The following is a 57,671-nucleotide window of genomic DNA, read 5'->3' as shown; positions in this document are numbered from 1 at the left end:
AAAATAAGATTGACGTAATTAAAGGCGTTGGTAGACTGAATGCCAGTAAAGCACTGGAGGTTACGGATGCGGATGGCAAAACCACTACCTACCAATCAAAGAACATCGTACTGGCAACAGGTGCTCGGAGCCGTGAACTGCCGAGCCTGCCCATTGACGGAAAGAAGATTATCGGCTACCGGGAAGCAATGGTATTGCCGGAGCAGCCCAAATCCATTATCATTGTGGGGAGCGGCGCAATCGGCGTTGAGTTTGCTTACTTTTTCAACAGCATTGGAACAAAGGTAACTATCGTTGAGTATCTTCCCCGTATAGTTCCGGTTGAAGATGAAGACATATCTAAAGAACTCGAAAAATCATTTAAGAAAAAAGGGATTGAAGTATTGACGGGTACTTCGGTTGAAAGCGCAGATATTAGTGGTAATGGTGTAAAAGCGATGATAAAAAAAGCCGATGGTAGCGGCGACCAGGTGTTGGAAGCTGACATTTTGTTGAGTGCAGTCGGCATAGTAGCGAACATTGAAAACATCGGGCTTGAAGCGTTGGGCATTAAAACAGAAAAAGGAAAAATCCTTGTTAACTCGTATTACGAAACCAATGTATCGGGTATTTATGCAATTGGAGATGCAGTTCCTGGTCCCGCATTGGCTCACGTTGCAATGAAAGAAGCTGTAATTTGTAGTGAAGTAATTGCCTATAAAGCCGGAAAATTCGACCGTCAACCCAATCCGTTGGATTATGGTAATATACCAAGTTGTACCTATTGCTCACCCGAAATCGCTTCAGCAGGTATGACCGAAAAACAGGCTAAAGAGGCGGGTTATGAAATTAAAGTGGGCAAGTTTCCTTTTTCCGCAAGTGGAAAAGCAAGTGCCGCCGGAGCGACAGACGGCTTTATAAAAGTGATTTTTGATAACCAGTACGGCGAATGGTTAGGTACGCATATGATTGGCTACAATGTTACCGAACTCATAGCCCAGACAACTACAGCCCGAAAACTGGAAACCACCTACCATGAACAGCTTGACACTATATTTCCACACCCGACAATGAGCGAGGCTGTAAAAGATGCTATTGAAGCGGCATTAGGTGAAGCGATACATCTATGATGAATTTTTAAATTAGACATAATGCTAAAAAGGGTGTTTCTCAATTGAAACACCCTCGTTAGTAAATATGGAAACTTAAAATGGATATTGTTTATCCCTTTCTTTACAAGCATTTATTGTTTTAGTTCAGCATTTAAAGAAATTTCTAAATTATATGCTTTTCCAACCGGACACATTTCTTTAGCCTGTTCAGCATATTTTTTGAAATCTACTTCGCTTATATTAGGGATTACTGCAATTACATCTAAATCAGAATTGGTAATGTCAAAACTTGTAGCCGTTATTGTGCAAGAAGTTTGTAAAGTTTCAACTTCTATACCATTACTTGTGAGAATGTAATTTAGTGTCATAGTGTAGCAAGCTGCATGTGCTGCTGCCATAAGCTCTTCAGGATTTGTAGCCGTATTTTCTTCTTCCTTTTTATTGTGTTTAAAGACACTTTTACCAATTGTGGAATGTACAGCATCAAAACTTCCACTTCCGCTTTTAAAATTACCCTGCCATTTAGCTGTGATTTTTGCTTTCATTTTTATTAAACTTTTAAATTACTTTGCAAAATTGCAATTCTAATTAAAAGCAGTCAATGCAGATAATTCGCTGTTTATAGCACATTTTTCCCATTTGCAGAGATTTGAGTTGCATTTCTGAAAGAAAGCGGAGAAACCCCAGTTTGCAATTTGAAAAACCGAACAAAATACGAGTAATCTTCATAACCGAGATACGCAGCAATCTCTTTGATACTGAATTGTGTATTAGCTAACATTCTTTTGGCTTGTAGAATAATCCTATTTTTTATAATTACATTCGGTGCGATTTGTCTTTCAGTTACTATTTTCCGGTTAAGGCTTTTCGGAGTAATATTAAGCATCAAAGCATAGTCTGATACATTATGCGCCGTACGGTAATGTAATTCTATCAATTGGCTAAACCTCCTTGTCAGATCCTTATCGTAAGATATTGCTTGATGAGTATCGTCATTTTTTTTTCCAAGTGTGCGTGTCGCTGAAATCACGATTTGCTTTATATATGTTTTAATCATCTCTTCAGCCCAAAAATCTTTCATTTTGATTTCCTTCTGAATAGAAATCAGAAGTTTTTGAAAATATTTTTCCTGACTTAAAGTAAGATCTATATAAGGAAGTTCGAAAACATTGTCAAAGAGAAGTCCATCGCACGCAAGTTCCTTATCATGGAAAGCAATGCAATAAAAATCTGGGCTAAAGTACACAAGACTTCCTTTAGAATTATCGCAGACTTTGAAATATTGCCCAATACTGAAAAAAAGCAAAGTGCTTTCCTCAAAATCATAATCTATAAAATCGACATTAATACGCCCACCCTTATTTATAAATACAATTTTATAGTACTTGTTAAACCAGCTTATGTCACTCTTGATTTCATTGGGCATTCCAAGAAGATCAAAATATCCAATCATTTTATCTCTATTAATATCGACCATTTTTTTGTACAACGATTAAAATAAAAAAAGTCCTAAACTAATTTTAGGACTTTGATAAAAATAAAAAAAATCTACAAGGTTCCTCTTCTTTCCTGCTCTCTTTCAATAGACTGGAACAATGCTTTAAAGTTTCCTGCTCCGAAACCTCTTGCACCCATTCTTTGGATGACCTCAAAGAAGAATGTTGGGCGGTCTTCAACCGGGCGGGTAAAGATTTGTAATAAATAGCCCTCTTCGTCCGCATCAATCAGAATACCCAACTCCTGCAATTCCTTAATATCTTCTTTAAAGCGGTGCATATGTGCTTTTAAACGTTCAGGAATGGCATCATAATATGCCTGTGGCGGTCTTGATAGAAATTCGACACCTCTTGATTTAAGGTCGTTTACCGTCTTTACAATATCGTCCGTAGTTACGGCAATATGCTGAACTCCCTCGCCCTCGTAAAACTCAAGGTACTCTTCAATCTGTGATTTCTTTTTGCCCTCAGCGGGTTCGTTTATAGGGAATTTAATTCTACCATTGCCGTTTGCCATTACCTTAGACATCAGGGCTGAATATTCGGTAGAAACTTGCTTATCGTCGAACGATAAGAAATTTTCAAATCCCATTATATCCTCAAACCATTTTACCCAGGTATCCATTTGGTTCCAGTCCACGTTGCCCACCATATGGTCAATATATTTCAGCCCCGCAGGTGCAGGGTTGTATTCGGTTTCCCAATGCTCATAGCCCGGCATAAATACGCCATTGTAATTTTTGCGTTCGGTAAACATAAAAATCGTTTCGCCATACGCATAAATGCCAGATTGTACCATTTCTCCGTTTTCGTCAGTGGTTACGGTTGGTTCCATATAGGCTTTAGCACCTCTTTTCGTAGTTTCTTCAAAGGCTTTACGGGCATCTTCTACCCAAAGCCCAACTACTTTGATACCATCGCCGTGTTTCTTTACGTGTTCGTTGATTTCGGAATTAGAGCGCATCCCGGTAGTTAAGACTAATCGTACTTTGTCCTGCTTTACCACGTAGGAAGCCCTGTCCTGCAAGCCTGTTTCCAGTCCGGCATAAGCCAACGACTGGAACCCGAAAGCGGATTTGTAATAGTGGGCGGCCTGCTTCGCATTGCCAACATAAAATTCCACATAGTCGGTTCCTAAAATCGGTAAAAAGTCTTGTGCACCCTCGAATATCTTATCCAATCCGTATTCGACGTTTTTTAAATCGTTTGTCATTATAAATGATTTTTAAAATTATATCAGTGTGATTTTGCAATAAAGATTGTTGCACAAATGGGATTAGTGCAATCGTGTATGGGTTGGGGAACCAGAGCTACAACATAGCCCGATGCAAAACCGAGAGAAAGGTTTTGATAGCCATTTTATAAACAGTTAGCGTTATTCGGTAGTAAATGTATTCCGCTTATTCTGAATGGGCACTATAATCAGTAAAAGTCACAAAACAAAACCGAAATATTACAAGTCGAAGCTATTTTGAAGTACAATCAGTAAATATCATAAATCAAACAAGGAATTTCACAAACAGTATAGCGCATTCTGTCCCGAAATTTGTACTAACAAAAACAATATAAAAGTTCAAGACAATGGAAAGCAAAAATCTTCAATTCAAGACAAACCTTAATTGCAGTAACTGTGTATCAAAAGTGCAGGCAGATTTAGATAACGCAGGCGGTATCTGCGAATGGAACGTTGATACTACGAACACCGATAAAATACTTACTGTAAAAGCAGAGGGTATTACCGAAGACGAGATTGTCGCCATCATCAAGAAAAAAGGGTTTAAAGCTGAACCCATTTCACAATAATATAATCAGCCATTCACTAATCATTAAAAAGGATAAAAATGAAAAATCTAATAGTAGCAATGACCGTAATGTTGTTTGGAGTTTCTGCTTATGCACAGAATACAGGCAACCTGTTGAACAACTACATCAGCGTAAAAAATGCTTTAGTAAGCAGCGATAGCAAAGCGGCAAGCACCGCCATTACCGCACTGAATGAAGCCGTAAAAAGTGAGGGCAATTTTGCACAGAAAGCAGAATTGCAGAAAGCCACAGACAAGTTAAGCAAAGCAGGTAATAACCTTGAAAAGCAAAGAGCCGCTTTCAACGATGTATCTACCGTACTGTGGAAATTGGTAAAAGGTTCTGACAAAGTCACCCAACCTGTTTACTACCAATATTGCCCGATGAAAAAAGCATATTGGTTGAGCAAAGAAAAGGAAATTAAAAATCCTTACTACGGTTCCTCTATGCTTACCTGTGGTAAGGTTGCCGAAACTAAATAATAACCCAGTAAGGCATTGCTCATTGGGCAATGCCTTTTAACTTTTATAACCAATGCGATTTTTAAAATGGATAATCAAAAAAATTTTTACAAAAAGCTGTTGCCGCTAACCCTGTTGGCACTCTTCATATCACAAGTCAGCATTGCCCAAAAGGTAGTTCATTACGACCTGTATGTAAAAGATACGGTGGTAAACTTTGCAGGCAAGGAGAAGAGGGCAATCGCTATAAACGGGCAAATCCCGATGCCCACACTTGAATTTACAGAGGGCGACACGGCGGAAATCGTAGTGCATAACCAGTTAAAAGAAAGTACATCCCTGCACTGGCACGGCTTGTTCCTGCCCAACAAAGAAGACGGCGTACCCTTCTTAACACAAATGCCGATTGAGCCGGGCACAACCTATACTTACCGTTTCCCGATTATCCAGACAGGAACGCATTGGTATCATTCCCATTCAGGTTTACAGGAGCAAATTGGTATGTACGGCAGCTTTATAATGCACAAAAGGGCTAATGATAAAACATTCAGAAAAGGAATTGACGATTTGCCGGAAATCCCCATTATGCTAAGCGAATGGACGAACCTCAATCCCAACAATGTACACCGTATGTTGCACGCTGCAAGTGATTGGTTTGCGATAAGGAAAGGCGCAACACAAAGCTACGCCGAAGCCATTAGAAGCGGTAAATTCAAAACCAAGCTGACCAACGAATGGAAGCGTATGTTGGCAATGGACGTGAGCGATGTGTATTACGACCGTGTAATGATGAATGGTAATCATCATACCGATTTAAAAAGCATTGACGGCAAGCCCTTAAAAGCAGGTGATAAAGTACGCTTGCGCATTTCCAATGGCGGTGCATCGTCTTACTTTTGGCTACGCTACGCAGGCGGTAAAATTACCGTAGTGGCAAGTGATGGTAACGATGTGGAGCCTGTTGAGGTGGACAGACTGATAATTGCTGTATCTGAAACTTACGATGTGGTCGTTACCATTCCCGAAGACGGTAAAGCGTTTGAGTTTATGGCAACCACTGAAGACCGCACCCAATCCACAAGTTATTTTATTGGAAACGGTAAAAAACAGTTAGTAGGGGAAATGCCACGCCTGAAATATTTTGAGGGTATGCAGATGATGAACGATATGATGAAGATGAACGGCGACCTTGACGATATGGGAATGAATATGAGCCTGAACCAAATGGATATGAACGTAGTAATGTACCCGGAGATTACAGGCGAAGAAAAAAGTAAGAAAAGTAAGGATAAAGAGCCAGCTATGGAGCATCACGGCGACCATAATATGAGCAAGGACGAAGACCCCAACCGCTATAATGCCAATGCGTTGAGCGATATTAAAACACTGAATTACTCAATGTTGAAATCGCCGCATAATACCACGCTTCCGGCAGATGCCCCGGTCAAGGAACTGAAATTTACTTTAACGGGAAATATGAACCGTTACGTTTGGAGTATGGATAATAAGGTTTTGACAGAAACGGATAAGATACCTGTTAAAAAAGGCGAAGTATTAAGGATTACGATTTACAATAACTCAATGATGCGCCACCCGATACACCTGCACGGTTTTGATTTCAGGGTACTGAATGAGCACGGCGAAAATGCACCGATGAAAAACATCATCGACATTATGCCGATGGAAACCGATACCATAGAGTTCCTTGCCAATACCGAGGGCGATTGGTTTTTTCATTGTCATATCCTGTATCATATGATGGCGGGAATGAACAGGGTGTTTGCAGTGGACGATTATAAAAATCCTGAATTGCCCAACAAGGCTAAAGCCTACAAGATGTTACAGCGTGAAAGCAATATGCCGCACCTGATGGCGCAGAGCGATTTTGCTACCAACGGTATAGACGGGGAAGCAATGCTGATGAATGCCCGTTACAGCTTAGGCACGGAGTGGCGTTTGGGTTACAACGATATGCACGGTTACGAAGTTGAAACCCATTTAGGGCGTTACATCGGTAAAATGCAATGGCTGATGCCTTTTGTCGGCTTCGACTGGCGATACCGCAGAATGGGAATGGACGAGCACGAGAAAAACCTCTTCGGACAGGTTAATAAAAAGGACAACAGGGCTGCTGTGAGCTTAGGGGTAATGTACACCTTACCGATGTTGGTTAATGTACAGGCAGAAGTTTACCACGATGGTATTTTCAGGGTTTCATTGATGCGGGAGGATATACCTATCTCCAGACGGTTAAGAGCCGGGTTTATGGTCAATACCGATTTGGAGTATATGGCAGACCTGCGGTACATCCTGACAAGGCATATCGGTATCAGGGCGCACTATGATAGTGATATGGGCTTTGGTGCAGGGCTTTCGCTCAATTACTAAAAGAACTATTCAAAGAACAAGTAAAGGTTGTAGCGATTATGCTATGACCTTTTTGCATTTACAATACCGGGCTAAATCAGTAAACCTCACAAATATATCACAATAGACAGCCCGAAGCAAATTGCCAATTTTGTATCATAAATTTTAAGATTATGACAGCAAAAATAAAATGGAACAACGTGTATCTTCTGTTTACCTCGCAGGCGCTGTTTCAGACTGCATCCATATTGGTAATTACGCTTTCGGGTGTGGTAGGCTTACAAATGGCTCCCGATAAAAACCTGGCGACCTTGCCATTGGCAATGATTACCGTAGGTACGGCAGGTATGATGATACCCGCATCCCTCATCATTAGAAAATTAGGTCAGCGCAATGCCTTTATGATAGGTACGCTGATAGGCGTTTTGTCGGGTTTGGTTTCGTGGTACGCCATTATCCAAAATTCCTTTTGGCTGTTTTCAGTAGGTAATATGCTCATTGGTGCTTATCAGGGCTTTTCGCAATACTACCGTTTTGCGGCGGCAGATGCCGTTCCCGACAATGCGAAAAGCAAGGCAATTTCTTTCGTTATTGCGGGTGGCGTTGTTGCGGCTTTCGCCGGACCCAACTTAGCGAGGTTTACACAACATTTAGGGGCGGTTCCTTACGCTTATTCCTACTTTTCCATTATCCTGTTAAGTGTGGTCGCTTTGGGCGTTGTTTCCTTTCTAAAGCTGCAAAGAACATCTGCGGTACAAACCAAGGAAGCAGTTAAGAAAGGTCGCCCGTTAAAAGAAATCATTAAGAATAAAGATACCATCCTTGCAATACTGGCATCATCTACCGCATTTGCCGTAATGGGAATGTCAATGACCGTTACACCGATAGCGATGCATAGTGTAGGACATTCGTCAGATAGTTCAGCAACGGTTATCCAATGGCACGTATTAGGTATGTTCCTGCCTTCGTTCTTTACAGGTATGCTCATTCAGAAATTCGGTGTTTACCGTATCATTATTTCAGGCTTGGCGATTTTGTCCCTGTACATCGTTATTGCCCTGATGGGAACAGGCTTTGTACATTTCGTTTCTGCATTGTTTATTGTGGGCTTAGGTTGGAACTTCCTGTTTATCGGTGGTTCATCCTTGCTAACCAAAGTGTACAGACCTGAAGAGAAAGAAAAAACGCAGGCTTTCCACGATTTCACGGTTTTTGCAGTAATCAGTATAGCGAGCTTCTTCGCAGGCGGCTTGTTTAATTACTGGGGTTGGAACGGCGTAAACATTGCATTGATACCGATGCTTATCATCACATTGATAGTCGTTATCAGGATTGTTATGAGCCAAAAGAACAGCGTTAGCAATCAGTAAAAATCGTAAATCAAACAAAGAATATCACAATAGATACAACCCATTTAATACGGAAATTTGTATTGTAGTAAGAGATATAGATAAGTGAATAATTTAAAAACCATATTGCTAAGCACGTTTGTTTCACTGGCAGCCTTATCTGCCTGTAACAATTCGGAAATTAATAATAAAAAATCAGAGGATATGAATACACATCAGCACGCAAATCACGACAGCGCATACGCTTGTCCGATGCACCCGGAAGTAACAGGAAACAAAGGCGATAAATGCCCTAAATGTGGTATGGCTTTGACACCTGTTAACAATAAGAAAAGCCAGTTTGACGTAAAAGTGGCTGCCGACCCGCAAAATGTCCAAACAGGCAAACCGACAAACTTATCCATTGCCGTTACAAAACACGGTAAAAATGTACCGTTGGAAGTAGTGCACGAAATGAAAATGCACCTTTTGGTGGTGAATGAGGAGCTGACCTGGTTTGACCATATCCACCCCGAAGAACAGGCAGACGGTTCTTACAAGGTTTCAGAAACATTCCCGGAAGCAGGCAAATACCTGTTATTTACGGACTACAAACCGAACGGAGCCGAGGGAGAGGTCAATAAGCAAACCATTGACGTAAAAGGTACGGCATCAGCCCAAACCACCGAGTTAAAAACAAAGTTGGTTTCAACCGTAGATGGTTTTACGGTAACGCTGCTTAACGGCGAGGATTTCAAAACAAACAGAAATCAGGGCTTGCAATTTTCAGTAGAAAAGGAGGGCAAGAAATTAGCTGAAGAGGATATGCAGAACTATCTCGGAGCGACTGCCCATATCGTAATGATAAGCAAAGCCGATAAGGATTTTCTACATATACACCCCGTTTCAAAAGAAAATTTCCCAATCTATGCCGAAACGCTTATCAAAAAAGCGGGGCTTTACAGAGTATGGGTACAGTTCAAAATAGACAACGTGGTGCATACGGCAGATTTCACGATTACCGTATCAGAGGGAGAAAAATCGGAAGAAGACCACAGCCATCACGCCCACAAACATTAATAGTCCGCAAAACAGTAAATGTCACAAATTAAACCCAGAATATCACAATAGCAGGCTTAGGGATTATATTGAATTTTGTGGCAGTTCAAAAAATATTAAATAAAGTTTAAAAAATATGGAAAATACAGAATTTCAGTTCAAGACCAATCTTAATTGTGGTGGTTGTGTATCAAAGGTAAAAGCGGATTTGGATAGTGCGGACGGTATCTGCGAATGGAATGTAGATACAGCTAACAATGACAAAATTCTAACCGTAAAATCAGAGGGCATAACACAAGATGAAATAGTTGCCATCGTTAAGAAAAAAGGCTTTAAAGCAGAACCATTAGCGGTTTAATCTCTTAGCCCTATCCTGTTTCTAATAAAGGATAGGGCTTTCTCGTACCCTTTCAATACATATTAAAATGAGGCAATTTATTGTGGGCTATCTGCAATTGCTGCCTCATTTTATACTTTTTAATTGGTTTCACACTTTAAATTCCGGTTCCGATGATAGATTATTGCCAAACTATAATAAGCGAATTAGACGATAGAATAAATGAATTGACCTATGAGCCGAGTAATTCACTGGTATCGTATGAAAATGCTATTGGACTGGTCTTACAGAAACTTGAAGAGATAAAGAAATACATTAAGAAAAATGGCTTTAAAGATGATGAAGAGGAAATACTATTTTTCAAGCAGTTAAAACCGCAGTTGGTTTCTAAGCTCATCTACTTCAATTCGATTTACAAGATTGAAACCAAAAGACCACGTGGAGGGGATAAAACCATCAAGAAATATCTTAATGTAGAGCTTTCCAAAATCAAACGATATTTCGATGCCAATCTGGAATTTTACAAGTATTATAGAACCAACAGCACCCACCTCGACAATAAATTCTTTTTGCGTGGCAAGCACGATATAAAGTTAAGTTTAGACACGTATTATTTTGAAGCCGACCATAATTTCACAACATCCCACGATTACAAGGTTGCCAAGATTATTGCCAACGATTTGATACAGGTTTATCTTGAAGACCAGTTGAGTAATAACAATCAGAGAAAGCTATTTGAAACCACACCTTTGAACTGGACGGGCAGCAAAACTTCACTCATTGAATTGATTTATTCACTGCATTCGCAGGGTTCCATTGACAACGGGAATGCCGACATTAAAATCATTGCCAAGACCTTTGAGAATATGTTTAATATTGACTTAGGGGATTTCTACCATTCCTATTTGGAACTGAAAGGCAGGAAGATAAACCGAACGAAGTTCCTTGATAGTCTTCGGGATGCACTTATCAAAAGAATGGACGAGCAAGACGAAAAATAAAGGTAAAGTTTCACTGCTTTACCTTTATTTTTTATAAATTTGCAATAATGATTTACAAGGTAATTGAATGAAAGCAAGTGCAGTAAGCACCATTACTAAATCGTTACCGATAACTCTTTCGGTTCTTGTAAACTACTCTTTATTAGTCAGTTTTGACTAAATTAATCTTTTTTTTTAAAAAATAATTGTTAATGCTAAGATTTCTTACAGAAACGAGGGATTTCCGTGCATTATTAGTGCAAATTCTCAACAAATAAAGTCATCTTTTTCAAAAACCTGCCTGATTTAACCACAGGCAATTTTTCAACCTGCGTAAATTGGGCACATCCCAATCACAAAGCCGCGTAAAAAAGCCCATTTCCAAGAGAATCTTTTTCATTATTTTTAATTCCAAGATTATCTAAACTAAAATCTAAAAAATAACTCTGAAATAATCATCTACAGAATTTTCAGTCCTTCCGATTCTTTTGTTAAATATGCACTCCCAAAGTAACCACCTGCGAAAAATAGACACAAGTTCAAAATCAACCTGGGTAAAATAGACCCACCCTACATTTTCCTAAATGATAAGCATTCTGACAAAAATTTCAATGATAAAAAGACACACCTTCCTTCAAAACCTGCACCAAATAAACTTATCTTTTTCAATAAGTTGGGTAATTTAGCTACAGGTTATCATGCAACCTGCGTAAATCAGCCACATCCTACTCGCAAACGTGGGTAGAAAAGTTACACCTCAATTCTCCCCGTTTTCCATGTTTTTTTCCTTCCAAAGCAACTTTATCATAAAAAACCGCAAAACAACCCTAATATAAGCATTCGAGGAACCTTTTCAGACCTCTAAAAAAATCAGTAAACTTTTGTTGCAAGATGTGTCTTTGTACCCACAAACTTTTCAAGTTTTGGGACAAAGACGGTCTTGCCTTTTTGCAAAAGGGGAAAAAACGGCGGAACTTGTTTTTTTTAATCACCAAATCTGGTTCAAGCATCTAAACTCGTCTAAATTATTCTTTTTTAATCTTCGGAGAATCTAAACTCGTCTAAATTGTTCTTATTTAGCCCACGCCCCATGAACACTATTGTTTTCACGGATTTGATGTCCCAATTTTGCAACAGAAATTTTAATCAAAAAAATGAAAGCAACCCTCTATGTTCTCCTGACACTTTTTGCCATCAACCTCAATGCGCAGGTCGGAATAAACACACAGACACCCGAAACTACTTTTGATGTAGTAGGAAAACCAAACGACACCTCACATCATGACGGGATTATTCCTCCAAGGATAACGGGCGACCAGTTGGCGAACAAGTTTTACACACAGGCAAAAAAAGGTGCGGTTGTATTTGCCACCGCTCCGGCTTCCAATCTTTCGGGGCAGGTCATCAATATTTCAGAATCAGGAATGTATTATTTTGACGGCAACGTATGGCAGAATTTCGCAAAGGAGAAACAGCCTGTCGAATACAGAATTGTACTCACCTTCGATCCCAACAGCACCGCCGCACTGACAGCAACTTCAACTTGGTCCGCCCCTGTAAACTATTCGGGAAATAGCCACGCCTATCTTACCTCCTCAAAATATTACACCATCGGAACCAAAAATTTCGGAGGACTAAAGGGAGCGGTTTTGTTCAGAAAAGTACAGGGAATTGTAAATGTATGGTTTCAGATGTACAGGTCTTCTGATTCCGCACCGATTACGGGAAACGCCTTCATCAGCATTGCGAGCATCTACAGCGACATCGGATACATTCCCAACCAGATTGTCTTACTGCATACGGAAAATTCCACGCAATATTTTCCAGCCCTGCTGGAGAATTACAGCATCCAGATTCCGCAAACCTCCCTAAACGCAATGTCCACATCCTACTACACCTACGGAGAAGTTCAAGGATATTCCAACTGGATCAAGCCTTATCTGCCCTAATTGATGATTCAACAAAGTCCTTAATGGAAAAAGAAGACTACATAAAATTCAGAATATCCAAAACCAAAAAACAGGACTGGAAAAAAATATGCAAAGACAGAAACCTCACATTGACCGACTTACTGACGGCATCAGTTGAGAACAGAATTTTAGACAACGAAAGAAGACAGATACTGGCGTTCATTGAAAAACAAGACAACGTCTTCATCAAGATAGAGACCAACATCAACCAGGTAGCGAAAATTGCAAACGGACAAAAGTTTATTTCGGAATCAGAACTGAAAAACTTCACCGCAAAGCTTTCAGAAATCGCCAAATTGAAGAAGCAGCAAAACCAAATCTTCGAAAAGATCTATGAAATGCTCGCAAAATGATTGTCAAGATTATTCCTGCTTCAGGCTCGGATTTTCACGGCGTTCAGTACAACGACAAAAAGATGGAGAAAGGAACAGGAGAACTGATGCTGATGAAAAACTTTCCCTCCTTCATCAATGGGGAAAGCAGTCCGGAGCAGGTTCGGGACTACTTCAAATCCATTTCAAAAAATGAGAAGGTAAAGAAACCACAGTTCCACGCCGTCATTTCTGCAAAATATCAGAATCATGGCAAGGAAGAAATCACCGAAATCGCCAAAGACTTCATGCAGGAAATGGGCTACGGAAAACAGCCGTTCATAGTTGTTTACCACAGCGACACCGAGAACAACCACGTCCATATCGTCTCCACAAGGGTTGACAAGCAGACCGGAAAGAAAATCAACGACAGTTACGAACGCTTGAAAGCCCAAAAAGCATTGGCAGATACACTAGAAAAACGATACGGAGTAAGTTCCGAGGAAAAATTAGAAAAACTGCTAAACTATCAAATTGCTTCACTCAGCCAACTGGAACTCCTGCTTGAAAGAAGCGGGTTCAAACTAACTAAAGACACAAATGATGAAAATGACTTTTCCATTCTGAAGAACGGGGTAAAACTTAAAACCATCCACGGTAACCAAATCAGTTTTACCCCCAATTCGGACAACGGACGAATGAGACAGCTGAAAGCCATTTTGAGCAAATACAAAGACCTCTGTTCCAATAAAGTCTTCAAGGTAGAGGACAGAAGGGCGCAGGAATCACTGCTACCGGAAGAAAGGCACAGCGACCATTGGAAACCCAAGATAGAGTTCGAGAGCGAGCTCCAGAAAAAATTGCGGGACATCTACGGACTGGATGTGGTCTTCCACCACAAGGACGGACAGAAACCCTTCGGATACAGCATCATCGACCACAAATCGGGAAAGGTGTTCAAGGGAAGTGAGATCATGAAGATGGACGACCTGTTTGAGATGACCGATGAGAAAATTGACAAGAAACTTTTTGAAAGTCTAAAGGACTATAATCTGGCGGACAGTTTTTCAAAACAAATATTAATGGAGCATCTGAAACGCCAGAATCCCGAAAACGCTATAATAGAATTTATGCTTTTCGAGTCTAAGAAAATAAAGAACAGGGAGGTTTTCAACGCCATAAAAAACGAGGTAAAGGATTATGTCGAAACACAGAATAACAAGGATGTCCACCTCATAAAATCGGAAGATGGAAAATATTATGCCGTCCACTCCAAACTGCATTATGTGGGTTCATTGGAAAACTTAATTGGAGAGAATGCCTATCAAAAATTCCTCAATCCAAGCAAAGAATTGACACCGGAAAGTAGAGATGAAAATCTTTCCAAGGAACTGGATAGAACCATAGACGACCTGATTTTCCAATTCACCAAACCGTCGGGAGGAACAGGGAGAGACCCTGCCGAAGAAGAGTTAAGAAAAAGACGCAAAAATAAAAAAAGAACATAAGAATGATCATCACATTTGCCACCCAAAAAGGCGGAACAGGGAAAACCACCCTCGCCATCGCATTCGCCAACTATCTCTCCAGAATTTCTACAAGGAAGATCAAGGTGTTTGATTTCGACTACCAAAAATCCTTCTTCAACAAATGGAGGGAGGATGCGGACTCGGAACTGCCCAAACTCTACGAGGTGGAAGTCATTGGCGAAGATGACGATGAGCCGCCTTTCGAGGACTTGGAACAGGTTGTCGACCTGAAAGAAAGCAAAGACCTGTTCCTGTTCGATCTGGCGGGAACACTGGACCAGAGATACAGCGATGTTTTGGTGTACAGCGACTTCATCATCATTCCCTTTGAGTATTCCGATGTGTCCGTAAAATCAACCTTGGTATTCAAAAATCTTCTGGGTTTGTTGGAAAGCGAGGCGGAAAGAATCTTCATCCGCTCCAAATACGACAAGGGCTACAAATATCTCAACCAAAAGGAAATGGATATCGAGTTGGCAAAATACGGAACTCTACTAGAAAATCCCGTGTTCAAGAGAAACTGCCTCCAAACCATCGACACGAGAAAACTCACCTACGAGCAAAAATACGCCGTAAAGAAGCCGTTCGACGAAATTATACAGCAGATCAGCGAGGTCAAAAAAGTTGCGCTTTAACGAGAGACAAAAGAGACAAGAAAAAAATAATCCATAAACCACAAACCTCAAATCAATACATTATGTTAAAATACTCACTCATCCTTTTAGGAGCCTACTTTCTGTACTATGCCGGAAATATCGTCTACGACCTTTTCCTAAAAAAAGAGAAAACCGTTCAGACCGATGTTGCAGAAGAATACTCACTCGGCGACTTTGCACAGGCGGAGAATGAGGAACCCACCTTGATCGGCATCGAGGATGTGGAAAATCTCAAAACCCCGAAATCATTCCTAAAAAGCGAACCCATTCCGATTCAAAGACAGAACAATTTTGAAGACAATCCCAGTTTGGAAGAATTGAGGAAACGATTTGAAGCGGAAGAGGATTTGGATGGGACCAGCTCAAAACAGCCCGAAACCAAACACCATGAAAATCCGCCACAGCAAACGGAAATCAGCAAAAAGCCAGAAATTATTGAGCCAATAGTTTCCAAGAAAAAAAATGATGCACAGAGCAAGAAAGACCAATGGAAAGAATTTGTCAACCTTTCTGAAACCAACGTAAAACTGGTGGACAATATTGAGGGACAAAAGGTTTACCACTCGACGATTTAACCAATTTACCATACATAACTAACCTAAATTTTAAAAATGATGAAAAATTTTATCAGAAAAAACGTGACAAAAAAGAAAGTTCTAACCCTTGCCTTGGTGATGCTGGCAATGACCCCGATGCTTGCGCAGGGCGGAGCGACCGCCATCTCCAATGCCGCTTCCGACATTAAGGACTATTGGGACCCCATCAAGCTGATATTAAAGGCAGTCGGTGGACTCGTAGGATTTATCGGAGGATTGAGGGTGTACAACAAATGGACGAACGGCGACCAGGATGTCAACAAAGAAATCCTCGGCTACGGCGGTGCGATGATCTTCCTTATCGTGGTTCCGGAATTTGTAACCGCATTCTTTGCTTAAGATGGGATACTACCTTTACAAGGGGCTCAAAAAACCCCTTGTATTCTTCGGACTCAAAGGAAAGTACATCATTTATGCGGTAGCCGTCATCGGCGCAGGTGTGGTCGCGGCACTCCTCTTATCCAAATTCGGATTGCTGGGTTCCCTGTTAGGTTTATTGGTAACCGCGGGAGGAGTCTACCTCATTTTCAAGAGGCAGGACAAAAACGGACTCTACGACAAGACCAAAAATTTTGACCAGATATTCATTTTCCCCAAAAGACTCAACAACAAAAGATTTTTAAAAGATGGTAAAGACAAAGAAACAGGCATTTGACATTCCCTTCATCGGCTACGATTACGGAAAGGATTTCGGATGGGATTTCGATGTCCTCTTCGGACAGTATGGAAATCCAATTATCGGCATCAGGATCAAGAACATTGTGGAACAATATTCCGCCGACCCCGACAACTACCTGAACTTCCATACAGTGCTGAACCAAGTGGTATCCATTATTGGCGAAGGAAGAATCGTTCAAAAATTGGATTTGTTTTCCAAAAAGAGATACACCGCCGAATCTTCGAATCAGTTCCTCCAGCAGAAATACTCCGAGCATTTTGATGGAAGACTATTTAAAACCATCGAAACGGTACTCCTGTTTACAGACATTGTGGACGATAAACTAAAGAAGAAAAACAAACACTACCAATTTTCCGAAAAAAGTTACAAGGAGCTCCGCGACAAATGCCAAAAGGTGTTGATGCTCTTGAAGCAGAGCGGTTGCGAACCCCAATTCTTATTCGAGAAAGACTTTGAATACTACATTTCGGGCGTATTGTCGATGCAGTTTACTGAAACCCCGGTTTTTGACAATATCAAAAGCACCAACGAGTATCTCCAAATCGGAAACCGTTTCGTCAAAAATATTTCCTATGTCGATGTAGAAAATATCGACCTCCCTTCAGAAATAGACCCTTTTTCCATACTGGGTGGAAATGGAGCCGCATCGGAAACAGCGGTGGACAATTTCACCTTCATCAATGAATTGGAGGATTACGAAGCCATCATCTACAATCAGGTCATCACCATTCCCCTGCAGGCGCAACAACAGCGGGAACTCGACAAAAAGAAGAAAAAGCACGAGGGAGCGGCAAACAATTCACCGAGCAATGCAATTATTGCCGAAGAAATCCAGATGCTTCTACACAACATCGCCATCGACGGACAACTCGTGGTCAATGCCCATTTCTCCCTAATATTTTCAACACATACACTGGAAAAAATGGAAGGAATACAGTCGATGATCGAGAACAAGCTTTTTACGAAAGGAATTATCGTCTCCAAGAACGCCTACAACCAGCTCGAACTATTTCGCTCCGCCATTCCAGGCAATGCCACGGAACTTCGGGAATACGATTTATTTATGACGACAAGCGAAGCGGCCTTGTGTTTTTTTTTTAAAGAAAGTTACCCCGTGAACGAGGAATCCAATTTTTATCTGCGTTTTACCGACCGACAAGGCGTTCCATTGAAAGTTGATCCGGCGGACTTGCCGATGAAGACAGGAAGAATCAACAACCGAAACAAGTTTGTCCTCGGTCCGTCAGGTTCTGGAAAGTCCTTCCTGATGAACAATATCGTTGAGCAATACCTGACCTACAATTACGATGTGGTGATTGTGGACACGGGCGATTCCTATTCGGGAACCTGCAAATACAAAGGCGGGAGATACATCCAGTACACCGAAGAGAAACCCATTACCATGAATCCTTTTCTGATGGACAAGAAAGAGTTCAACATCGAAAAAATAGAATTTTTAACCAATTTGATTTTTCTCATTTGGCAGGGTCACGATGCCACGATGTCGTCCGCACAGAAATCCATATTGGACAATGTACTGATGTCGTATTACCACCAATATTTTAATTCGGGAACACTATGGTATGAGCATAAGACTTCGGAGGAACTCATTCTCTATCTGAACAAATACAATATCCACGAGGAAGACATCATCTCGGAATTTAAAAGCCAGTCGAATGGACAAAACAACTACTACGATATTTTGGGAATCGCTTTCGATGCAGGTTCTGATGAGATTAAGGAGGCTTTCCGAAAACTCGCGATCGAATATCATCCGGACAAAAATATGAACAACCCGAATTACGACAGCGAAAAATTCTACAAGGTTTACGAAGCTTATGAAACCTTGAACGATGAAGATAAGAGAAAAATCTACAATGAGACGCAACTCATCCTCATCAAGTCCAACGAGATTATCAGGCAGCCGAAAACGGCGGAAGAATGGAACGAGTCCTTCCGAAAAACCATCATCAAGAAAATTAAGGAGCTCGAAGAAAAATTGGAGGCAAAAGAACTTTCCTTCAACGGATTCTATGACTACTGCGATAAATTTCTGCCCCTTTACCTGAACAATAAGAAACACCACATCACCGAAAAGGAATTTAATCTAAGGACATTCTTGTTCGTGCTGAAGGATTTCTACAAAGGCGGAAGATATGGAACGACACTCAACGAAAGTGCAGACAACACGCTCTTTGACGAACCATTCATCGTCTTTGAAATCGACAATGTGAAAGACAACCCGAAACTGTTTCCGATCGTGACACTCATTATCATGGATACCTTCATCCAGAAAATGCGTCTCCGAAAAGACCGAAGAAAGGCGCTCATCATCGAGGAAGCATGGAAGGCGATTGCCAGCAAACTGATGGGCGGATATATTCTCTATCTCTACAAGACGGTTCGGAAATTTTGGGGAGAAGCAGTGGTTGTTACCCAGGAATTGGACGACATCATCGGAAATGCCGTCGTAAAAGACAGTATTATTAATAACTCGGACACCTTCATATTGCTGGATCAGACCAAGTTCAAGGACAACTTCGACAAGATTGCATCACTGCTTTCATTGAACAAGGTGGAACAAAACAAGATTTTCACCATCAATAATTTGAACAACAAATTTGGAAGAAGCCGTTTCAAGGAATTTTATCTGAAGCGGGGTTCCAAAGGAGAAGTGCACGGCAATGAGGTTTCCTTGGAGCAGTATTTAACCTACACCACGGAAAAACCAGAAAAATCCGCAGTCGAATACTATGTCCAACAATACGGAAACTACGACGAGGCTTTGCAAAAAATTGTAGGCGATTTGAAAAATTTCGGAGACAGCCTTGAAAACTTGGTATCGCTCGTCAACCTTTATCAAAAGCCATTGGACAAAAAGGTGGTTTCCTATTACAGGATGATGAAGAAGACGCACAAAGGGCAAAATATCTTCAAAATCATCTCGCAGGAATTGGAAAACCGAAATATCCATTTTTCAGAATTAATCAACCAAAAACACGAGGAATATGAAAAAGTATAAGCCCCAAAATCCCCAAAGGGGACTTTCAATAAATTCCCTCTCTTGGAGGGTTTGGAGGAGGCTTTTCCTGTTGATTCTCCCCCTTTGGGGGACATGGGGCTTCTCCCAAAACACCTACATCGACCCGACGGTAACGGCGGCGATGATCCTCTATTCAGAAAACTTGAAAGCCAAGCAGAACGATGTGATTGATGAAACCTCCAAACTGAAGGATGCCCAAGCGTGGGTGGGAACCCAGATGGTGGTTGCCAACGATATTCAGAATAAGATTCTGAAAGGTCTGAAGGAAGTTTCGGGAACCTTGCAGAACGGAATCCAGGTGAAGGAGATTTATTCGGAACTCAACAAATGCTACAATTATTCATCGCAGGTAGTTCAGTTGGCATCGGCACATCCACAATATGCCATTTTCGGGGTAAAGGCTTCACAGAAAACCTATGAACAGAGTATAAAAATAGTGACTGATGTCTCCGACATCCTCGCCTCGGGAGAGCTGAACCTTGCCACTGCGGGAGACCGATACAAGATATTGCACAACATTTCCGAGAATGTCAAAAACCTAAAGCTTTGGCTTCTGGCAATCAAGTTAAGACTGGAAAAAGCCAATCGTTTGGGATTCTGGAACTCCATCAATCCATTTGCAGGATACATCAATACCGACAAGGGAATTGTAGAAAATATTATGAACCGATACAAAAGAAATTTCTAGCCCCTGTCCCCAAAGGGGAACAATGTAAAAAAATAAGATGAAAATGAAACATCCCATAATTAACGCTTTAAAAAGCCCCCTTCGGGGGTTTGGGGGCTTGCTGATTTATTTTGTGCTCACTTCATCCAGTGGCGGCTCCACGCCGTCTTGGCAGCAGGAAAACGTATCCTTTCCGATGATGAACCTAGAAATCAAGGCGACGATGGATGAAAACGAGAGGCAGAAGGAGATGCGGAAAAACCAAATTGCCAATGCCACGGTGGAAACCGCCAACAAAACCCAGTGGAACAATTTCAAGGACAAGGTGACCAAAATTCAGGACAGACTTCGAATCGTATCGTTCGCCATTCAAGCGATTCCCACAGGAATTGCGATGAGCAGGGAGATTACGAAAATCACCCAAAACCAGCAAGCCATTATCCGTGAAATCAGTACCGCACCTTATTCCATCATCGCGGTTCTGCCTTCACAGGTTCAGTTTGTGGATGATCTGCAAATGGTGACGAGGCTGATTGTCGGGATTGTGGTTTCCTATGGGGCAATGAACCAGATGGAAAAGTCGGAGCGCAAGATTTTATTGGATTATGCCTTGGGAGAAGTCAAGACGCTGAGCAGAAATTCTACCCATATGCTTTTAAAGATTCGGGACATCAAGGCAAAAGTCTTACGAAACAAAAGAGCCTTTCAATACTATGTGAATCGGGACAAACAGGTGGTCGAGAACATTATGAAAAACATCAAATCCTTTTAAAAATGAGAAAACTATTTATCGGAGGAATCTTGTTTTTTTCTGTTGGTTTTGTAAGCGGACAGCAGATTGTTATCAACGACAAACTCTTGGTGCAGATGACCACCAACCACGGCGTAAGGCTGGGAAGCGAGCAGGCATTTCTAAACTCTTATGAAAAACAGAAGGAACTGTACGACGACATTAAAAACAAGACTGCACAGGTCATCGCCATTCAGGAATACATCTACCAACAACTAAAAAATGTCAACTCGGCACTCACGCAGAGCAAAAAGTTAATCTATCTGTACCAATATCTAGGAAAGGTAGCGAACAACTCCAACAAAATGCTGGACTTGTCGGCGCAACATCCAGAATATGCCGTCTTGGTTTCCAAATACTATGTCGAAATCGGCAAACAGACCTTAAAACTCAAGCAGGAAGTCACGCAGGATATTTTGAACGAGAACAAGGATTTCCTGATGGATCCGATGGACAGGGAGATGCTTATTGAAAAGGTGTTTACCCGAGTTCGGAACATCAATGGAAACATCCTCTACATCATATTGCGGTTAGAAAACGCCAAGAAGATTCCGTACCTGTACCAGGTTCCAATGCTAAGAAACTACCTCAATATCGACAGGGCGATTGTCGGAGACATTATCCAGAAATACAAATACATATTCAATTAAAAAGATGAAAAAATTAGTTAAAAAATTTGCCCTCGTTCCGCTTTTGCTGACAGCAGTCGGCGTATTCGGGCAGTTTACCGTAAAGCGTTTGAACGACCCCTCCATCGTAGCCCAGCACAAAAGGATGGTGTTCCAGAGTTGGGGCGATTGGCGTCCCTATCCAAAATACCTTTTGGGGATTCAGACCAACTTCGCGTATGCCACCGTTTGGGGAATGTGGGCTCCCAGCAGAAACAGGGATTATAAGGATGGAGAAGATATCCGACCGCTAAAACCGACGGGACTTCAAAACCAGCGTTTTGCCCAAGTGAAATTTCAAGAGGAAGAGGCAAAAAAGATAAAGGCGGCATCCGACACCATCTATAAAAGAAGCGTCCAAGACTTTGCCCATTGGACTTCGGCGACGGTCGATGCAGACCCGCTCTGGTTGCTCTACTACAAAAGGATGCTCAGACCCATTACCGAATTTCCAGACAATCCTCAAAACTTTATCGAATGGAGGCTGAAGAACCAGCAAACCTACGAAACGCTCAATACCACGGGAACTTTAAAAAGACTTCAGGAGGAATTGGACTTAATCAAGGAAAAATATTCAATGTCGAGGTCGATGGATATGCCGAGAGGAAAACGCTTTTTGATGTACCATGACACCCTTATCAAATGGAGAAGGTTCGTGCAGGAATTAAGGAAACACAACGATAAGACGACACTTCTTTTGGACTATAAAAATATTCTGAAAAACCATTCGCCTTATGCATTGCCACAGGCTTGGACTCCCGCTTCCGACAAGCAGATCATCCACAACACGATGCAGCAGTACAAACATAAATTTTAGTGATGAAAAGAAATACTACACCCTTATTTTGCCTCTTGGCAATATTGCTGCCGATAATCGGCTTTGCCCAAACCGACGGCGACTACAGCAACCTGCTCCAATTTCTAAAGGGCGACGGCGCATTTGAGAAATGGTTTATGGAGGTCTTTACCAAACTGGACAACAGCGTTCAAGACGGTGCTGTCGGATCCGCTTTGGTTGGAAGGGCGATCGGAGGACTGGGAGCGTTGATGTATCTCGGATACATGGGTTGGCAAATGGCGGCGGGCGACCGGGAATGGGAAATCACCCCGATGCTCAAACCAATCCTCATTGGATTTACCCTGGTGTATTGGAGTGGTTTTGTCAATCTGATTCAGGCACCCTTTGAAGCCATTGCAGAACCGGGAATCGCCATTTTCAGCGACATTGAGTCCGAAGTGAATGATTTGAGGATTCAACGATTCAAGAAACAGCAGCAGCTACTCGATGCCGTCATCAAACTGAAAGCCGACGAGGATGCGAAGCAGGACGTCATCAACAACACCGGCAAAGATGCCGACGACTCTTGGTTCGACATCAGCGAGGGACTGGACAAACTCATCCAACCCATCAAGGAATGGCAGTTACGGATGGAGTTCCAGCTCCAAAAACTGGTTGCAGAAATTATCGAGTTCGTTTGCCTTTCCATCCTTCGAATCTGTGTCTACCTTATTTTCTTCATCCAAAAAATTTGGGCCTACATCCTCATTATTTTGGGGCCTATTGCGGTAGGTATGGCGCTCGTTCCAGGATTTGAAAACTCGCTGTACAGCTGGGTTTCCAAGTTCATCAACATCAACCTATACACCTTTGTAGCCTATACCATCATCAATATTGGTCAGCAACTGATCGCTTCGGGTTATGAAATGGAGATTGAGCGGTATGACACGCTTTTAACCAATGGAACCATCACCAATTTAGATGCCTTGATGGTTTATGTGAGCAATTCGGGAATGATCTACAACCAGCTCTTTACCTGTGTCGCCTATATCGTGACGGGAATCGGGGTATTGATGACGCCCACCATTGCCGACACCATTGTTACAGCGGGAGGTGCAGGTGCGATGACCAAGATGAAGAGTGCTGCTGGAAGAATGGCGAGTGCCGCTAAAACAACGGTATTGGCAGCCAAAACCGGTGGAGCTTCCGTAGCGGGAGCAGCAGCAAAATCGGCTGCATCAGGTTCCGCATCGGGAATGGTCAACAGTGCGATGAATAACAACAAAAAATAAATAAGATGCTGATCAAAAATATCGAACAAAGAATAAAAATCAACAAGGTAGTTTCGCTGGGAACAATAGCATTTGCCGTAATTATCGTATTGGCGGGCTTCTTCTTTGCCTATCGGATGATTCAGGATTCAAGAAAATCCATCTACATTTTGGACAACGGGGTTCCGGTACTGGCAAAGCAGACCGATGTCTTGTTAAACAGACCCGTAGAATACAAAGCCCAAATTGAACTGTTCCACCGACTATTTTTCACCTTGGCTCCCGATGATGCCTACATCAAGGAGAATATTCAAAAATCACTGTACCTCATTGACGACAGCGGAAAAAAAGAATACACCAATCTCAAGGAAAAAGGCTTCTACAACCAGATTGTGGCCTCCAGTTCCATGGTCAGTATTCATACGGATTCCATCTCGCTCAATATGGAGCAACAGAAATTCTCCTTTTTCGGAAAGCAGATGATTACCAGAAAGTCTGCCGTGATTACAAGAAAATTGATTACCGAAGGATACTTTGAGGACATCATCCGAAGTCCAAACAATCCGCACGGTGTGATGCTTAAAAATTGGAGGATTATCGACAACGAGGAAATCTCCAACCAAACCAAAAATTCCTATTAAAGATGAAAAATTTTCTAAAACAAACCGCAAAAAAGGGATTGGAATGGGCGGCAAAAAATCCGAAGAAGTTTTTCACCCATTCGATGGTTTTTCTCTCCGTGTCTTTTATCGGATCGCTGATACAGGGAATTTTCTTTCCGAGCCAGTCGACATTTAAAATCAAGCCCCCAAACCTCTATTCCAAAAGCAACACGACCCAGCAAATTAATAAAAACCAAGAGAAAGAAATGGAGAAAATAGTTAATGAACTCAAAATTTTAAAAATGAAAAGGGACCGAAAAGAACTCCAAAAAGAAGACAGCCTGAGAATAGAATATTTGTACAACCAATACCAAGAACTGCAACATGGACATTAAGAAAATCAACTTTAAGGAAAAAAAATATGTGATGCCCCTTCTGGCATTGCCGTTCCTGCTGCTCTTTGTGTATGTAGGTGCCCAATTTACCAAAGAGGACACCTCTAAAAAGGACAAGCCGAAAGAACTTTCCCTGTCTCTGGGAGAAACACGGGACTCCATCATGACGAAGAACGATGCCTACGACGCCTTTTTCAAGAAGGACGACAACAGGACGATGCTCGGAGGATTGGACAAGGAAGAGGACAGTCTGCTCAGTTATGAAGACCAGTTGTCTTTGGACCAGAAAAGAAAGATCGATTCACTGAAGGCGGTCTCCAGCAGACAAAATCAGCAGGCGTCAAAAGGAGGCAACTCTTCCTATTACAATCCAAAACAGCAAAATGAGGACAAGGATTTCAAGAGGTCTTCTGAAATCATCCGAATGCTGAACGACAAGTCCAATGGGAAACAGGAAAATGAGCAACTTTCAGAAAATCAAAAATCTAGTAATCAAAATACCCAGCAAGACCCCGTAAAATATCTGAAACAGCAGATGCTCGTCATGGATTCCTTAGAAAAAGCGAGGGATCCCGAATACCAAGCCAAACTATTGGCGGAACAGAAACTCAAGGCAAACAAGGAAAAAATGGACGAGTTCCTCAATTCTACCTTCAATGTCGGCAAGTCGGGAATCAACAGCGAGTTCAATGCCTTCTACAGGGAAAATGAGAACAGCTTTATCAAAGCCGTCATTGATGAAAACAACAAGGGATTTCTGGGAAGCAGAATCCGGTTCCGATTATTGGAAGACATCTTCGTCGGCAACAAAAAAATTGAGAAAGGTTCCATCCTTTACGGACAAATCTCTGGATTTTCCATGCAGCGGGTTGACCTCAAGATTGTCTCGGTATTTACAAGGGGAGAAATTTTACCAGTCAACCTCTCCATCTACGACATTGACGGCATGAAGGGGCTTTATGTTCCCGAAAGCGTCTTCAGGGACATGATTCGGGAAATGGGGAGCAACTCCGTACAGGGAACACAGATGGATATGGGCGGACAGGGATTTTTCACGAGCATCGGCTCCAAACTCTTCACGTCTACATCAAAATCCATCGCCAACCTCATTAAAACCAACAAAGCCAAGCTGAAATACAACTCCTATGTATTTCTAATCGACGAAAAACAGCTTAAAGACTCACAAAACCAACAAAAAAAATAACAATGAAAAATACATTTTTTATACTATTCTTAATCATTACCCATTTTTTATCTGCACAAACAGCTACTAAAGAACAAGTCATCTCGGATTTACCAGAATTGATCGTTACAGAGGGCGTTAACCTGCATATCATCTCACCCGAACCGATTCAATATGTGGATTTGTCCACCCAAAAACTCACGGGAGATTTGCCTAATACCAATATTGCGAGAATCAAAATCACCGATACTCCTGCCAACACCGACCCAAAGGAAAAGGCAAAAACCACCTCTTTATTGAATGGCGACAAAATAGGAATAATAACCGTTGTAGGTCAGTCTTTTATTGCCCAATACAAGGCTATTTACAGAAATTCGGAAAACAAAAACACCGTGACCAACATCCATATCCAGCCAGAAGAGATGCAGCCGATTGAACTGGACAAAACCCGTTTTTCCAACTTGGAGCTGACCAAGTTTGCGATGGACATCATAAAGAAGAAGACGGAAGAAAATCCAATCAGGGAGCAGAAAGACCTTAAACTTAGTATGCAGCTCAACAATGTGTACGTCATCAGCGACTATATCTTTCTCGATATGACCTTCAAAAACAGCTCGAACCTGAGTTACGATATCGAAGACCTTAAATTTTCCATCGAGGACAAAAAAATCTATAAGGCGACCAACAATCAAAGCATCCAAATGACACCGATTTTTAGACTTTACGCCCCGAAACATTTCAGGAAAAATTTCAGAAACATCTATGTCTTCAAAAAATTCACTTTTCCGAACAGCAAGGTGATGATGATCCGCCTGATTGAGGAACAACTCTCGGGAAGAACCATCGAGATGAAGGTGAATTATTCAGACATTTTAAAAGCAGATACATTTTAGTTATGAACCCATTACCAACAGAATTAATTATTGTCCTTCTCCTGGCGTTCATCGCTTTCATCGCTTCTTGCATATCCATATTTTTTTTATTCCGTCTCAGAAAAGCAAAGAAGGAAATAGAAAAGGAAATTATAAAAATGGCTTATCTGAAAGCGTGGTATAAGGAGATTGCAGTGAAGATTTATGGTAAAGACCGTATTGAGGAAAAAGAGAAAGAGTTTTTAAAAAACTACAATTTATAGGAAGTAATGCAGGAACAACAACACCAAATTAAGATTTACGGATTCCTTCAGAAGGCGGTTTATGCGGTCGTGGCATTGGATTGTGCGTCGCTTTTCTACCTCGATGCAGATATTATTATAGTTTCAAACCTATTGAAAAATTTCTCGAAGATGAGTTTCTTTTACCCACCCATCAACGCAAAGTTTGCGACCCTGATTCTCATTGGATTGGTCGCTGTCGGGACAAAGGCGAAGAAGAAAAAGGATTTGAACATCGCCACGGAAATCGTAATCCCCATGATATTGGGCTTGTTGATGATTTTTTCTTCACTCGTTTGGCAAAACGAGGCAGGAAACTCCAAACTCCCTAAAATTTTTCCTGCGCTGAATCTTTATCAGGTCATCTATGCCGTATTGTCTTTTTTGGGTGCAGTAATCCTTCAAATGGGAGCAGACGCCATCTCAAAACTCATGCAACAAAAAATGGGAAAAGACCGATGGAATGTAGAGGAAGAAAGTTTTGCCCAAAATCAGGAACTTGTAGAAACGGACACCTCGATCAATATCCCATATCTCTTCAGATACAGTAAAAAAATCAACAAGGGATGGGTCAATATCAATCCATTTCGTGGGACGATGGTGATTGGAACGCCTGGAAGTGGAAAGTCTTTCGGAATCATCAATCCCGCAATCAGGCAAATGATAGCGAAAGGCTTCTGCCTGTGTATTTACGATTTCAAGTTTCCCGATTTGGCGCAGATTGCCTACTACCATTATCTGTTGAAGAAAAGCAAAGATTCGGGGTATGAATACGATTTTCATGTCATCAATCTAAACGAGGTTGAAAAATCCAAAAGGGTAAACCCGTTCAAAAAGGAATACATCCAAACTTTGGCGGAAGCACAGGAAATGGCGGAGTCTATGGTATCCTCGCTCCAAAAGGGAGGTTCAAGTTCGGGAGGCGGTTCCGATGCTTTTTTCACCCAATCTGCCATCAACTTTCTTTCGTCGAGTATCTACTTTTTTGCCACCTACGAGGACGGAAAATATTCGGATTTACCACATATCCTGTCCTTTATGAACCGAAGTTACAAGGAGATTTTTGACACACTTTTTACCAACGAGGAAATATTCTCACTGCTTTCTCCCTTTAAGACGGCGTATGAAAACAAAGCATTTGACCAATTGGAGGGACAGGTCGGAACCCTGAAAATCTTTCTCTCAAGATTGGCGACCAAGGAAAGTTTCTGGGTGTTTTCGGGCGACGAAGTGGAACTGAAAATCACGAACCGAGAAAATCCTTCCATCCTGATTTTGGCATCCGATCCGGGAACGCAGGACATTAATTCTGCTCTTTATTCATCCGTTTTGAACAGGACTTTACGACTCATCAACTCCAAACATAACTTGCCCGGAGGAATTATCGCGGACGAATTTCCCACCATCTACATCCATAAAATTGACAACGTGGTGGCGACAGCAAGGAGCAACAAAGTGGCGGTCTTATTGGGACTTCAGGAAATTCCGCAACTCCGGCAGTTTTACAAAAAAGAAGTTGCCGACACCATTTCCGCCATTGTCGGAAATATCCTTTCCGGTTCTGCGAGGGACAAAAATACTTTGGAATGGCTGGAGAAACTGTTCGGAAAAATCAAGCAGAAATCCTATTCCCAGTCCTTCTCCCAGCAAGGAACGACGACCAGCATCAACGAGAAAATGGACTTTATGATTCCCGCAGGAAAAATTGCGACACTTAAAACTGGGGAAATGGTCGGAATGATTGCACAGGGCGAGGAAAACGACACCGAAGAATACAAAACTTCTGCGATGAACGGAAAAATCAATTTAGATATGAAAACCATCAAGGAGGAAGAAAATAATTATGTCAAAATGCCTTCCTATTACTCATTTGTCGACAAAATGGGAAATAATAGGAAAAACGATGTCCTGATGACCAACTTCAGAAAAATCAATAAAGAGGTCGAATTAATCGTAAACGAATTTACTAAAAATGAAAAATAGAAAGACAATAATAGCATTAACAATTCTCCTTTTTGCGAACGGTTTTTCCAAGGCTCAATTCAATACGCTGATGCCGACGAAACCGCAGAAAACGGAAGACTTCAAAATGGTGGAAATCCAAAAAGAAGAAAGTTCCAATCAAAAAAAGGAGAAAAAATTGTGGAAGGAAATCTTCAACATCACCCCGAAATCGGAACTGAAAAACGAAACAGAAGGTTCAATGAAGATGTTAACGAGTCAAATCGACTCTCTAAAGACGATGCTTAAAAATTACCATAATGGAAATAATCAAAGTAACGTGGACTACAAAAAGATGAAAGATTCACTATTTGAACTGATGCAAAATTTTCAACGTAAAGAAAATGATGAAAAGGAAGTCCAGAAAGCCCCCTTTGGGGGTTTGGGGGCTTACATGCCCTTAAACAGAATTACCGTGACTTCTCCCTATGGAACACGTATTCATCCAATTTTCGGAACTGCAAAAATGCACAACGGAATTGACCTAAAAGCCAACTATGAAGATGTTCACGCGGTCCTTGACGGAATAATTACCGAATCCGGTTGGGATTCCAAAGGCGGTGGAAACTACATCAAAATCAAACATTTCAACCGATTTGAAACCTCTTATCTGCACCTCTCCGAAATCTTCTACAAAGTCGGGAAAAAAGTGAGGGCGGGATTTATCATCGGGAAAAGTGGGAACACAGGGAATTCTACCGGACCGCACCTGCATTTTGCGGTAAAGGAGTTTGGACAAAGCATCAATCCCTACCATTTCTTAAACGACCTAAACAAAGCAAACAATTTAATAGCAACGTACTATGCAAACTGAAAACCTACCAACCGAAGAACTAAAAAAGTTCGGAATCATCAATGAAGATTTGTCATTTTCAAAAAAACTGAAAGCGGACGACATCCAAAAATTTCTGCAGGGCTACACGATTGTCGCAGACAACGACAAAAACAGGGCAACTTTCCAACTCACGGAAAACAACACCCGACTGAAAGTCATCTTTCTGGAGCGGGATAAAAGCATCTCCGAAATCCTCAGAAACAGCAAGGATGGAATTGAGTATTCCACTATTCAAGACCTTTCAAACAAAAATGAGAAGAAACTTTCGCTTGAAAAAAAGGCATTCATCTACGACAAGGAAAACAACATCGTCGCCGAGTTCGACCTCATTAAAAATGCCACCGAACTCACCGCAATCATTGCCGACAAGAAGGATGTCGCGGAAATGAACCGCTACAAAAACGAACTTCAGAAACTGAAAAATTTCCTGATGGATAAAATCGACCAATATCCCGAAATCGCCAAGGAAATTTCCAACGACTTGAACATCGTTTCCAGAGAAATCAACACCGTAAACAGCATCTCACCCGATGAGAAGCAGATTTCAAAAGGTGGCAATTCCGAAATTGACCTGAACGTCAATGACAGGGATAGGTACGAAGACGCGAACAGAAACCGGGAAGAGCAGGAAGAAGAAATCGAACAGGAAATCGAACAGGAACAGGAAAAACGCCGTGGATTCCGCAGATAAATTTTTGAAAAGATGGAAACAGAAACGATCAATTACCAGAGCAAATATGGACCGAACACGAATTTCCAATTTCCGACGGACGAGGATACGCAATATCTCAAAACGTCGGCGGGCGAAATATTACCGTACAAACTCTTCAGTGGGAGAAATGATGCTGACCCAAATTCCGCCATCCTACGGGAAAAGGACAATCAAGGTTACGCCAATGACTTTGCGCTCGTAGAGCGGCAGTTTTCGGAAAACAAAAGTCTTTCATTCATGGCGGGAACCAAAATTTCTGATGTGAACGATGTGGCTTGGCTTTTCCGTGCGCTTGAAGACGAGGCGGTGGAACACACCTTTGCACTCTACAAATTCAAGGACGACAGTTATCTCGTTCAACATCTTTCGACAGGCGGAATTACTTCCACCGTTGTGGATTTACGGTTGTTGACGGGAAACGTCTTCAAAATGCAGCCCGAAAGCATCACGCTCGTCCACAACCATCCGAGCGGACAACTGATTTCGAGCAAACATGACCGACTCATGTTGCAAAGACTGCACGAAATTTTCGACCATACAGGAATAAAGGTGGAAGACGGCATCGTCATCAATCTGCGTTCGGGGAAATATTTGGTATTCAACGGAGATTTGGGAAGCGACCGTGTTCTGGAACTTTCCGAGCAAAATCAACAGCAGGGAAAAGTCAGCACCTTTTCCTTTAACAAGCAGATTTTTGCCGCCAATTATCAGCCGTTCAAAATCAACAGTCCCGAAGATTCCGCCGCCTACATTTCAAGCCAAAAGTTTGGACTGTCCGACAAGACGGAAGCCATCATCCTGAACAATGCGAACGACATCGTTGGGAAATTCATTCTTCCGCAGCATCGACAGTTCGAGAAACTGACCGAACTGATGACGATTCACGCCGGAACGGGTGTCATCCTTTATGGAAACAATGTAAACGAGCAGATGTACAAGGAATACCGCGACAAACTCGAACTGATGGGGTTCACGGCTTTGGATGCGATTTTATTGGAAAGCGGAAACTACCACTCCCTTTACGAAAAGACCAAAATCAACGTCTATGACCACCTTTTGGACAAATTCAGCAAGAACCATCTGAATGCGGAACCCATTGTCGGCGTATCGGAAAACAACCTAAATAATAGTTACTCTAAAAATTTTAGAAATATGGAAGAACCACCACAAAAGGATTACGTCAAACTGTTTATTGACGATTCCGAAGGTCATACCAAGCACGAATTTGAAATCTCCTTGACGGAAGACGACAAAGTGAACTACAGCCAGATTGCCTCAAAAATCCAGCTGTATCGAAAGCCGGAAGACCATGTTTTGCTATTCGTTGGCGGAGAACTGCTTACCTACGAGGGAAATGAGGAAACAGAAAAAATCATCGATTCCCTTAAAAGTCTTTTTCTTCCCGATGAGAAAAAACGGAGCAATTTATTCAGCCAAAGTAATTTTCATTCGAGATTTAAAGAAGAAATGGATGCCACAAGGTCAGGATTTTCGATAGACGACATCATTGGAGAGCCTTCTATAAAAGATTACGCCAAAATGAACGGAGATGACTTAACACAACACCTCAATAAAAACAAAGAATATTTTAACAATCAAACCCCAAACATTATGGAAACACAAAAAGAATTCAACCAGGTAGATTATCTAAAAAATCAGCTTAAATACCTCGGTTTCGGCGAAGACGAAAAACTTCACAAAGAATTGGAAAAAGGCATCAAGTCCAAAAACCAGCAATTCGAAATCAAAACTTCCTCGGACAAGGCACTGCCCGGAAACAAGGTTGATTTTGCCTTGAAATTCAACAAGACGGAAACGGGTGGTGTTTTCCTCAACTCTTACGACGCCAAATTGAAGAACGAGAAAGGCGAAGAAATCACCCACAATTTTTCGGTAAACAGAGAAAATACCTTTACCGCAAAAGAAGCCGTAAATCTTTTGGAGGGACGGAGCGTGAAAATCGAGTTCCACAACCCCAAAAGCGACCAGTCGGAAACCGCCTTCGTGCAGTTCAACTTTGAGGAGCCAAAGACGGAGAAAGGAAACTATATGTTCCAGAATTTCTACAAAAACTACGGTGTCGATACCGACAAAATCGTGGAAAAAGCCAACCTCGTTTTCGAAAAGCCGGAATACAGGGATAACACCATCAAGTCACTTGAAAAAGGAAATGTGGTGAAAGTGAAATTTGAAATGGACGACAAGGTGGTGGAAGGAAAAGCAGTGCTCAATCCGCAATACAAGAACCTGAACCTTTACGACAACGACATGAACCGCATCAACACCAACAAACCTTTGCAGGGAATGGAAAATGAAGAAAAACAGGAGAAAGCCCATGTGAAGGAACAGAGCATCAAACGATAATAAATAATACCTGACTATTATCCGAAGGCGGTAAGTCAAATTTTGATTTGCCGCTTTTTTTAAAATGTAATCATTATGAACATCAAATCCATATTTTTAGTTTTCGTTTCAGTATTTATCCTAAATTCCTGCCACAAGGAAATCAAATCCGAAAAAGGCGGAATCGACCTCATTACCAATGTCTATTTTGATGCCTCCAGAGGATTGGACAAGATGCAGAGTTTCCACATCTCGAAAATGAGTTATTCGGAAAACCAAATTATCGAACTGGTTCCAAACCACACCTTTCCCGAAATGAATCAAAATGCCTATCTCGTGAGAGATTCTTTCTGCTATCCATTGGATGCTGAAAACGGCAACATCATACTTTCCGATATTCTTGAAAAACAAAAACCCGCATTGGTTTGGAACAAGAAGGACGGCGCCATATTCTCAAAAGAAATGATTCCGAACTATAATAACAGGCGGAAACTCTCCGACACGGTGTTATTCAAGAAAAAATACAGACGCTTCGAAATCAATTCGCCTTGGAACTATACCCGTTTCTACATCTATCCGACAGACACGATTCTGCCGTATTCCCTCTACAGACACGCCGAAAAGGATTATGGCGGAAGATTGGAGCGCATCGATTCCTACAATAAAAAGACCGACATCTTTGTAAGCCTGCAACTGCTTCCAAGAAAAAACTGGGACGACACGGCGAAAGACATTTTTGAGTTCAACCACTTCGTAAAAAACAGAAAAAGTGAGTGAGACATCCTATTTAAATCATTCTAGTTCAGAAATTTCCATTATTGAGGGAACTAAAAACGAACTGATTGTCTTTAACAGCGATAACGACAAAGATTCGTTTTTGGAACTTTTGAAACTAAACAATCAAAACAACGGCAGAACCCTTGTAACACTCAATTATAATGAAAATACTGGAAGCTTTGTCGAACGGTTTAAAAACTACGACGGAAAGATATTTCTGTGTCTAACCGGTGATGATGACGGAAATAGGTCTACACAAAAAATCCTCAATGAATTTCAAAATAAAAATATCAAGGACATCCGCCTGCTGTATGGAATTTCTGAAAATGGGAACCAAAACCTGGAAGAATATTTAAAAAATAAACTCCAAGTTCAAGAGAAAAATACTACTTTAGTTGAACAAAAAACGATAAGAAATGAAGACGATGGAACTCAATCCGAAGGAATTTCCGACACTCAGCACTTGGGAGCCGAACTTTCTCAACGAAATTCTGGAGAATCTAACCAAACAAGCAAACCCAAGCAAAACGGAAATCACTTTGGAGGACAAGCTGTGGACGGCAACCATGCTGGAAATGGACTTGAAGACACAATCTGGAAGCATCTGGTCGGAAAACCAGAGCGAGGACCCGTTGACGGAACACAACCGCAAAATGCTGCAAAAAATGAGGGAGCAGAACATTCCTTGGGCGGAATCGTATCCGGGAGAAATGTATCCAATAGAATAGCAGAAATAGTAAAAACATCTACTCAAAACAATGAGGCATTAGGGGTTCTTATTTCAAAATATAAAGGTCAAAAACTGACCAATGAACAAGTTGCGGAAGTTGTTTCCGCAGCTTGTTTTGTTTCCAGCGATAAGCAAGTTAAACTCAAGGAAAGTCTTAACATTACCGAGGATTTAAAAGAGATCTGTCATCAATTCAAAAGTGGCGGAACAGCTAAAGAAGGCAGGGGTATTTTGGATGAATACTACACCGATTCAAGGATTGTAGATGCCGTCAGAAATTTAATCAAAGACCAGTTTAAGAACAGGCAGGAAATTTCGGTATTGGAACCCAGCGTTGGAACGGGAAATTTTCTGTATGCAGTGAAAGAATTGGGAATCAAGTCCAATATCACTGCCTTTGAAATCAACGAAACCACCGCAAAGATTGCGAAAATCCTTCATCCCGAAGCCCACATCCATCTCCGCTCCTTTGAAACCGAGTTTATCGAAGAGAAAGGCAACAAGAAGGAATTTGCCGAAAAATACGATTTGGTTATCGGTAATCCACCCTACGGCGACCATCGCGGATTATACAAAGGTTTGGGAGAAGAACCCAAAATCTCCAAATACGAGGACTATTTTGTCAAAAGGTCTTTAGATTCTCTTAAACCCAATGGAGTTTTGGCAATGGTGCTTCCTTCGGGTTGGTTGAACCGACAAGCCCAACTAAAAAATGCAGATATTTTGGAAGGTTTTCGTCTGCCGAATGGTGCTTTTGCCGGAACTCAGGTAGGAACGGACATTATTATTCTGCAAAAAAATTCCCAGAAAATTTCTACAGATATTTCCAATTATTTTGAAAAACATCCCGACAGGATTTTAGGGGAAACCCGAGAGAAAACCAACCGTTTTGGGAGGTTGGAAAACTATGTCTATGGAAATTTAGAGGACGCCTTATCTAGGATTGAGCAACTCAAAAATAAAAAGCAGACCGAAAGAATTGGAAACCTCTTTGAAGATTTGTTTTTGGAGGTTGATCAACCTAAAGGAGAATCAAAAAGCAAAACTTTAGAAAACACCATTCCCGCTAAAACAGAAGAAATTGACCTTGCAGAAACGAAAGATAAAATTGAGCAAGTTCTTTCCAGACTTAATGAAGTAAAATTCAAATCTCCCGCAATTGAAAAGGAGATTGAGAAGTATTTCAAACTCCAAACCCAAATTTTTGATAATCCCCCAAATTTTTCGAAAGACCAAATTGATGAAATTCATCGTAAAGCGGATAAAATTATCCAGTCCCACAAAGAGAAAAATGCGGAATATCGAATTCAGACCAAACCGGAAATCAAGAAAGGGGTTTTAAAATACCAATTTTTCAAAGCCGATGAAATTGTGAATGCCTCGCTTCAGAACAGTACCGATATTACTAAAGAACAGATTGAGGCATTTCGGGACACTTCCTACGACGGCACATTAAACAATCACGGTAAGCACTACCAATTTGCCAACTATATGGACGGAAATTGGGTTCACGATTTTTATTACGCCGAAGGGAATATCTACGCCAAATTAGAACAACTGGAAATAGACTTTAAGGACAGGTTCTCGGTTGGCGGAACAGAAAATCAATATGAGAAACAAAAGGATTTACTCCTCAATGTTCTTCCAAAACCAAAAACTTTAGACGAAATCTCAATCAGTCCGAATCATGAATTTGTCCACCAGTTTGATTTGGGAACCATAGAAAAGGAACGCTGGAATCAAAACACAAGACAGACGGAAACTGTAACGGTTCCCTATAATCTTGCAGAAAAATTCAAGGATTTTGTCGGAACGCTTTCCAGTGAGGCATTTGCAGGTTCTTCATCTTGGGAAGTAAGAAGTTTTGTAGACAACGAAAACGTTACCGGAAGCGACAAGGAACGGAATGCCTTGGTTCGCGAAAGACGAAAAGTCGCCGCCAACGACTTGTTTCAAAAATTTTTGAGGGAAGAATTGTCGGACGCTTTAAGGAAGCGTTTTGTCAATGATTTTAACCGAAACTACAACAACATCTATGTTCCGGACTATTCAAAGTTTCCTTTGTTTTCAAAAATCCATTTGAATTTTAAAGGTCGAGAACTTAGATTAACTGAAGTTCAGAAAGCCGGAATCGGAAGGCAGACCACGAAAGGTGTCGGATTACTTGCACATGAAGTGGGATTTGGAAAAACATTGTCTGGAATCCTGTCCATGCACGAAGCGATGGAAAGAGGAAATGCGAAAAGACCGCTGATTGTCGTTCCCAATGACAGCATTCTGAAACAGTGGGTGGAAACCATTTTTGAAACCATTCCCGAAGCCAAAGTGAATGTCTTGGGAAATCTCGGAAAAGACTTCGACCTCTCAAAATTCGACAACAAGGATGGGGAAATCACCATCGTCACTTACGAGGGTTTTAACAATATCGGTTTTTCTGAAAATATTACCCAAAATCTGGCTTCCAAGTTCTCCTATATTTCAGAAAATGAATTAAGAAGTGTAAACACCATCAGCGAAAGGGATTTTCAGAAAGAACTGGAAAAAGAAAAAGAACTGGTGGGTAAAATGAAGCGTGGCAAGATTTACGATTGGGAAGACTTTGGTTTTGACCATCTGACTTATGACGAAGTCCACAACGCGAACCATATCGTAGGAAAAGTAAGAATAGAAGACCGCAGATTTGCTTCAGACTTTAGAAATCAAAACCAGCAGACTTCAAAGTTGGGTATCAATACTTGGATGGCTGCGCAATACATCCAAGAAAAGAACGACGGTAGAAATGTTACCTTGCTTTCTGCAACGCCATTTACCAATAAACCACTGGAATATTATTCTATTCTCTCCTTGATTGCGAACAAGAGATTAGAAGAATCGGGCTACTTCAATGTGAATACCTTCTTTGAAACCTTTATGGAGGCAGACAACGACATGGAGATTGACGCAAAAGGTGATGTGAAATTCAAGGCGAATGTTCGACGTTTTAAAAACAATTCGCTGTTTCAGCAACTTTTATCTGAATTTATTGATATCAAAGGCGAAGAAGACAATCCCGAATTGGTGCGGCCCAACCGAATCAACAAGGAATATAAGATTGAGCAGAACTATTTAACGAGTGAGCAATACGAAATGCTCAATGAAAACTTTACCGAAACCCAAAAAGGGGCAATTCTTACGCATATCCTTAATGCCCGTTTGATTGCGATTTCACCATATCTTTCTCCCTATTATGAAGGAGAAGAACCGTCTTTAGAAGAGTTTATAGAGGATTCTCCGAAACTAAAACAAACGATGGATTTGATTCGGCAGAACAAAAACGACATTCCGGATTCGGGACAGATTATCTACTCTGAATTAGCTGTTTCGGAATTTCCGAAACTAAGGGAATATTTGGTACGGGAGGTCGGCTACAAACCGGAAGAAGTCGGAGTCATCACCGGAGCAACCAGCAAACCAAACCGTTTAAAGATTCAGGACGATTTCAATTCCAGAAAAATAAAGGTGGTCATCGGAAGCGAGGCGATTCAGGAAGGAATGAACCTTCAGGAAAATACGACGGATATTTACATGCTTTCTCTTCCGTACAACTTTACCTCTCTACGGCAAGTGGAAGGTCGTGCTTGGCGACAAGGAAATAGGAACGAAAATGTAAGAATCAACTTTATGTTGACCAATGACAGCATTGATGTCTTTATGCTTCAAAAATTGCAATCCAAACAGGCAAGATACTTGGAGGCAATGAAGAAGGGAGCCGATGTTTTGGATATTTCTGACATCAGCACGCAGGAACTGAAAACCGCCATCATCACGAATCCCGAAACCAGAGCGAATATAGAAATTGAACTGATGAAAAAGCAAATTGAAACCGAAAAAAATAAATTTTTGGCTGATTCTGCTTTTGTGCTTCGAAAATATGACAGTTTTATTAAAATTCAGGAAGAAGTAACTAAAGCGCAACATAACTACAACCGAATCTTAGGCTATTCCAAGGAAGAGGGCGACAATGCCGAATACTGGAAAAACCAGCTTCCATTTTATCAAAAAACGATTGATTTGACAAAGGAGAAAGTCCAAGAGGAAATTGATATTCTTTCTCAAAAAGGCGTGAATGTGACGGAGATTGAACAGCAGACAAAAATTACTGAAGATAAGATTGCTGAATTGGATAAAAGGTTGGAGGATTTGCCTAATGTTCGGGAGGGATTGGTTGAGAAGTATAGGGAGGAGAAGGAAATGCAGTTGAAAATTAATGAGACTGGAAATTATTTAGGGGAGCGAGCAATTGAAAATGTGCTCTTATTTAATAAAAATAATTCCGAACGGATTAATATAGCTATAGAAAGACTGGATGTGCAAAAAGAAGCTGAAAAAGAATATTACAAAATAGGGCGATAAAAAACAGGGACTCAAAGTCCCTGTTTTAGTCCCCGTTATACGTAAATCACTGATTTACAGAATTGTTTGTAGCGAAGACGGGAATTGAACCCGTGACCTCAGGGTTATGAATCCTGCGCTCTAACCATCTGAGCTACCTCGCCATTAGAGTGGTGCAAATATAAAAATATTTTGAGTTTTGACAAAATTATTTTAATCCTAAATTTTCCAATACGTCAGCGATGTGATCCGGTTTTGCAATGATCTTGTTATTTTTGTCGAGGATATAGTAGGTGGGTGTTGCGCGGACATTATATTTTTCAGCAAAAGTGCTGTTCCAGCCGCGTAATTCAGTATCATTAATCCACGGATAATGATTGGCTTTACTGTCGTAAGAGGCCTTGTCGACATCAAGAGAAAGGCCGACGATTTCAATATTTTTGGCCTTCATTTGGCTGTAGTACGGAATAAATTTTGGCAATTCTGTCTCGCAATGCGAGCAGGTTGAAGACCAAAAAACAATAACCTTCTTGTCTGCTTTCACTTCGTAGAGTGATCTGGCCTGCGTTTTTACGGGTTTACTGAAAACGTAATTTTCAAAAGTTGCTCCTAAAGCAACCGCATCATTGGTTTTAATAGTAGATGCAAGCCTGTCATTGATTGTGCATTTTAGATTCTTTGCCTCAGCAAGATATTTATCCTTCAACTCAGTCATAGAATAAGTATCAAAAATTTCAATCAGTTCAGAGAGGACAGTTTGGCCGCGGGGCGTTTCTAGGTTTACGGCCTTAAGAAGATTCTCTACAGCAACCTCGGTGTTAACCGCTGTGGAAAGATAGTCCTGCAGGACAGGGCGCAAAAGCGTCGAGGTCTCAAGCATTTCATTGGAATGGCTTATGAACTGAATAATTTCACTTTGACTTACACCCGACTGCGTGGACGGTTTTCCTAAAAATTTACTGTAGTTATTGGTGTAATAAGTTATGAACGGATATTTACTCACATCCGGAAGTTTGCCTGTAAGAACAGAAATTTCTTTGTCCATAGCCTGTGAGAAAGCAGAAGACGGCTTGTAAAACTCTTTCATTTGGTAAAGCACAGGAAGTATAGTCTGCTGTTTGCGCTGAAAATCCTGCACCAGATCCATCATTTTGTTGGATTCATCTATATATAAAACTTCTGAAACCCTGCTCCCCTGCGTATCCAGTTTTATATTGACATCCCTGTTTTCTGAAATGAAATTTAGAGAATAGTTTATTTCCGGGAAGTAGGCTTTCATCATTCCCATGTACTGGCCGGGATATTTAAAGGACCACTGATCATTTGTTTTAGAGAGCTTTGTGACAAGCATATCTTTCGAACCGTTGGTGGTGAATAAATAAACTTCTTTTGGTGCAAAACCTTCTTTAGCGGTGATAGAAATATGGAACTGGGCAGAAAGCAATGCGCTAACAAAACCAAATAAAATAAGGGCTGTTTTTTTCATTTTATAAAAATAAAAAAAACTCACTGAATATAGTGAGTTTTATAATATTGAAATTTTAAACTGCTTTTCTTTCTCTGTATTTATAAAAATGATATAGTATGAAAAATATTGCTATAACTCCTAAATAAACAATATACATATCTATTGGACTAACAATATTTCCATCACCTTCAGGGGGTGGGGGATCGTCCCCTTCAAATCCACCTCCTTGTCCAAAAATGAATGTGTTAAACACTATAAGAACCAACCACCCAATTCTAATTTTTTTCATATTGTGCACTAATTTATTGTTTTAATTGTCACAACTAAACCATTTGAGTAGGTAACCTTTAAAATGTACACTCCATTAGACGCTAGTTGCTGAAGTTGCATATCTGTAGAAGTAGGAACATTCTTAAATGAAGAAACTAATTTACCGGCCATATCATAGACTTCTACATCGGCCTTGGTTGCAACATTTGCAAAGCGCAGTTTTCTTACATTTTCATCTTTATATATAAATGTACTCGCGTTATTTACTACATCATGACTTTTCAAGAAACTCCCGCTCGGTGGAATTCCCCAATAAATTTCAAACCGTTTATCACTGTCTTTATCAGCAATAAAGTCATACGATTTATCACCAGTAATCTCTACTGACTGTTTTGTAAGCGTATCGTACAGATAAAATTTCTCCCCTGACAATTTGTTAGGGCTGGAAAAAATAGACCCTTCATATAAATTAAAATTCAATGAATAATTTGCTCCTGCAACAAGATTATTAAAGCCAATTCCCATGGGTTTACCAACATATTCATTTACATTAAAAGCTGTAAATTTCTTTTTGCTACTGCGGTTGATCTCACTTCCATTAATACCGTATACATACACAGCATCGTTATCTTGTATGGCTGAAGAAATTTCTGTGGGTAGAGATGAACCGACAAGGTATGCAGGAGTAGATTGAATTACATTATCTTTTACCAATATTATTTCCGATTGATAGAAAGGAGATGATGATACCGACGATGAAGTCGATGCCGCCATTCTACCAGTAGCTTTTACAGACTGAACTGTAATAGGCGGTGCTTGTTCAGTAGCAGTTCCAGGCGCAGAAGGTGAATAGTTAAAAGTTTTATGATTATCATTAAAATCAACTCTTATATTAACAATTCTTGTATTACCTAAGTTTGTTGGGTTAATGAGAGGAAAGTTAAGATTAAATGTCTCCAATGGCTTTATAAGTAAAGCTTGTGCATTTCCTGTCCACTGCTGCCCATCGTATTGAGCAACGTAGTATGTTCCGGAATTAGTGCTACCAGTCCTACCCCAATTGATATCAAAATTTGCTGTACGTTTGGAGATGTTAAAATTTTTAATTTTTGCATCGTCAGTCGCACCCTTAATCGTACGTTCAGAAACATTAAGTATTTTAAGCCATGCGTTTGCACCGTCGAATGCGCTAAGGTCTAAATTTGAAGTATACGGGTTGCCGAAACGATAAACGTTTTTAGCATATGTCCTACTGGTTGATTCTATATTCCCCAAATAAGTAAAATATGCTTCATTATACTGATTTGTACGATTTCTCCACTCATTATACTGTAAAAGGGAAAAACTTTCTTCGGTTTCACCAGGAATTACAGATTTACCAGTTGATGAGTAAGATGCTGGAGCAGGAGTGCCTTTGTAATTGATGGTATTTATCATTACCGCCTGCATGTTTGCCGGCCGGAGGTTTAGCAAATAGTAATCACCTGCAGCAAAAGTATTGGTGGTGGTTACAGGATCATGTTGAATTGTATTATTATTCCACTTACGCAGTGTCACATTAAAGATCTGAGTACCACAAGGATTATTTGGAGCGCAGTTACCAACAAAATCAGAAGTTGATAAACCAAAGGACCTCATTAGATAATTAGCATTGTCTCTAAAAGGAAAACTGATGGGGTAAGTAGCGCCAAAATATGAGCTGGATGCAGCTGGCTTTTGCATAACCATCCTTGCATCAGTGGTGGTGTTTGATCCGCTTCTGATGATTACCTGTCCGTAGTCGCTGTCACTAGTATATACATTGACAAATTCATTACCATCTGAAGCAGCATTGGTACGTGTTCCCTTTTTATAGTTACCAACAATCATAATACCGCCCCTGTTTTCGACAGTTGCTGCGGTATTGGCGTTTAGTTCCCAATCGCCTCCACTGTAGACCAGTGCACCACTGGAAACATAAAATTTTGCTCCTTCGTCAACGTAGGTCAGGGTCTGCGCATTAAGGCTGAATTTCAACGCGAGAAACCCAATAAATAGGAATCTTTTTTTCATCTAAGTAATTATTTGTGTTTTTACAGAGCAATTTTGCTCCTTGCAAAGATATTGGTTTTTTAATAAAAGCAAAAAAATTTAACTATATTACAAAAATTTCATCTTTATTTTAATATAATTTGGTCCTGCTCGCCAATATTAAACATATAATCCTCCAAAACTTTTTCCGTGGTCCCGCGTAAACCTCTTGCACCAAGTCCTTTTTCCATGGTTTCTTCCACAATTTTTTCAACAGCGGAATCTTTAAATTTCAAGTTAATCCCATCCATTTTGAAGAGTTCCACAAACTGATTGATGATGGAATTTTTAGGTTCTTTCATGATTCGTACCATCGTTTCCTTAGTCAGTTTGTCGAGGTAGGTTACTATCGGGAAACGGCCCAAAAGCTCAGGGATGAGACCGAATTTCCTTAAATCCATCGCATTGATCTGACTCAAAATATAGTCATCCTCTTCAATCCTACTCATTTTTTCTGCGCTGAAGCCGATCGCCTGCTTGTTCAGTCTTCTTTCAATGATTTCTTTAATTCCATCAAAAGCTCCACCTGCAATGAAAAGAATATTCTGCGTATTGACCTGAATGTATTTTTGGTCCGGATGTTTTCTACCACCCTGTGGCGGAACGTTCACGATGCTGCCTTCCAGAAGCTTCAATAAGCCCTGCTGTACTCCTTCACCGGAAACATCTCTCGTGATGCTTGGATTATCCGATTTGCGGGCGATTTTATCAATTTCATCAATGAAGACGATGCCTTTCTCGGCTTTTTCCACATCGTAATCGGCAACCATGAGAAGTCGGGACAAAATACTTTCAACATCTTCGCCTACATAACCGGCTTCGGTAAGGATGGTCGCATCCACAATACAAAACGGTACATTGAGTTCTCTGGCGATGGTTTTGGCTAAAAGCGTTTTCCCGGTTCCCGTCTCCCCAATCATAATGATGTTGGACTTTTCAATCTCTACCTCCCGGTTTTCGTTCTGCGCATGAAGAAGCCTTTTATAATGGTTGTAAACGGCAATAGAAAGTTGCTTTTTGGCCTGATCCTGCCCGATAACATACTGATCCAGAAATTCCTTTATTTCTTTCGGTTTTTTAAGTTCATCAATCGTGGAAGCCGGTGCAAAACCTTGACCTTTCACAGACTCTTTCACGATGGAATGTGCCTGCTCAATACAGTTTTCGCAGATAAAACCTTCCTGACCGGATACCAGCATCTGTACTTCTTTTCTTTTTCTTCCGCAGAAAGAACATTGGTTTGGATTCATTTATAGAATTTCGTTTTTGTAATTAAAATTGGTTTAAAAAAAATTTTGCCAAAGTTAAAGAACTTTGACAAAATAAATATTAAGCGTTTGCAATGGCGTTTTGTATGCCCTGAAATTCCTCAGGGGAAAGCTTTAGCCTTTCATTAGTAAAATTGAGATCCTGCATAGAATTCATGGGAACCAGGTGAATATGCGCGTGCGGCACTTCAAGCCCAACCACGGCAACACCAACCCGTACGCAGGGAACCGCAGCGCCGATTTTCTTGGCTACGCTTTGCGCAAATGCCCAAAGATTTTTGAATTCTTCACTTTCCAGATCAAAGATCAGATCCACTTCTTTCTTAGGAATTACCAGCGTATGGCCTTTAACCAAAGGCATCACATCCAGAAATGCCAAGTGATGTTCATCCTCTGCAATCTTGTAGGCAGGAATTTCTCCGTTGATTATTTTTGTGAAAATCGTGCTCATATTTTTTTCAAATGTAATGATTGGTGAGTTCTTTTCCGCTTATAAATTTAAAGCGAAATTTCCAGAACTTCAAATGAAAGTTTGTTGCCGTTCGGAAGTACAATTTCTGCGGTCTCTCCCACACTTTTGCCCAACAGTCCTTTTGCGATTGGTGTGTTTACAGAGATTTTTCCTGCTTTCAAGTCGCTTTCATTGTCCGGTACTAAAGTGAATTTCTGTTCCTGCTTTGTACCGTTGTTTTTAAGTCGCACGGTAGTCAGAATCGCAACTTTTGAAGTATCCAACTGCGATTCATCAATGACCTTTGAAGTCGCGATCGAATCTTTCAGTTTTGATATCTTCATTTCAAGCATGCCCTGGGCTTCTTTTGCCGCATCATATTCTGCATTTTCTGAAAGGTCTCCTTTATCTCTGGCTTCAGCAATCTGTTGTGTAATTCTCGGTCTTTCAATGCTTTCCAGCCTTTCAAGTTCAGCTTTCATCTTCTCCAAACCTTCTTTTGTAACGTATGTTGCCATAATTTTTTAATTTTGAAATTGATAAAAAAAAATTATCCGGCCATTTTGCAGCCCGGACAATGTTTCGTTTTGTAATATCGTTTTACAAAGATATAAATTATTTTTAAATGAAATATATACATTCCGCCCTTAGAATATTAACGTTATTTATTTTCATAACATTAGCAGCCACCTCATGCCGGTCTACCGATGAAACTGTGAACTGCTTCCCAAATTCACCCATCAGCGTCGTGCTCAATCTCAACCTGCCTTCCTACCAGAATCTGAACCATCCGGGCGGATGGGTGTATGTGAACGAGCAGGGTTCCGGTACACGCGGACTTATTGTTTTAAGAACCAACGGGGGCTTTAAAGTTTATGACCGAAATGCGCCGCATCTTTGTCCCGCAACGGAAACGACTTTAAGCGTTGTAGACAATATCAAACTCTTCTGTCCTGCCGATAAATCGGAATGGATTCTGCTAACGGGCGAACCAATAAAAGTGGCGCAAATTTCACCGAAGATCTATCTTTCCCAATACGATCCCAACAGTAATGTTTTAAGTATATACAATTAGGATGAGGTTAATTTTCATTTATTTAGATTAAAAAATATGCGTGTTGTTATACAGAGGGTTTCCGCATCAGGTGTAAAAGTTGATGACAGGACGGTGGGTGAAATAGCCGCCGGCTTTATGCTTTTAATTGGCATTGATGAAGAAGATGAAACCGCAGATGCCGATTGGCTGGTACAGAAAATCCTGAACCTAAGGGTTTTCGGTGACGAAGAGGGTAAAATGAACCGTTCGATTTTAGATATTAAAGGTGAAATACTCTGCATAAGCCAGTTTACCTTAATTGCAGATTACAAAAAAGGGAACCGTCCGAGCTTCATCAAAGCAGCAAAACCCGACAAAGCCATCCCACTATTTGAATATTTTAAAAATGAAATTTCAAAATCCGGCCTGAAAACCGAAAGCGGAATCTTCGGTGCTGATATGAAAGTATCTCTGGTTAATGACGGGCCGGTGACGATATTGATGGACAGCAAGACGAAGGCTTAATGCAGGGTAATAAGAAACAGCGACTTAGGTGACTGCTTGAATTTTATTAATCAGTAAAAAAAGAAGAATCAAAAAAGCCTTCCGGGATATCCTGAAGGCTTTTTATTTCCTAATTTTTTTTTAAAATAATGACCTACTGTGTCGCAGGAATGCTGCTGAAAGTCAGCGAGCTTCTTACGCTCATATCAGCTGTTGGTGACGATTTCAGAACATAAACCACTCTTTGCTGAATTGCATTTCCTGATTTCATCACGTTATCTAAAATTTGATTGTTGTTTACATCCAGAGAAAGTGAATTTCCGATATTATCTGCAATATTATCACGGGAAGCTACCAAAACTTCATTATTCCCTGATGAAATATAAACCCTTACGCTCTGGAAAACACCCATACCCTGCGTTCCGGAAGTTACCGTCATCGTCGCGGTTGATGCCCTGATATCTTTTACATTATTACTCACATTGGCAATCTGGTTCAGGCTTGTTCCCGCTCCTACCGCTGAAAGTTGGGTGTTGGCAGGAGAGCCCTGCGTAACCACAAAATTGGAATTGTAGGGCAGCGTATTCTGCAACACCGAAGAAACTGTAGAACAGCTTACCAGAGTTGCCGTTGCCACTACTGCTGTTATAAAAATATTTTTCATAGCGATTAAAATTTAATTTGAAATTATCTTTCAGAAATTGTACCAAATGAGATTATTAACATAAGATTAACGGTCTGTTGAAAGGCTTTATTCCACACTTACGGTGAAATTACCTTTAGGGCTTCCCGATGCCATATTACTTTTTCCAATAATCAGCCAGATTTCTCCTTTTCCTTTGTTCGGAATATTTACAGTTCTTCCAAAAGGCCCATCCGTCGATCCGTCAGCAAATCTCACCTGGTTGATGCGGATGTTTATATCAGCATTCTCTGGCTTTACTTCAGCGATGATGCTGGGTTTGTCGTAATCGGTAATTTTCAGTACAAATTCCTGATTATCGTTTTTTATTTCCTCACCGATACTGAACGGCAACATCGAAGCATCGGCGGTTCGCGTAATCCTGTTGTCTTTCTCGTCACGCATTACGCCTTCGCGCAGCACTTCTTTTACAACTTCGGAATTGTTGATGATGGAATCCGGCATTTTTTGCGGAACCGCTTCATCTGTCTTGGCAGAATCTATATTGTCGATTACCGCTCCGGCCTGTGTAGAATCTGATTGAGTTTCTGAAACGCTGGCTTCCTTTTGGCAGGAAAACAGTATAAATGGGAGGATCAGAAGGAGTTTTTTCATATGTTTGATGGTTTGTTTTTGTGAATGCGAAAATCATTCCTTAAAGCGGACAGATTTTATCCATACGAAAAATGGAGAAGTGCCAAAGAACATTAATTCCGCAAATTAAGCTCTGGCATAAGGCAGACAGGGATTGCGATAATTTTTCCTGCCTTAAATCATCTTATATTCAAAAGAATCTGCGTTATTAGTGAAATCTGGGGAAAACTGTTGTCCGCAGATCACACGGAGTGCGCTGATTTTTCTGTGCTATAAAGCTGCATATTCAAAAATAATCTGCTATATCGCTAAAACTGCGGGAGTTTTAAACTATTTCGCCCGCAATCTTTCCTTGATCTTTTCGATATTTTTCTTTGCAGAATCTTCCAGGATTAAAGACGCACTCATGTGAATCCGTTCCGGCATCAGTTCAGAAAAATGCTCCGTGCCTTCCCACGACACTTTTTTAATCAAAGCCAAAGCCTCATCGCTTCTCGTGGAAAGGGTCTCCATAAATTTTGAAATCTTACCGTCCATTTCTGCAATATTTTCAGATACGGAATGATAAATATTGTGCGTTTCAGCCCAGTCCGCAGAACGGAAATCCGCATCAGTTGCCATCGCCGCAAACTGTGACTTACCGATTTTTCTTTCTACATAAGGCCCGATCACAAACGGCCCGATTCCCAGATTGATTTCCGTGAGGGCCAATGCAGAATGTTTCGTTGCAAAGCAATAATCAGCGCCACAGGCAATCCCAACGCCACCGCCGGTCGTTTTTCCCTGCACGCGAACCACCACGATTTTTCCACAGGTTCGCATCGCATTCAAAACACTCGCAAATCCGCCGAAGAATATTTTTGAAGTCTCCAGTTCGTCGATTTCCAAAAGTTCATCGAAACTTGCGCCCGCACAAAAGGCTTTCTCTCCTTCAGATTTTAACAGGATGGCTTTCACTTCCGCTTTTGCGCCTTCATTCAGGATGGTTTGCGCAAGTTTTTCCAAAATATGTCCCGGCAAAGCATTGCTTTTCGGGGTTCCGAAGGTGATTTCGGCAATACCGTTATTAATTGCTGAATTTACAAAGGGCTGTGTGATCATTTTTAAAAAATTGGAGATTTAATGGTTATCATTCAGCAAATATGAAGGTTTTTCGGGGATTATACCAAATTTTCAGGACTGTTTAATAAGTTTATTGGTTTCCAGGCTTTTAAGGCTATACTGAACATAACTGTTGCCGGGTTGAGGCCCTTATTCACTTACTTTAGAAACGGAAGGTTAACCTGTAAAAACAATGACCGAGTGGCCTGCACAACCCTCTTGCTGGTATCTGGCGGGTGTCAGTTGCCGGAGAGGCTGCTGATCAGATCGTACTCGAAGCCGCGCGACATCAGATAGCGGGTGGTTTTGATGTCTTTCTGGTAGTTCTGCAAACCTTTCAGTTTGGAACGGTAAGCTTCCCACTGTTTTAAAATTTCGTTTTCATAATCGTTCTCATCAATCTCATCCATGCATTTGTTGATCAGTTTTTCTGTGATGCCTTTCTGCTTAAGGTGCTGCCTGATTTTATTGCGTCCCCAGTGTTTGATATAGAATTTCCCGCGGATGTAGCTGCGGGTAAAGCGCTCCTCATTCAGATAATTTTCCCTGATGAGATACATGATAATTTCCTCTTTGGCCTCGGGAATCAACACGAATTCCCTCATCTTCTTCTCCACTTCGTAATGGCAGCGGTCCTGATACACGCAGTAGTTTACCATTTTCAGTTTGATTTCATCGAAGGTGAAGAGTTTTTTGTCCATAAACGCAGGAACGCGCCTTTTAGCGCGTTCAAATTTATTGAATTGTTCTTTTGTCTTTAAATAAAACAACCAAAGGTTGCCTCATTTATTTCTTATCGTTTTTATTGTTGAATAAAATTTTTTGCCGCCACTCAAACAATAAGAATTTTTAATTAGGTAATCATTAGCTAAACGGTTAACGAAGAAATTTTAATTTTTCTTCACGCCACTAACTCCTAAATCAATATTTTCAATGCCGAAAGTAATTAATAAGTAAACAACGGGATACCGTCCATCATATCGTTGACTTTTTTGCGGACATCGGCAAGAACCCCATCGTTTTTGATATTGTCAACTACGTTTGAAATCAGTTCGGCAATGGTGTCCATATCATTTTCTTTCAAACCTCTGGTCGTTACGGCAGCAGTTCCCAAACGGATCCCCGAAGTAGTGAATGCCGACTTATCATCATAAGGCACCATATTTTTGTTGCAGGTAATGTCTGCTTTTACCAGTGCTTTTTCGGTTTCTTTACCGTTAACGTTTTTATTTCTTAAATCTACCAGCATCAGATGGTTGTCGGTTCCGCCGCTTACGATATCGAAACCTCTGTCCATCATCGATTTCGCCAGAGCTCTGGCGTTGGAAATAACCTGTTTCGTGTAAACGGTAAATTTATCATCCACCGCTTCACCAAAAGCCACGGCTTTCGCAGCAATCACGTGTTCCAGCGGCCCACCCTGAATTCCGGGGAAAACACAACCGTCCAGAACCTGGCTCATCATCTTGGTTTCGCCTTTAGGCGTTTTGTGGCCGTAAGTATTTTCGAAATCTTTGCCCATCATAATCAGTCCGCCTCTTGGCCCGCGCAGTGTTTTATGGGTGGTTGTAGTTACCACATGACAGTGCGGGAAAGGTGAAGACAGGTGTCCTTTTGCAATCAGACCGGCAGGATGTGCGATATCTGCCCAAAGTGTGGCACCTACCTCATCGGCAATTTCACGGAATTTTGCAAAATCAATGTCTCTGGAATAGGCAGAATAACCGGCGATGATCATTTTAGGTTTTACTTCCAATGCTTTTTGCCGCACGTTTTCGTAATCGATTAATCCTGTTTCTCTTTCCACACCGTAGAAATTCGCCTGATACTGAATTCCTGAGAAATTCACAGCCGACCCGTGGGTTAAGTGTCCTCCCATTGATAAATCCAGACCAAGAATGGCGTCGCCAGGTTTCAGAACCGCCAGATAAATCGCTGCATTAGCCTGTGAACCGGAGTGTGGCTGCACATTGGCATATTCTACGCCGAACAATTTTTTGGCTCTTTCTATGGCTAAAGTTTCCACTTCATCCACCACTTCGCAGCCGCCGTAATACCTTCTTCCCGGGTAACCTTCAGCATATTTATTGGTTAAAACGCTGCCCATGGCTTTCATTACGTCATCAGAAACAAAATTTTCAGATGCGATGAGTTCAATTCCGTGGGTTTGTCTCTGTCTTTCTTTTTCGATAAGGTCGAAGATTACGCTGCTGCTCATATTTTTAGATGTTATGTTAGATATTAGATGTTAGATGTTAGATGTTAGATATTAGATGTTAGGTACTAGGTGTTTGGTGTTTGGTGTCAGATATCGATTAGATTAAGTTTTTCAAATTTAAGGAAATTTCACTTGCTGCCCAACATCTGCATTTCTGAAATTATTAATACCTACCTTTGTACGATAAAATTAAATTTAATACGATGAGCAAGAAAAAATATAAAAAACAACTGCTGAAATCACTTAAGAATTTAGCATTCTCTGAACATCATCTGCTGGAAACCATGACGAATTTGATGCTGCTGAAGGAAATGAAGAAGAACAACATCACTTTTCAGAATGGCGATACCTTTTCTTTTGAAGACAATATTTTCGATTACAGCGAGGATAAAAATATCCGTAAAATTGCGAAACTGCGCAAGAAAATGCTGAAAACGATGAACAAACTGGTGCAGAAGAACAGTTTTAAAGATAACGAACTGGAGTTTCTGGCGTGATACCTTCTGTTCTTTGTCTTGAAACAAAAGAATTTCCAAAATTGACTCTCTGCGTTCGTCGAACCACTTCGTTAGGTTTCGGGCGGAAAGACGAATTTGTTGTTTAATAAATATTGTTGCCGCCACTCAAACAATGGAAATTCTTTAACGTAAATTCTTGAAAATTTCTTAACGCCACAAAATCCGAAGTCATTAGAAATAAAAACGGTTTCAGAAATTCTGCGGCCGCTTTTTCTAACATTTTGTCTTTACCTCCGCCATTTCCGGGACATGAATATTTGTTTTCCAGTCTTTATTCATCATTTCGATCAGGTGCGCAGAAAGCAACGGTGATGCTTTTTCAATGTTCTGATGTACAAAGAAATACAGTTTTTCAAGACCCTGTTTTTTCCAGTCACTAAGACGTTCCATCCAGTCTTCGAGCCTTGAATAGTCACTTTCAGCATTAGCGCCAACGTAGCGGATAAAGGCAACCGGTGTCGTTAAACGCATATGGAGCATATCGCGGCGACCTGCGGTGTCAACGATGATATTGGTGATCCTGTTTTCTTCAAAAAGCTGCATTGTCTTTTCAAAAACGTCATCATCCGAAAACCATTCATTGTTGCGGAGTTCGATAGCTAAAGGGATTTCGCGGGGCCATTCTTTTACAAATTTTTCAAGGCGGTCGTAATCTTTAGGCTTGAAATTGTCATGAAGCTGCAGGAAGACCATTCCCAGTTTTTCATCAAAATTCATCACCGAAGTTGCAAACTGCGTCACCACATCCGTAATGTTCAGCAATCTTCTGTAGTGGGATATGGTGTTGGTAATTTTCGGAAAGAATTTAAAATCAGCCGGCGTTTTGTCCTTCCACGTCAGCACCTGTTCCGGCGACGGCATTCCGTAAAAGGTGGCATTCAACTCAATAGAACTGAACTGTGTTGCATAATAGGTTAATTCGTCCTTCGTTCCTTTCGGATAAAAGCCTTTCAGGTCGGTTTTGTTCCATTTAGCACAGCCCACGGCGATTTCCATATCTTTTGCTTTGGCAGCCTTCAGGATTTCGGCAGTCCTTGGATGGTCTTTCGGTAACGTGAAATCTATTTGCGACGGGTCTTCTACTTGTCCGAATTTCATAATTGAATTTGAGATTTGTTGTTTGAAAATTTGAGATTTTAAAGTTAAGGATTTCCGTTAATAATTGAAACAGTGAATCTTTTACATCCAAGCCACAACCAAACAACATATGGATTCTGCAGATTGAAAAAAACCGCAGACATCAGTCTACGGCTTTTGAATCTTTACATTTTGCTGTTTTCAGATGCGATGAATCGAATCTGGATGTTCAAAATTTACGCTTCGCACGAGGAACAGTTAACGAAATTCACCATCAGTTCCTTAGAAACCGATGAACTTCTCTGGTAATACAGCGTTTTCACGCCTTTTTTCCAGGCTTCGATGATGACGTAGTTCACGTCTTTCACTGGCATTGTACTCGGAATTTGCAGGTTCAGCGACTGGGCCTGGTCGATGTACTGCTGTCTCTGCGCTGCCTGGGTTACGATTTCCATCGGTGAAATTTCCTTGAAAGTCTTGAACACCGCTTTTTCCTCGTCGCTCAATTCATCCATATGCTGTACGGAACCGTGATTCAGCATGATGGTTCTCCACGTTTCTTCATTGTCAAGCCCTTTTTCTTCAAGTAGCTTTGCCAGATATTTGTTTTTACGCATAAAGTTTCCTTTTGCCAGACCAGCCTTATAATAGTTGGACGCAAAAGGCTCAATGCCAGGCGATGTCTGCCCCAAGATTGCTGACGATGAAGTGGTTGGAGCCACCGCCATCAGCGTTGTGTTGCGCATTCCGTAACCTCTCAGCAACTCGGGTTCGCCATAGATGTTTGCCAGTTCTCTTGAAGCCGCTTCTGCCTCTTCCCTGATATGCTTAAACGCTCTCGCATTGAACTGGGTGGCCTGAAACGATTCGAACGGAATCATATTTTTCTGAAGGTAAGAATGGTAACCCAAAACGCCCAGACCCAGCGCTCTGTGGCGAAGCGCAAAGTTTCTTGCACCCTGCAGGTAGAAATTGTCCGCAGTTTTTTCAATAAATTCAGAAAGTACCGCATCCAGGAAGTAGATGGCCAGTTTCACCGCGTTGGTGTCTTTCCATTCATCAAATAATTCCAGGTTCATCGAAGAAAGGCAGCAGATGAACGACTCCTCTTTCGTAGACGGAAGCATGATTTCCGAACAAAGGTTTGAGGCATTCACCGGAAGCCCTAAGTCTTTGTAAACCTGCGGCTTGTTCCGGTTCACATTATCGGTAAAGAAAATGTACGGAAGACCTTTCTGTTGGCGGCTTTCCAAAACTCTTGCCCAGATTTTACGCTTGTCGGTATCGCCGTCAATCATATCCTGCATCCAGTAATCCGGCACGCAGACACCTGTAAACAGGTTCTGGATCGGGCTTCCGATATCCTTAATCGACAAAAATTCTTCAATATCGCCATGGTCAATATCCAGATACGCCGCAAAGGCTCCTCTTCTAACACCGCCTTGCGAAACCACATCCATCGCCGTATCAAACAGTTTCATAAACGAAACCGCACCGGACGACTTCCCGTTGTCGGTCACTGCAGTACCTCGGTTACGCAGTTCGCCAAAATATCCGGAAGTTCCGCCTCCTATTTTGGTCTGCATAATCACTTCGCCCAGTTTCCCGGTAATGCCTTCGATATTATCCGGCACGTGTACATTGAAACACGAAATCGGCAGGCCGCGCTGCGTCCCCATATTTGCCCAAACCGGCGATGAAAAGGAAATCCACCCCTTCACAATCATCTCCTTGAATGCAGGCTGGAGTTCAGGCTTGTAAAGGCGTTTTGCCGCGGCAGTCGTAATTCTGTCGATAGCACCTTCAACAGTTTCGCCTTTCAGCAGGTAACCGCGATTCAGCATTTGCTCGGACTCTTCATTGAGCCACCAGATATCCAGATTTTGTTCTTCCATAATTTTTTTTGTTTCAGGTTCAGGTTTAAAGTTGCGGGCTTTCCTGAATGTTATATTATTTTGGGAGCAGAGGTTTTGCTCTTCTTTTCACGTTGGGTCCCGCTTTCCGCTATATCTTTTTTGGTGATTTCGACTACGCTCAACCACCAAAAAAGGATGCCGCTGCAATCGGGGCTAAGAATTTCGGTTAGGTTTTTCTTCAGGCGTTCTACGCATTTCTTGCCAGGCTATTTACATTTCGCGTCTATGGCGCTCCCCATCACGCGAGATTTTTTTCTACAAACGTTTCGCGCCTGCGGCGCTTTACTAATCACTACTAATTCTCTTTTGGCGCTCGCTGCGCTCGCGCGTGTAAAAGCCTTACTTATATCACTACAAAATCCTTGTTTTCTCTGCTTCACCTTTCTTCTTCAATCTCCCAGCTTCAGCCTTTTTAAAACAAATCATTCTCCGTAATACTCTTGTCGTGCTTGGTATAATCTACCGGCCTTTTGGCGAAGAAATCATCAAGGGAATTGGCGAAAACTTCTTCTTCGAACCAAACCATCGGGCGGTACTGTTCCGGCGTTATGTTGTATTTTGTTTTCATTCCGATTTTCTTCAGGGAATCATCTACGCGGTACTTCATAAAGTTCAAGAGATCTTCCTTGGAGAAATTGTCCAGTTCGCCCAGCTCGAAAATCCAGTCCAGAATTTCTTCTTCCACCTGGATGGAGTGGTCAACCAAGGTGTAGATATCTTCAATGTCCGAATCTGTCAGCAGTTCAGGCTGTTCCTCACGAATCTTGTTGATGAGGTAAATGCCTGCATTGGCATGGATCTGCTCATCAACCGAAGTCCAGGCGATGATGTTGCTCACATTTTTCATGTAACCTTTAAACCTTGTGAAAGAAAGGATGATGGCAAACTGCGAGAACAGGGATACGTTTTCGATTAAAATTGAAAACAAAAGCAATGACGAAACATACTCTTTCGGAGTGGTTGAATTGGCGTGTTTTAAAACATTAGACAAAAACTCAATCCTTTTTTTAATGGAAGGAATTTCCACCACATTCAAAAATTCTTCATTATATCCCAAAACCTCCAGCAAACGTGAATACGCTTCAGAATGGCGGAATTCGCACTCCGCGAAAGTGGCTCCCAAACCGTTGAGTTCCGGCTTAGGAAGGTGATTGTAAAGATTTCCCCAAAATGTTTTTACAGAAACTTCGATTTGGGCAATGGCTAAAAGAGCGTGTTTTACGGCATTTTTCTCATGCGGCTCCAGCTGTGAATGGAAATCCTGCACATCGGCAGTGAAATCTACTTCGGAATGTACCCAGAATGCCTTGTTGATGGCATCTGTAAACTGCAGAACTTCAGGATATTCAAACGGCTTGTAACTTACTCTTTTGTCAAAAATTCCCATAGCTATATATTTTGTTTCTTTCTTGCTTTTCTCGCCTGTGGAAAACGGTCATTAATTCGGTAAAATATTGATCAGGTGTTATTTATACCTAAAAATTATCCTCAAAAATTTACTGATTTTCTCCCGTAGTGGCGAAAACAAAAATAGAAAATGCTTTCAAATATTAAAAGCCGTTAATACTAAATCACTGTCTTTTAGCCTTAAAAGTTTTCCACATTCACACACAGCATCGTTGTATAAGGCGTTTGGGAAGAACGCACCCCATTTTAAGCGGTAATCTGCAATTATTAATTAAACATTTTGCAACAAAATGCTTTAAACAAAGGAATAAAAATTAAACACCTTTCTGAGCCCCTGCGCTGTAACAAAACAGGAAAACGGATGACCTATATAGAAACTCCAACCCAACTATGCTCGTTATAAGAGATCTGCATAAATCCTACGACACCGGAAAAAGCAAACTCCACGTCCTGAAGGGCATTAACCTCGAAATCGGCGAAGGTGAATTTGTGTCCATCATGGGAAGTTCCGGCTCCGGAAAATCAACGCTGCTGAATATTATCGGCATTCTGGATGAAAAAGATTCCGGAATCTATGAACTTGACGGCATCCCTATTGAACATCTTTCTGAAACGAAAGCGGCAGAATACCGCAGCCGTTTCCTGGGTTTTGTTTTCCAGTCATTTAACCTCATCAGTTATAAGTCGGCTCTAGATAATGTGGCACTTCCACTCTACTATCAGGGCGTGGGACGAAAAGAACGCAACCAAAAAGCTTTGGAATATCTGGAAAAAGTTGGGCTTGCACAATGGGCGAATCATTTGCCGAATGAACTTTCAGGCGGACAAAAACAGCGTGTAGCCATCGCCAGAGCCTTAATCACCAATCCAAAAGTCATCCTCGCAGACGAGCCTACGGGAGCTTTGGACAGTAAAACCACTTACGATATCATGAAACTTTTGCAGGAAATTAACCGCGAAGGCAAAACCATCATTGTCGTGACCCACGAACCGGATGTAGCTGCAGAAACCAAACGCAACGTCCTGCTGAAAGACGGAATTATAGAAAGTGATGAGTATATTGTGCAGAGGGTACTAGCTTAGTGAAGGTTTTGAAAGTGAATTGCTGTGCGTGAACTCTTGAACGTGAATTGTTGCGGCGTAAATGAATTTTTGAAAAGTGAATCGTGAATTTTATGAGGGTGGATTTTTTTTAATAAATCAATTTTAAACAAACCGGTAAATATTGGCCTTTAAGCTTCTATCTACCCCGCTTCCAACTAAAGAATATGTTCGATACCGACCGTTGGCTTGAAATTTTCGCTTCCATAAGAAGCAATGTACTGAGGACTGTACTTTCAGGCTTCACGGTAGCGCTAGGCCTTTATATTTTTATAGTTTTATTTGGTATTGGCACGGGTTTGCAGAACGCTTTTACCCAAGGTTTTGCAAGGGATGCGCAGAATTTGATCTCGATTTTTACCGGCAAAACTACGATTGCTTACGGTGGTTTGCAGTCTGACCGTGAAGTCGTTTTAAAAAATGAAGATTACGAGGAAATCGTAGATTCCGACCGGAGCAAGGTTGAATATGCCTCACCAAGATACTCTGCCAATTTACCTGTGAAATACGGCAAAGAAAGTGGAAACTACCAGATTAGCGGCACCAACGCTGAGGAAAAAAACATTGAAAACCGCAAACTTATTGACGGCCGTTATCTCAACCCAAGAGATCTGGAAAACAAACGATATGTCGCCGTAATCGGCAGAATGGTGCAGCGCGACCTCATCAAAAACGGCAGCCCGATCGGAAAAGAACTTGAAATCAACGGAACGATGTTTAAAGTAATCGGCGTATTCTCTGATGACGGCGGCGATTTTGAAGAACGAATGATTTCTATACCCATCACCACCCTTCAGCAAATGAAAAAAGGTTCGGACACCGTGAACACCGTTTACATTACTTATGACCAGAATCTCACACCCGACAAAGCCATTGAATACAGTGACAAACTTGAAAAACAGCTCAAAAGCAAACACAAGGTATCGCCCGATGATGAAAGTGCCATCCGGGTAAGGAACAACGCCAAAAACCTGAGCGAAACATTTCAGTTTATGTTCATTCTCACGC

The 57,671-nt window shown here is 41.2% G+C and carries 54 protein-coding genes and 1 tRNA gene (2 of these 55 cut by a window edge); 37 read left to right on the top strand and 18 right to left on the bottom strand.

The window, feature by feature from the left end; genetic code table 11:
* Positions 1-1,109, top strand: the 3' portion of a protein-coding gene (gene lpdA, locus CKV81_RS10450) for a dihydrolipoyl dehydrogenase (RefSeq protein WP_034672041.1). It extends 304 nt beyond the left edge of the window; only the last 1,109 of its 1,413 coding nucleotides appear in the window; the start codon falls outside the window, past its left edge; it ends in the stop codon at positions 1,107-1,109.
* 113 nt (positions 1,110-1,222) lie between these two features.
* Here lpdA and CKV81_RS10445 read toward each other — a convergent pair whose 3' ends face one another.
* The 3 genes from CKV81_RS10445 to hppD all read right to left on the bottom strand — a co-directional run bounded on the left by CKV81_RS10445 (position 1,223) and on the right by hppD (position 3,800).
* Positions 1,223-1,636, bottom strand: a complete 414-nt coding sequence (locus CKV81_RS10445; RefSeq protein WP_027384833.1) for an OsmC family peroxiredoxin — start codon at positions 1,634-1,636, stop codon at positions 1,223-1,225.
* Between the two features lie 74 nt (positions 1,637-1,710).
* Entirely contained in the window at positions 1,711-2,568 is an 858-nt protein-coding gene (locus CKV81_RS10440) for a helix-turn-helix domain-containing protein (RefSeq protein WP_051230781.1), read from the bottom strand.
* Positions 2,569-2,639: 71 nt separating this feature from the next.
* Positions 2,640-3,800: a 4-hydroxyphenylpyruvate dioxygenase gene (hppD, locus tag CKV81_RS10435; RefSeq protein ID WP_095073084.1), complete on the bottom strand. Its 1,161-nt coding sequence runs from the start codon at positions 3,798-3,800 to the stop codon at positions 2,640-2,642.
* Between the two features lie 368 nt (positions 3,801-4,168).
* On the opposite strand from hppD, the gene CKV81_RS10430 reads away from it, so the two are divergent.
* The 31 genes from CKV81_RS10430 (at position 4,169) to CKV81_RS10280 (ending at position 39,003) form a co-directional block, all read left to right on the top strand.
* The gene (locus tag CKV81_RS10430) at positions 4,169-4,390 is read left to right on the top strand and encodes a heavy-metal-associated domain-containing protein (protein ID WP_095073082.1); all 222 of its coding nucleotides are present in this window, start codon (positions 4,169-4,171) and stop codon (positions 4,388-4,390) included.
* 38 nt (positions 4,391-4,428) lie between these two features.
* Positions 4,429-4,872: a DUF3347 domain-containing protein gene (locus tag CKV81_RS10425; protein ID WP_091520433.1), complete on the top strand. Its 444-nt coding sequence runs from the start codon at positions 4,429-4,431 to the stop codon at positions 4,870-4,872.
* A gap of 66 nt (positions 4,873-4,938) precedes the next feature.
* Positions 4,939-7,239: a multicopper oxidase family protein gene (locus tag CKV81_RS10420; protein WP_095073080.1), complete on the top strand. Its 2,301-nt coding sequence runs from the start codon at positions 4,939-4,941 to the stop codon at positions 7,237-7,239.
* Between the two features lie 152 nt (positions 7,240-7,391).
* A complete protein-coding gene (locus CKV81_RS10415; protein WP_095073079.1) occupies positions 7,392-8,588 on the top strand; it encodes an MFS transporter in 1,197 nt (398 codons plus the stop codon).
* A 183-nt stretch (positions 8,589-8,771) separates the two neighbouring features.
* Positions 8,772-9,626 (top strand): heavy metal-binding domain-containing protein, encoded by an 855-nt coding sequence (locus CKV81_RS10410; protein ID WP_258454290.1) that lies wholly within the window; start codon positions 8,772-8,774, stop codon positions 9,624-9,626.
* Positions 9,627-9,741: 115 nt separating this feature from the next.
* A complete protein-coding gene (locus CKV81_RS10405) occupies positions 9,742-9,963 on the top strand; it encodes a heavy-metal-associated domain-containing protein (protein ID WP_091520439.1) in 222 nt (73 codons plus the stop codon).
* A gap of 152 nt (positions 9,964-10,115) precedes the next feature.
* Positions 10,116-10,943: an RteC domain-containing protein gene (locus tag CKV81_RS10400; RefSeq protein WP_095073077.1), complete on the top strand. Its 828-nt coding sequence runs from the start codon at positions 10,116-10,118 to the stop codon at positions 10,941-10,943.
* A 1,133-nt stretch (positions 10,944-12,076) separates the two neighbouring features.
* Positions 12,077-12,871, top strand: coding sequence for a hypothetical protein (locus CKV81_RS10395; protein ID WP_024565584.1), 795 nt, complete (start codon positions 12,077-12,079; stop codon positions 12,869-12,871).
* 23 nt (positions 12,872-12,894) lie between these two features.
* Positions 12,895-13,245, top strand: a complete 351-nt coding sequence (locus tag CKV81_RS10390; protein WP_024565585.1) for a hypothetical protein — start codon at positions 12,895-12,897, stop codon at positions 13,243-13,245.
* Positions 13,242-14,711: a relaxase/mobilization nuclease domain-containing protein gene (locus tag CKV81_RS10385; protein WP_024565586.1), complete on the top strand. Its 1,470-nt coding sequence runs from the start codon at positions 13,242-13,244 to the stop codon at positions 14,709-14,711. Before CKV81_RS10390 ends, CKV81_RS10385 begins: the two co-directional genes overlap by 4 nt.
* A gap of 2 nt (positions 14,712-14,713) precedes the next feature.
* Positions 14,714-15,367: a ParA family protein gene (locus CKV81_RS10380; protein ID WP_024567408.1), complete on the top strand. Its 654-nt coding sequence runs from the start codon at positions 14,714-14,716 to the stop codon at positions 15,365-15,367.
* A gap of 62 nt (positions 15,368-15,429) precedes the next feature.
* On the top strand, positions 15,430-15,963 hold the full coding sequence (locus tag CKV81_RS10375; RefSeq protein WP_095073075.1) for a hypothetical protein: 534 nt from the start codon (positions 15,430-15,432) through the stop codon (positions 15,961-15,963).
* 36 nt (positions 15,964-15,999) lie between these two features.
* The gene (locus CKV81_RS10370) at positions 16,000-16,323 is read left to right on the top strand and encodes a DUF4134 domain-containing protein (protein WP_024567406.1); all 324 of its coding nucleotides are present in this window, start codon (positions 16,000-16,002) and stop codon (positions 16,321-16,323) included.
* 1 nt (position 16,324) lies between these two features.
* A complete protein-coding gene (locus CKV81_RS10365; protein WP_077564599.1) occupies positions 16,325-16,639 on the top strand; it encodes a DUF4133 domain-containing protein in 315 nt (104 codons plus the stop codon).
* Entirely contained in the window at positions 16,611-19,685 is a 3,075-nt protein-coding gene (locus CKV81_RS10360; RefSeq protein WP_095073073.1) for a TraG family conjugative transposon ATPase, read from the top strand. The genes CKV81_RS10365 and CKV81_RS10360 overlap by 29 nt, the downstream gene beginning before the upstream one ends.
* On the top strand, positions 19,672-20,394 hold the full coding sequence (locus CKV81_RS10355; protein WP_024567403.1) for a hypothetical protein: 723 nt from the start codon (positions 19,672-19,674) through the stop codon (positions 20,392-20,394). The genes CKV81_RS10360 and CKV81_RS10355 overlap by 14 nt, the downstream gene beginning before the upstream one ends.
* Positions 20,395-20,437: 43 nt before the next feature.
* A complete protein-coding gene (locus CKV81_RS10350; RefSeq protein WP_095074438.1) occupies positions 20,438-21,145 on the top strand; it encodes a hypothetical protein in 708 nt (235 codons plus the stop codon).
* A 2-nt stretch (positions 21,146-21,147) separates the two neighbouring features.
* Positions 21,148-21,813, top strand: a complete 666-nt coding sequence (locus tag CKV81_RS10345; protein WP_095073071.1) for a hypothetical protein — start codon at positions 21,148-21,150, stop codon at positions 21,811-21,813.
* A 4-nt stretch (positions 21,814-21,817) separates the two neighbouring features.
* Positions 21,818-22,648 carry a hypothetical protein gene (locus CKV81_RS10340; RefSeq protein WP_024565595.1) on the top strand — a complete coding sequence of 277 codons (831 nt, stop codon included), beginning with the start codon at positions 21,818-21,820 and terminating at the stop codon, positions 22,646-22,648.
* A gap of 2 nt (positions 22,649-22,650) precedes the next feature.
* Complete coding sequence (locus CKV81_RS10335; protein WP_029738611.1) at positions 22,651-23,901, top strand: type IV secretion system protein; 1,251 nt, start codon at positions 22,651-22,653, stop codon at positions 23,899-23,901.
* Positions 23,902-23,906: 5 nt separating this feature from the next.
* Positions 23,907-24,521 (top strand): conjugative transposon protein TraK, encoded by a 615-nt coding sequence (gene traK / locus CKV81_RS10330; protein WP_024565597.1) that lies wholly within the window; start codon positions 23,907-23,909, stop codon positions 24,519-24,521.
* Between the two features lie 2 nt (positions 24,522-24,523).
* A complete protein-coding gene (locus CKV81_RS10325; RefSeq protein WP_024565598.1) occupies positions 24,524-24,877 on the top strand; it encodes a hypothetical protein in 354 nt (117 codons plus the stop codon).
* Positions 24,873-26,081 carry a conjugative transposon protein TraM gene (gene traM / locus CKV81_RS10320; RefSeq protein WP_083506456.1) on the top strand — a complete coding sequence of 403 codons (1,209 nt, stop codon included), beginning with the start codon at positions 24,873-24,875 and terminating at the stop codon, positions 26,079-26,081. The genes CKV81_RS10325 and traM overlap by 5 nt, the downstream gene beginning before the upstream one ends.
* 2 nt (positions 26,082-26,083) lie before the next feature.
* Positions 26,084-26,953, top strand: a complete 870-nt coding sequence (locus CKV81_RS10315) for a DUF4138 domain-containing protein (RefSeq protein WP_059138041.1) — start codon at positions 26,084-26,086, stop codon at positions 26,951-26,953.
* A 2-nt stretch (positions 26,954-26,955) separates the two neighbouring features.
* Positions 26,956-27,195 carry a hypothetical protein gene (locus CKV81_RS10310; protein ID WP_024565601.1) on the top strand — a complete coding sequence of 80 codons (240 nt, stop codon included), beginning with the start codon at positions 26,956-26,958 and terminating at the stop codon, positions 27,193-27,195.
* A 6-nt stretch (positions 27,196-27,201) separates the two neighbouring features.
* The gene (locus tag CKV81_RS10305; RefSeq protein WP_095073069.1) at positions 27,202-29,196 is read left to right on the top strand and encodes a type IV secretion system DNA-binding domain-containing protein; all 1,995 of its coding nucleotides are present in this window, start codon (positions 27,202-27,204) and stop codon (positions 29,194-29,196) included.
* Entirely contained in the window at positions 29,186-30,028 is an 843-nt protein-coding gene (locus tag CKV81_RS10300; RefSeq protein WP_059138040.1) for a M23 family metallopeptidase, read from the top strand. Before CKV81_RS10305 ends, CKV81_RS10300 begins: the two co-directional genes overlap by 11 nt.
* Positions 30,018-30,740 (top strand): hypothetical protein, encoded by a 723-nt coding sequence (locus tag CKV81_RS10295; RefSeq protein ID WP_024565604.1) that lies wholly within the window; start codon positions 30,018-30,020, stop codon positions 30,738-30,740. Before CKV81_RS10300 ends, CKV81_RS10295 begins: the two co-directional genes overlap by 11 nt.
* A 12-nt stretch (positions 30,741-30,752) precedes the next feature.
* Positions 30,753-33,125, top strand: coding sequence for a JAB domain-containing protein (locus tag CKV81_RS10290; RefSeq protein WP_024565605.1), 2,373 nt, complete (start codon positions 30,753-30,755; stop codon positions 33,123-33,125).
* Positions 33,126-33,200: 75 nt separating this feature from the next.
* Positions 33,201-33,881, top strand: coding sequence for a hypothetical protein (locus tag CKV81_RS10285; RefSeq protein ID WP_024565606.1), 681 nt, complete (start codon positions 33,201-33,203; stop codon positions 33,879-33,881).
* Positions 33,874-39,003: an Eco57I restriction-modification methylase domain-containing protein gene (locus CKV81_RS10280; protein WP_059138039.1), complete on the top strand. Its 5,130-nt coding sequence runs from the start codon at positions 33,874-33,876 to the stop codon at positions 39,001-39,003. Before CKV81_RS10285 ends, CKV81_RS10280 begins: the two co-directional genes overlap by 8 nt.
* 69 nt (positions 39,004-39,072) lie before the next feature.
* Here CKV81_RS10280 and CKV81_RS10275 read toward each other — a convergent pair.
* The 7 genes from CKV81_RS10275 to greA form a co-directional block, all read right to left on the bottom strand.
* Positions 39,073-39,146 (bottom strand) — tRNA-Met (locus CKV81_RS10275).
* 44 nt (positions 39,147-39,190) lie between these two features.
* The gene (locus CKV81_RS10270) at positions 39,191-40,468 is read right to left on the bottom strand and encodes a peroxiredoxin family protein (protein ID WP_095073067.1); all 1,278 of its coding nucleotides are present in this window, start codon (positions 40,466-40,468) and stop codon (positions 39,191-39,193) included.
* Positions 40,469-40,523: 55 nt separating this feature from the next.
* A complete protein-coding gene (locus CKV81_RS10265) occupies positions 40,524-40,739 on the bottom strand; it encodes a hypothetical protein (protein ID WP_095073061.1) in 216 nt (71 codons plus the stop codon).
* Positions 40,740-40,747: 8 nt separating this feature from the next.
* Entirely contained in the window at positions 40,748-42,772 is a 2,025-nt protein-coding gene (locus tag CKV81_RS10260) for a T9SS type A sorting domain-containing protein (protein WP_095073060.1), read from the bottom strand.
* 104 nt (positions 42,773-42,876) lie between these two features.
* A complete protein-coding gene (gene clpX, locus CKV81_RS10255; protein ID WP_095073058.1) occupies positions 42,877-44,040 on the bottom strand; it encodes an ATP-dependent Clp protease ATP-binding subunit ClpX in 1,164 nt (387 codons plus the stop codon).
* A gap of 79 nt (positions 44,041-44,119) precedes the next feature.
* Positions 44,120-44,509 (bottom strand): HIT family protein, encoded by a 390-nt coding sequence (locus CKV81_RS10250; protein ID WP_095073056.1) that lies wholly within the window; start codon positions 44,507-44,509, stop codon positions 44,120-44,122.
* A 47-nt stretch (positions 44,510-44,556) separates the two neighbouring features.
* Entirely contained in the window at positions 44,557-45,027 is a 471-nt protein-coding gene (gene greA, locus CKV81_RS10245; protein WP_095073053.1) for a transcription elongation factor GreA, read from the bottom strand.
* A 107-nt stretch (positions 45,028-45,134) separates the two neighbouring features.
* On the opposite strand from greA, the gene CKV81_RS10240 reads away from it, so the two are divergent.
* Both CKV81_RS10240 and dtd read left to right on the top strand, forming a co-directional pair.
* Positions 45,135-45,584, top strand: a complete 450-nt coding sequence (locus CKV81_RS10240) for a hypothetical protein (RefSeq protein WP_095073051.1) — start codon at positions 45,135-45,137, stop codon at positions 45,582-45,584.
* A gap of 36 nt (positions 45,585-45,620) precedes the next feature.
* Positions 45,621-46,070 carry a D-aminoacyl-tRNA deacylase gene (gene dtd / locus CKV81_RS10235; protein WP_095073049.1) on the top strand — a complete coding sequence of 150 codons (450 nt, stop codon included), beginning with the start codon at positions 45,621-45,623 and terminating at the stop codon, positions 46,068-46,070.
* Between the two features lie 133 nt (positions 46,071-46,203).
* Here dtd and CKV81_RS10230 read toward each other — a convergent pair whose 3' ends face one another.
* The 5 genes from CKV81_RS10230 to glyA all read right to left on the bottom strand — a co-directional run bounded on the left by CKV81_RS10230 (position 46,204) and on the right by glyA (position 50,644).
* Positions 46,204-46,713, bottom strand: a complete 510-nt coding sequence (locus tag CKV81_RS10230) for a hypothetical protein (RefSeq protein ID WP_095073047.1) — start codon at positions 46,711-46,713, stop codon at positions 46,204-46,206.
* Positions 46,714-46,800: 87 nt separating this feature from the next.
* Entirely contained in the window at positions 46,801-47,346 is a 546-nt protein-coding gene (locus tag CKV81_RS10225; RefSeq protein WP_095073045.1) for a hypothetical protein, read from the bottom strand.
* 309 nt (positions 47,347-47,655) lie between these two features.
* Complete coding sequence (locus CKV81_RS10220) at positions 47,656-48,426, bottom strand: enoyl-CoA hydratase/isomerase family protein (protein WP_095073043.1); 771 nt, start codon at positions 48,424-48,426, stop codon at positions 47,656-47,658.
* A 239-nt stretch (positions 48,427-48,665) separates the two neighbouring features.
* Complete coding sequence (locus tag CKV81_RS10215) at positions 48,666-49,127, bottom strand: regulatory protein RecX (protein WP_185116897.1); 462 nt, start codon at positions 49,125-49,127, stop codon at positions 48,666-48,668.
* Positions 49,128-49,372: 245 nt separating this feature from the next.
* Complete coding sequence (glyA, locus tag CKV81_RS10210; protein WP_095073041.1) at positions 49,373-50,644, bottom strand: serine hydroxymethyltransferase; 1,272 nt, start codon at positions 50,642-50,644, stop codon at positions 49,373-49,375.
* Between the two features lie 203 nt (positions 50,645-50,847).
* Between glyA and CKV81_RS10205 the strand changes: the two genes are divergently transcribed.
* Positions 50,848-51,141 carry a hypothetical protein gene (locus tag CKV81_RS10205; protein ID WP_095073039.1) on the top strand — a complete coding sequence of 98 codons (294 nt, stop codon included), beginning with the start codon at positions 50,848-50,850 and terminating at the stop codon, positions 51,139-51,141.
* 234 nt (positions 51,142-51,375) lie between these two features.
* Here CKV81_RS10205 and CKV81_RS10200 read toward each other — a convergent pair whose 3' ends face one another.
* The 3 genes from CKV81_RS10200 to CKV81_RS10190 all read right to left on the bottom strand — a co-directional run bounded on the left by CKV81_RS10200 (position 51,376) and on the right by CKV81_RS10190 (position 55,542).
* A complete protein-coding gene (locus tag CKV81_RS10200; RefSeq protein WP_095073037.1) occupies positions 51,376-52,260 on the bottom strand; it encodes a DUF72 domain-containing protein in 885 nt (294 codons plus the stop codon).
* 215 nt (positions 52,261-52,475) lie between these two features.
* Positions 52,476-54,134 (bottom strand): ribonucleoside-diphosphate reductase subunit alpha, encoded by a 1,659-nt coding sequence (locus tag CKV81_RS10195; protein WP_095073035.1) that lies wholly within the window; start codon positions 54,132-54,134, stop codon positions 52,476-52,478.
* Positions 54,135-54,567: 433 nt separating this feature from the next.
* Complete coding sequence (locus tag CKV81_RS10190; protein WP_095073032.1) at positions 54,568-55,542, bottom strand: ribonucleotide-diphosphate reductase subunit beta; 975 nt, start codon at positions 55,540-55,542, stop codon at positions 54,568-54,570.
* A 410-nt stretch (positions 55,543-55,952) separates the two neighbouring features.
* Here CKV81_RS10190 and CKV81_RS10185 point away from each other — a divergent pair, with 410 nt between their 5' ends.
* Positions 55,953-56,645, top strand: a complete 693-nt coding sequence (locus CKV81_RS10185) for an ABC transporter ATP-binding protein (RefSeq protein ID WP_095073030.1) — start codon at positions 55,953-55,955, stop codon at positions 56,643-56,645.
* A 185-nt stretch (positions 56,646-56,830) separates the two neighbouring features.
* Positions 56,831-57,671, top strand: partial view of an ABC transporter permease gene (locus CKV81_RS10180; protein WP_095073028.1) — the 5' portion only. It continues 389 nt past the right edge of the window; the window shows 841 of its 1,230 coding nt (coding positions 1-841); its start codon is at positions 56,831-56,833; its stop codon lies beyond the right edge, outside the window.

Origin of the sequence: Chryseobacterium taklimakanense (assembly GCF_900187185.1) — a bacterium.
GTDB classification, from domain to species: domain Bacteria; phylum Bacteroidota; class Bacteroidia; order Flavobacteriales; family Weeksellaceae; genus Planobacterium; species Planobacterium taklimakanense.
The sequence above is the reverse complement of the archived record's forward strand: the minus strand, read 5'-3'. Positions and strand labels throughout refer to the sequence as shown.

Coding starts and splice junctions, on each gene's coding strand:
- CKV81_RS10295 (WP_024565604.1), top strand. CDS start 30,018: ATGCAAACTGAAAACCTACCAACCGAAGAACTAAAAAAGTTCGGAATC.
- CKV81_RS10360 (WP_095073073.1), top strand. CDS start 16,611: ATGGTAAAGACAAAGAAACAGGCATTTGACATTCCCTTCATCGGCTAC.
- CKV81_RS10260 (WP_095073060.1), bottom strand. CDS start 42,772: ATGAAAAAAAGATTCCTATTTATTGGGTTTCTCGCGTTGAAATTCAGC.
- greA (WP_095073053.1), bottom strand. CDS start 45,027: ATGGCAACATACGTTACAAAAGAAGGTTTGGAGAAGATGAAAGCTGAA.
- traK (WP_024565597.1), top strand. CDS start 23,907: ATGCTGATCAAAAATATCGAACAAAGAATAAAAATCAACAAGGTAGTT.
- CKV81_RS10430 (WP_095073082.1), top strand. CDS start 4,169: ATGGAAAGCAAAAATCTTCAATTCAAGACAAACCTTAATTGCAGTAAC.
- CKV81_RS10380 (WP_024567408.1), top strand. CDS start 14,714: ATGATCATCACATTTGCCACCCAAAAAGGCGGAACAGGGAAAACCACC.
- CKV81_RS10290 (WP_024565605.1), top strand. CDS start 30,753: ATGGAAACAGAAACGATCAATTACCAGAGCAAATATGGACCGAACACG.
- CKV81_RS10390 (WP_024565585.1), top strand. CDS start 12,895: ATGGAAAAAGAAGACTACATAAAATTCAGAATATCCAAAACCAAAAAA.
- CKV81_RS10270 (WP_095073067.1), bottom strand. CDS start 40,468: ATGAAAAAAACAGCCCTTATTTTATTTGGTTTTGTTAGCGCATTGCTT.
- CKV81_RS10415 (WP_095073079.1), top strand. CDS start 7,392: ATGACAGCAAAAATAAAATGGAACAACGTGTATCTTCTGTTTACCTCG.
- CKV81_RS10185 (WP_095073030.1), top strand. CDS start 55,953: ATGCTCGTTATAAGAGATCTGCATAAATCCTACGACACCGGAAAAAGC.
- clpX (WP_095073058.1), bottom strand. CDS start 44,040: ATGAATCCAAACCAATGTTCTTTCTGCGGAAGAAAAAGAAAAGAAGTA.
- hppD (WP_095073084.1), bottom strand. CDS start 3,800: ATGACAAACGATTTAAAAAACGTCGAATACGGATTGGATAAGATATTC.
- CKV81_RS10200 (WP_095073037.1), bottom strand. CDS start 52,260: ATGAAATTCGGACAAGTAGAAGACCCGTCGCAAATAGATTTCACGTTA.
- CKV81_RS10265 (WP_095073061.1), bottom strand. CDS start 40,739: ATGAAAAAAATTAGAATTGGGTGGTTGGTTCTTATAGTGTTTAACACA.
- glyA (WP_095073041.1), bottom strand. CDS start 50,644: ATGAGCAGCAGCGTAATCTTCGACCTTATCGAAAAAGAAAGACAGAGA.
- CKV81_RS10400 (WP_095073077.1), top strand. CDS start 10,116: ATGATAGATTATTGCCAAACTATAATAAGCGAATTAGACGATAGAATA.
- CKV81_RS10300 (WP_059138040.1), top strand. CDS start 29,186: ATGAAAAATAGAAAGACAATAATAGCATTAACAATTCTCCTTTTTGCG.
- CKV81_RS10350 (WP_095074438.1), top strand. CDS start 20,438: ATGAAACATCCCATAATTAACGCTTTAAAAAGCCCCCTTCGGGGGTTT.
- CKV81_RS10315 (WP_059138041.1), top strand. CDS start 26,084: ATGAAAAATACATTTTTTATACTATTCTTAATCATTACCCATTTTTTA.
- CKV81_RS10250 (WP_095073056.1), bottom strand. CDS start 44,509: ATGAGCACGATTTTCACAAAAATAATCAACGGAGAAATTCCTGCCTAC.
- CKV81_RS10355 (WP_024567403.1), top strand. CDS start 19,672: ATGAAAAAGTATAAGCCCCAAAATCCCCAAAGGGGACTTTCAATAAAT.
- CKV81_RS10370 (WP_024567406.1), top strand. CDS start 16,000: ATGATGAAAAATTTTATCAGAAAAAACGTGACAAAAAAGAAAGTTCTA.
- CKV81_RS10340 (WP_024565595.1), top strand. CDS start 21,818: ATGAAAAAATTAGTTAAAAAATTTGCCCTCGTTCCGCTTTTGCTGACA.
- CKV81_RS10445 (WP_027384833.1), bottom strand. CDS start 1,636: ATGAAAGCAAAAATCACAGCTAAATGGCAGGGTAATTTTAAAAGCGGA.
- CKV81_RS10385 (WP_024565586.1), top strand. CDS start 13,242: ATGATTGTCAAGATTATTCCTGCTTCAGGCTCGGATTTTCACGGCGTT.
- CKV81_RS10305 (WP_095073069.1), top strand. CDS start 27,202: ATGCAGGAACAACAACACCAAATTAAGATTTACGGATTCCTTCAGAAG.
- CKV81_RS10325 (WP_024565598.1), top strand. CDS start 24,524: ATGAAAAATTTTCTAAAACAAACCGCAAAAAAGGGATTGGAATGGGCG.
- CKV81_RS10395 (WP_024565584.1), top strand. CDS start 12,077: ATGAAAGCAACCCTCTATGTTCTCCTGACACTTTTTGCCATCAACCTC.
- CKV81_RS10405 (WP_091520439.1), top strand. CDS start 9,742: ATGGAAAATACAGAATTTCAGTTCAAGACCAATCTTAATTGTGGTGGT.
- CKV81_RS10230 (WP_095073047.1), bottom strand. CDS start 46,713: ATGAAAAATATTTTTATAACAGCAGTAGTGGCAACGGCAACTCTGGTA.
- CKV81_RS10205 (WP_095073039.1), top strand. CDS start 50,848: ATGAGCAAGAAAAAATATAAAAAACAACTGCTGAAATCACTTAAGAAT.
- CKV81_RS10345 (WP_095073071.1), top strand. CDS start 21,148: ATGAGAAAACTATTTATCGGAGGAATCTTGTTTTTTTCTGTTGGTTTT.
- CKV81_RS10425 (WP_091520433.1), top strand. CDS start 4,429: ATGAAAAATCTAATAGTAGCAATGACCGTAATGTTGTTTGGAGTTTCT.
- CKV81_RS10225 (WP_095073045.1), bottom strand. CDS start 47,346: ATGAAAAAACTCCTTCTGATCCTCCCATTTATACTGTTTTCCTGCCAA.
- CKV81_RS10335 (WP_029738611.1), top strand. CDS start 22,651: ATGAAAAGAAATACTACACCCTTATTTTGCCTCTTGGCAATATTGCTG.
- CKV81_RS10240 (WP_095073051.1), top strand. CDS start 45,135: ATGAAATATATACATTCCGCCCTTAGAATATTAACGTTATTTATTTTC.
- CKV81_RS10285 (WP_024565606.1), top strand. CDS start 33,201: ATGAACATCAAATCCATATTTTTAGTTTTCGTTTCAGTATTTATCCTA.
- CKV81_RS10440 (WP_051230781.1), bottom strand. CDS start 2,568: ATGGTCGATATTAATAGAGATAAAATGATTGGATATTTTGATCTTCTT.
- CKV81_RS10215 (WP_185116897.1), bottom strand. CDS start 49,127: ATGGACAAAAAACTCTTCACCTTCGATGAAATCAAACTGAAAATGGTA.
- CKV81_RS10410 (WP_258454290.1), top strand. CDS start 8,772: ATGAATACACATCAGCACGCAAATCACGACAGCGCATACGCTTGTCCG.
- dtd (WP_095073049.1), top strand. CDS start 45,621: ATGCGTGTTGTTATACAGAGGGTTTCCGCATCAGGTGTAAAAGTTGAT.
- CKV81_RS10190 (WP_095073032.1), bottom strand. CDS start 55,542: ATGGGAATTTTTGACAAAAGAGTAAGTTACAAGCCGTTTGAATATCCT.
- CKV81_RS10420 (WP_095073080.1), top strand. CDS start 4,939: ATGGATAATCAAAAAAATTTTTACAAAAAGCTGTTGCCGCTAACCCTG.
- CKV81_RS10365 (WP_077564599.1), top strand. CDS start 16,325: ATGGGATACTACCTTTACAAGGGGCTCAAAAAACCCCTTGTATTCTTC.
- CKV81_RS10220 (WP_095073043.1), bottom strand. CDS start 48,426: ATGATCACACAGCCCTTTGTAAATTCAGCAATTAATAACGGTATTGCC.
- CKV81_RS10310 (WP_024565601.1), top strand. CDS start 26,956: ATGAACCCATTACCAACAGAATTAATTATTGTCCTTCTCCTGGCGTTC.
- CKV81_RS10195 (WP_095073035.1), bottom strand. CDS start 54,134: ATGGAAGAACAAAATCTGGATATCTGGTGGCTCAATGAAGAGTCCGAG.
- CKV81_RS10375 (WP_095073075.1), top strand. CDS start 15,430: ATGTTAAAATACTCACTCATCCTTTTAGGAGCCTACTTTCTGTACTAT.